Origin of the sequence: uncultured Brevundimonas sp. (genome assembly GCF_937863155.1) — a bacterium.
GTDB lineage: Bacteria > Pseudomonadota > Alphaproteobacteria > Caulobacterales > Caulobacteraceae > Brevundimonas.
The window spans coordinates 1-56,009 of record NZ_CALMFB010000011.1 but is presented as its reverse complement, the minus strand read 5'-3'; the positions used below and the strand labels follow the sequence as shown (position 1 = coordinate 56,009).

At 69.1% G+C, this 56,009-nt stretch carries 54 protein-coding genes, 1 tRNA gene and 1 riboswitch (1 of these 56 running past the window's edge); of the genes, 28 read left to right on the top strand and 27 right to left on the bottom strand.

The annotated features are described in order from the left end of the window. The 8 genes from Q0581_RS01385 to Q0581_RS01350 all read left to right on the top strand — a co-directional run. A protein-coding gene (locus Q0581_RS01385) for a tetratricopeptide repeat protein (protein WP_298696764.1) crosses the window boundary here: on the top strand, positions 1-650 show its final stretch. Its footprint begins 1,225 nt before the window's first position; only the last 650 of its 1,875 coding nucleotides appear in the window; its start codon lies beyond the left edge, outside the window; its stop codon occupies positions 648-650. Between the two features lie 8 nt (positions 651-658). Then, positions 659-1,543, top strand: coding sequence for a 4-(cytidine 5'-diphospho)-2-C-methyl-D-erythritol kinase (locus tag Q0581_RS01380; protein ID WP_298696763.1), 885 nt, complete (start codon positions 659-661; stop codon positions 1,541-1,543). A 66-nt stretch (positions 1,544-1,609) separates the two neighbouring features. After that, positions 1,610-2,503 (top strand): glycine--tRNA ligase subunit alpha, encoded by an 894-nt coding sequence (locus Q0581_RS01375; protein ID WP_298696760.1) that lies wholly within the window; start codon positions 1,610-1,612, stop codon positions 2,501-2,503. A gap of 50 nt (positions 2,504-2,553) precedes the next feature. Beyond that, positions 2,554-3,036 (top strand): endonuclease domain-containing protein, encoded by a 483-nt coding sequence (locus Q0581_RS01370; RefSeq protein ID WP_298696757.1) that lies wholly within the window; start codon positions 2,554-2,556, stop codon positions 3,034-3,036. Beyond that, positions 3,036-5,294, top strand: coding sequence for a glycine--tRNA ligase subunit beta (gene glyS / locus Q0581_RS01365; RefSeq protein ID WP_298696755.1), 2,259 nt, complete (start codon positions 3,036-3,038; stop codon positions 5,292-5,294). The genes Q0581_RS01370 and glyS overlap by 1 nt, the downstream gene beginning before the upstream one ends. Before the next feature lie 83 nt (positions 5,295-5,377). Beyond that, complete coding sequence (locus Q0581_RS01360; protein WP_298696753.1) at positions 5,378-7,435, top strand: capsular polysaccharide biosynthesis protein; 2,058 nt, start codon at positions 5,378-5,380, stop codon at positions 7,433-7,435. A gap of 67 nt (positions 7,436-7,502) precedes the next feature. Beyond that, the gene (locus tag Q0581_RS01355) at positions 7,503-8,645 is read left to right on the top strand and encodes a beta-ketoacyl-ACP synthase III (RefSeq protein ID WP_298696750.1); all 1,143 of its coding nucleotides are present in this window, start codon (positions 7,503-7,505) and stop codon (positions 8,643-8,645) included. 102 nt (positions 8,646-8,747) lie between these two features. Beyond that, on the top strand, positions 8,748-9,020 hold the full coding sequence (locus tag Q0581_RS01350) for a hypothetical protein (protein WP_298696747.1): 273 nt from the start codon (positions 8,748-8,750) through the stop codon (positions 9,018-9,020). A 64-nt stretch (positions 9,021-9,084) separates the two neighbouring features. Here the strand turns inward: Q0581_RS01350 and Q0581_RS01345 are convergent, their stop codons facing one another. The 6 genes from Q0581_RS01345 to Q0581_RS01320 form a co-directional block, all read right to left on the bottom strand. After that, the gene (locus tag Q0581_RS01345) at positions 9,085-9,603 is read right to left on the bottom strand and encodes a porin family protein (RefSeq protein WP_298696744.1); all 519 of its coding nucleotides are present in this window, start codon (positions 9,601-9,603) and stop codon (positions 9,085-9,087) included. A 190-nt stretch (positions 9,604-9,793) separates the two neighbouring features. Continuing rightward, positions 9,794-12,493 (bottom strand): pyruvate, phosphate dikinase, encoded by a 2,700-nt coding sequence (gene ppdK / locus Q0581_RS01340; RefSeq protein WP_298696741.1) that lies wholly within the window; start codon positions 12,491-12,493, stop codon positions 9,794-9,796. 112 nt (positions 12,494-12,605) lie between these two features. Continuing rightward, positions 12,606-13,418 (bottom strand): CoA ester lyase, encoded by an 813-nt coding sequence (locus Q0581_RS01335; RefSeq protein ID WP_298696738.1) that lies wholly within the window; start codon positions 13,416-13,418, stop codon positions 12,606-12,608. Then, complete coding sequence (locus Q0581_RS01330; RefSeq protein ID WP_298696736.1) at positions 13,418-14,092, bottom strand: SDR family NAD(P)-dependent oxidoreductase; 675 nt, start codon at positions 14,090-14,092, stop codon at positions 13,418-13,420. Before Q0581_RS01330 ends, Q0581_RS01335 begins: the two co-directional genes overlap by 1 nt. A 52-nt stretch (positions 14,093-14,144) precedes the next feature. Next, entirely contained in the window at positions 14,145-15,050 is a 906-nt protein-coding gene (locus Q0581_RS01325; protein WP_298696734.1) for an ROK family protein, read from the bottom strand. A gap of 24 nt (positions 15,051-15,074) precedes the next feature. Further along, positions 15,075-15,569: a GAF domain-containing protein gene (locus Q0581_RS01320; RefSeq protein ID WP_298696731.1), complete on the bottom strand. Its 495-nt coding sequence runs from the start codon at positions 15,567-15,569 to the stop codon at positions 15,075-15,077. 232 nt (positions 15,570-15,801) lie between these two features. On the opposite strand from Q0581_RS01320, the gene Q0581_RS01315 reads away from it, so the two are divergent. Then, positions 15,802-17,280, top strand: coding sequence for a tetratricopeptide repeat protein (locus tag Q0581_RS01315; protein WP_298696728.1), 1,479 nt, complete (start codon positions 15,802-15,804; stop codon positions 17,278-17,280). 15 nt (positions 17,281-17,295) lie between these two features. Continuing rightward, positions 17,296-18,777 (top strand): hypothetical protein, encoded by a 1,482-nt coding sequence (locus tag Q0581_RS01310; protein WP_298696726.1) that lies wholly within the window; start codon positions 17,296-17,298, stop codon positions 18,775-18,777. A gap of 8 nt (positions 18,778-18,785) precedes the next feature. Here Q0581_RS01310 and Q0581_RS01305 read toward each other — a convergent pair. Beyond that, positions 18,786-18,858 (bottom strand) — tRNA-Ile (locus Q0581_RS01305). Between the two features lie 175 nt (positions 18,859-19,033). Between Q0581_RS01305 and Q0581_RS01300 the strand changes: the two genes are divergently transcribed. Further along, positions 19,034-19,783 carry an SIMPL domain-containing protein gene (locus tag Q0581_RS01300; RefSeq protein ID WP_298696723.1) on the top strand — a complete coding sequence of 250 codons (750 nt, stop codon included), beginning with the start codon at positions 19,034-19,036 and terminating at the stop codon, positions 19,781-19,783. A gap of 43 nt (positions 19,784-19,826) precedes the next feature. Here the strand turns inward: Q0581_RS01300 and Q0581_RS01295 are convergent, their stop codons facing one another. The 6 genes from Q0581_RS01295 to Q0581_RS01270 form a co-directional block, all read right to left on the bottom strand. Continuing rightward, positions 19,827-20,099 (bottom strand): hypothetical protein, encoded by a 273-nt coding sequence (locus Q0581_RS01295; RefSeq protein WP_298696721.1) that lies wholly within the window; start codon positions 20,097-20,099, stop codon positions 19,827-19,829. 56 nt (positions 20,100-20,155) lie between these two features. Then, positions 20,156-20,449 (bottom strand): hypothetical protein, encoded by a 294-nt coding sequence (locus Q0581_RS01290; RefSeq protein ID WP_298696719.1) that lies wholly within the window; start codon positions 20,447-20,449, stop codon positions 20,156-20,158. After that, positions 20,446-21,486 (bottom strand): DNA adenine methylase, encoded by a 1,041-nt coding sequence (locus Q0581_RS01285; RefSeq protein ID WP_298696716.1) that lies wholly within the window; start codon positions 21,484-21,486, stop codon positions 20,446-20,448. The genes Q0581_RS01290 and Q0581_RS01285 overlap by 4 nt, the downstream gene beginning before the upstream one ends. 50 nt (positions 21,487-21,536) lie before the next feature. After that, the gene (pyk, locus tag Q0581_RS01280; protein ID WP_298696713.1) at positions 21,537-22,979 is read right to left on the bottom strand and encodes a pyruvate kinase; all 1,443 of its coding nucleotides are present in this window, start codon (positions 22,977-22,979) and stop codon (positions 21,537-21,539) included. Between the two features lie 93 nt (positions 22,980-23,072). Further along, the gene (locus Q0581_RS01275; protein WP_298696711.1) at positions 23,073-23,705 is read right to left on the bottom strand and encodes a DedA family protein; all 633 of its coding nucleotides are present in this window, start codon (positions 23,703-23,705) and stop codon (positions 23,073-23,075) included. Then, positions 23,705-26,581 carry a pitrilysin family protein gene (locus Q0581_RS01270; protein ID WP_298696710.1) on the bottom strand — a complete coding sequence of 959 codons (2,877 nt, stop codon included), beginning with the start codon at positions 26,579-26,581 and terminating at the stop codon, positions 23,705-23,707. The genes Q0581_RS01275 and Q0581_RS01270 overlap by 1 nt, the downstream gene beginning before the upstream one ends. A gap of 150 nt (positions 26,582-26,731) precedes the next feature. On the opposite strand from Q0581_RS01270, the gene Q0581_RS01265 reads away from it, so the two are divergent. Both Q0581_RS01265 and Q0581_RS01260 read left to right on the top strand, forming a co-directional pair. Further along, entirely contained in the window at positions 26,732-27,691 is a 960-nt protein-coding gene (locus tag Q0581_RS01265) for a glycosyltransferase family 9 protein (protein ID WP_298696707.1), read from the top strand. 13 nt (positions 27,692-27,704) lie between these two features. Further along, positions 27,705-29,033, top strand: coding sequence for a dihydroorotase (locus Q0581_RS01260; protein WP_298696704.1), 1,329 nt, complete (start codon positions 27,705-27,707; stop codon positions 29,031-29,033). Here the strand turns inward: Q0581_RS01260 and Q0581_RS01255 are convergent. The 4 genes from Q0581_RS01255 to erpA form a co-directional block, all read right to left on the bottom strand. Beyond that, positions 29,030-29,956, bottom strand: a complete 927-nt coding sequence (locus Q0581_RS01255) for an alpha/beta fold hydrolase (protein WP_298696701.1) — start codon at positions 29,954-29,956, stop codon at positions 29,030-29,032. The two genes, Q0581_RS01260 and Q0581_RS01255, sit on opposite strands and share 4 nt — an antisense overlap. A gap of 32 nt (positions 29,957-29,988) precedes the next feature. Further along, positions 29,989-30,654: an SdpI family protein gene (locus Q0581_RS01250; protein ID WP_298696698.1), complete on the bottom strand. Its 666-nt coding sequence runs from the start codon at positions 30,652-30,654 to the stop codon at positions 29,989-29,991. After that, complete coding sequence (locus Q0581_RS01245; RefSeq protein ID WP_298696696.1) at positions 30,651-30,941, bottom strand: metalloregulator ArsR/SmtB family transcription factor; 291 nt, start codon at positions 30,939-30,941, stop codon at positions 30,651-30,653. The genes Q0581_RS01250 and Q0581_RS01245 overlap by 4 nt, the downstream gene beginning before the upstream one ends. 71 nt (positions 30,942-31,012) lie before the next feature. Beyond that, positions 31,013-31,387, bottom strand: a complete 375-nt coding sequence (gene erpA, locus Q0581_RS01240; protein ID WP_298696693.1) for an iron-sulfur cluster insertion protein ErpA — start codon at positions 31,385-31,387, stop codon at positions 31,013-31,015. Between the two features lie 68 nt (positions 31,388-31,455). On the opposite strand from erpA, the gene Q0581_RS01235 reads away from it, so the two are divergent. The 5 genes from Q0581_RS01235 to scpB all read left to right on the top strand — a co-directional run bounded on the left by Q0581_RS01235 (position 31,456) and on the right by scpB (position 35,992). Continuing rightward, a complete protein-coding gene (locus tag Q0581_RS01235; protein ID WP_298696691.1) occupies positions 31,456-32,631 on the top strand; it encodes a deoxyguanosinetriphosphate triphosphohydrolase in 1,176 nt (391 codons plus the stop codon). Between the two features lie 82 nt (positions 32,632-32,713). Next, a complete protein-coding gene (locus Q0581_RS01230; RefSeq protein ID WP_298696688.1) occupies positions 32,714-33,466 on the top strand; it encodes an SPOR domain-containing protein in 753 nt (250 codons plus the stop codon). Next, positions 33,463-34,512, top strand: coding sequence for a beta-N-acetylhexosaminidase (gene nagZ / locus Q0581_RS01225; RefSeq protein ID WP_298696686.1), 1,050 nt, complete (start codon positions 33,463-33,465; stop codon positions 34,510-34,512). The genes Q0581_RS01230 and nagZ overlap by 4 nt, the downstream gene beginning before the upstream one ends. Continuing rightward, positions 34,509-35,330, top strand: a complete 822-nt coding sequence (locus Q0581_RS01220) for a ScpA family protein (RefSeq protein WP_298696685.1) — start codon at positions 34,509-34,511, stop codon at positions 35,328-35,330. Before nagZ ends, Q0581_RS01220 begins: the two co-directional genes overlap by 4 nt. Then, entirely contained in the window at positions 35,327-35,992 is a 666-nt protein-coding gene (gene scpB, locus Q0581_RS01215; protein ID WP_298696683.1) for an SMC-Scp complex subunit ScpB, read from the top strand. The genes Q0581_RS01220 and scpB overlap by 4 nt, the downstream gene beginning before the upstream one ends. Here the strand turns inward: scpB and ispH are convergent. Next, positions 35,989-36,960 carry a 4-hydroxy-3-methylbut-2-enyl diphosphate reductase gene (gene ispH / locus Q0581_RS01210; RefSeq protein WP_298696681.1) on the bottom strand — a complete coding sequence of 324 codons (972 nt, stop codon included), beginning with the start codon at positions 36,958-36,960 and terminating at the stop codon, positions 35,989-35,991. The two genes, scpB and ispH, sit on opposite strands and share 4 nt — an antisense overlap. Positions 36,961-37,166: 206 nt before the next feature. Between ispH and Q0581_RS01205 the strand changes: the two genes are divergently transcribed. The 5 genes from Q0581_RS01205 (at position 37,167) to Q0581_RS01185 (ending at position 39,777) form a co-directional block, all read left to right on the top strand. Continuing rightward, complete coding sequence (locus Q0581_RS01205; protein ID WP_298696678.1) at positions 37,167-37,532, top strand: AtpZ/AtpI family protein; 366 nt, start codon at positions 37,167-37,169, stop codon at positions 37,530-37,532. Between the two features lie 4 nt (positions 37,533-37,536). Next, positions 37,537-38,331, top strand: a complete 795-nt coding sequence (locus Q0581_RS01200) for a F0F1 ATP synthase subunit A (RefSeq protein ID WP_298696674.1) — start codon at positions 37,537-37,539, stop codon at positions 38,329-38,331. Positions 38,332-38,394: 63 nt separating this feature from the next. Continuing rightward, positions 38,395-38,619, top strand: coding sequence for a F0F1 ATP synthase subunit C (locus tag Q0581_RS01195; RefSeq protein ID WP_298696671.1), 225 nt, complete (start codon positions 38,395-38,397; stop codon positions 38,617-38,619). 85 nt (positions 38,620-38,704) lie between these two features. After that, a complete protein-coding gene (locus Q0581_RS01190; protein WP_298696668.1) occupies positions 38,705-39,262 on the top strand; it encodes a hypothetical protein in 558 nt (185 codons plus the stop codon). Next, entirely contained in the window at positions 39,262-39,777 is a 516-nt protein-coding gene (locus Q0581_RS01185) for a F0F1 ATP synthase subunit B (RefSeq protein WP_298696665.1), read from the top strand. The genes Q0581_RS01190 and Q0581_RS01185 overlap by 1 nt, the downstream gene beginning before the upstream one ends. 88 nt (positions 39,778-39,865) lie before the next feature. On the opposite strand, the gene Q0581_RS01180 is transcribed toward Q0581_RS01185, so the two are convergent. From Q0581_RS01180 to Q0581_RS01150, 7 genes are all read right to left on the bottom strand, one after another. Beyond that, positions 39,866-40,330 (bottom strand): DUF6789 family protein, encoded by a 465-nt coding sequence (locus Q0581_RS01180; protein WP_298696662.1) that lies wholly within the window; start codon positions 40,328-40,330, stop codon positions 39,866-39,868. 111 nt (positions 40,331-40,441) lie between these two features. After that, a complete protein-coding gene (gcvPB, locus tag Q0581_RS01175; RefSeq protein WP_298696659.1) occupies positions 40,442-42,007 on the bottom strand; it encodes an aminomethyl-transferring glycine dehydrogenase subunit GcvPB in 1,566 nt (521 codons plus the stop codon). After that, on the bottom strand, positions 42,007-43,347 hold the full coding sequence (gene gcvPA, locus Q0581_RS01170) for an aminomethyl-transferring glycine dehydrogenase subunit GcvPA (RefSeq protein WP_298696656.1): 1,341 nt from the start codon (positions 43,345-43,347) through the stop codon (positions 42,007-42,009). Before gcvPA ends, gcvPB begins: the two co-directional genes overlap by 1 nt. A 125-nt stretch (positions 43,348-43,472) precedes the next feature. Continuing rightward, positions 43,473-43,838, bottom strand: a complete 366-nt coding sequence (gene gcvH / locus Q0581_RS01165; protein ID WP_298696653.1) for a glycine cleavage system protein GcvH — start codon at positions 43,836-43,838, stop codon at positions 43,473-43,475. 12 nt (positions 43,839-43,850) lie between these two features. Beyond that, a complete protein-coding gene (gene gcvT / locus Q0581_RS01160) occupies positions 43,851-44,963 on the bottom strand; it encodes a glycine cleavage system aminomethyltransferase GcvT (RefSeq protein WP_298696650.1) in 1,113 nt (370 codons plus the stop codon). 138 nt (positions 44,964-45,101) lie between these two features. Then, a riboswitch (glycine riboswitch) is annotated at positions 45,102-45,197 on the bottom strand. Between the two features lie 110 nt (positions 45,198-45,307). Then, positions 45,308-45,760, bottom strand: a complete 453-nt coding sequence (locus Q0581_RS01155; protein WP_298696649.1) for a peptidase S1 — start codon at positions 45,758-45,760, stop codon at positions 45,308-45,310. Positions 45,761-45,863: 103 nt separating this feature from the next. Continuing rightward, the gene (locus Q0581_RS01150) at positions 45,864-47,165 is read right to left on the bottom strand and encodes a type VI secretion protein ImpB (RefSeq protein WP_298696645.1); all 1,302 of its coding nucleotides are present in this window, start codon (positions 47,163-47,165) and stop codon (positions 45,864-45,866) included. 158 nt (positions 47,166-47,323) lie between these two features. Between Q0581_RS01150 and Q0581_RS01145 the strand changes: the two genes are divergently transcribed. Continuing rightward, the gene (locus Q0581_RS01145; protein WP_298696643.1) at positions 47,324-47,986 is read left to right on the top strand and encodes a hypothetical protein; all 663 of its coding nucleotides are present in this window, start codon (positions 47,324-47,326) and stop codon (positions 47,984-47,986) included. Between the two features lie 51 nt (positions 47,987-48,037). Here the strand turns inward: Q0581_RS01145 and Q0581_RS01140 are convergent, their stop codons facing one another. Then, positions 48,038-49,045, bottom strand: a complete 1,008-nt coding sequence (locus Q0581_RS01140) for an adenosine deaminase (RefSeq protein WP_298696640.1) — start codon at positions 49,043-49,045, stop codon at positions 48,038-48,040. A gap of 110 nt (positions 49,046-49,155) precedes the next feature. On the opposite strand from Q0581_RS01140, the gene lspA reads away from it, so the two are divergent. The 4 genes from lspA to argS all read left to right on the top strand — a co-directional run bounded on the left by lspA (position 49,156) and on the right by argS (position 52,917). After that, a complete protein-coding gene (gene lspA / locus Q0581_RS01135) occupies positions 49,156-49,659 on the top strand; it encodes a signal peptidase II (RefSeq protein WP_298696638.1) in 504 nt (167 codons plus the stop codon). 61 nt (positions 49,660-49,720) lie between these two features. Then, positions 49,721-50,284, top strand: coding sequence for a DUF3035 domain-containing protein (locus tag Q0581_RS01130; RefSeq protein WP_298696636.1), 564 nt, complete (start codon positions 49,721-49,723; stop codon positions 50,282-50,284). Positions 50,285-50,413: 129 nt separating this feature from the next. After that, positions 50,414-51,118 carry a Tat pathway signal sequence domain protein gene (locus tag Q0581_RS01125; protein ID WP_298696634.1) on the top strand — a complete coding sequence of 235 codons (705 nt, stop codon included), beginning with the start codon at positions 50,414-50,416 and terminating at the stop codon, positions 51,116-51,118. Next, positions 51,115-52,917 (top strand): arginine--tRNA ligase, encoded by a 1,803-nt coding sequence (gene argS, locus Q0581_RS01120; RefSeq protein ID WP_298696632.1) that lies wholly within the window; start codon positions 51,115-51,117, stop codon positions 52,915-52,917. The genes Q0581_RS01125 and argS overlap by 4 nt, the downstream gene beginning before the upstream one ends. Positions 52,918-52,954: 37 nt before the next feature. Here the strand turns inward: argS and ileS are convergent, their stop codons facing one another. Beyond that, entirely contained in the window at positions 52,955-55,972 is a 3,018-nt protein-coding gene (gene ileS, locus Q0581_RS01115) for an isoleucine--tRNA ligase (RefSeq protein WP_298696630.1), read from the bottom strand. Positions 55,973-56,009: the final 37 nt, after the last annotated feature.

Genomic DNA, 56,009 nt, shown 5'->3' with positions numbered 1-56,009 from the left:
AGGACGACCAGCAGGACGCGGCGCTGGAGGCGTTCCGCCGCGCCCATGTCGCCCGCCCCGACGACGCCGGCGTGGCCCGCGTCCTGGCCGGCCAGATGAACCAGCAGGAGCGCTATGAAGAGGCGCTGGCCCTGCTGAACGGCCCGCTGCTGAACACCGAGGATCAGGGGTTCGACGTGCATTTCCTGCGCGGCGCGGCCTATGAATCCCTGGGCCGGATGGCCGAGGCCGAGGCTGAACTGTGGGCGGCCCTGCAAAAGGAGCCTGAGAACGCCACCGTTCTGAATTACCTCGGCTATCTGTGGGTCGATCAGGGCACGCGGGTCGAACAGGGCGCCGAGATGATCGCGCGCGCCTTCGCCGCCGAGCCGGACAACGGCAACATCCAGGACTCGCTGGGTTGGGCCCAGTATCGACAGGGCCAGTATGACGACGCGGTCCTGACGCTGGAGGCGGCGGTCCAGAAACTGCCTGCCAATCCCGAGATCAACGACCATCTGGGCGACGCCTATTGGCAGGTCGGCCGCCAGCGCGAGGCGCGCTTCCAGTGGGAGCGGGTGCTGACGCTGGACCCCGACGACGACCAGGCCGCGCGCGCCCGTCGCAAGCTGGAGCAGGGGCTGGAGGCCGCCGCCGGCGCCCAGCCCTGAGGGCCGCCATGTCGCCGCTGTTCAGCGCCCTGGCCCCGGCCAAGGTCAATCTGTTCCTGCATGTCGGGCCGGTGGACGCCGATGGCTATCATCCCCTGGCCAGCCTGGTCGCCTTCGCCGATGTCGGCGACGGCCTGACCGTTGCGCCCGCGCCGGGCCTGTCGCTGGACGTCTCCGGTCCCTTCGCTTCGGGTCTGGAGGACGGGCAGGGGGACAATCTGGTCCGGCGCGCTCTGACGGCGCTGGGCCGCGCGGCCGAGATCAGCGATCCGCCGCTGGCGGTCCGGCTGGACAAACGGCTGCCCATCGCGGCGGGCCTGGGGGGCGGTTCGTCCGATGCGGGCGCGGCCCTGAAGCTGGCGCGCGACGCCCTGGGTCTGGCGCTGGACGACGACGCCCTGGCGCGCATCGCGGCCGAGATCGGCGCCGACGGGCCCATGTGCCTGCACGCCCGCACCGTCTGGGCCGAGGGGCGGGGCGACATCCTGACGTTCGAGCCGCGCCTGCCGCCCCTGCACGCCGTGCTGGTCAATCCCGGCGTTCCGTCGCCGACCGGGGCCGTCTATCGCGCCTATGACGCCGGGCCGCCCGCCGCCGCCGACCGTCCGGCGCCGCCCGCCGACTGGTCCGTCCCCGCCGTCACCGACTGGCTGGCGCTTCAGAGGAACGATCTTCAGACCCCGGCGGTCGGTCTGTCGCCCGCGATCGACCAGGCCCTGTCGGCGGTCGCCGCCACGCCGGGCGTCGCCCTGGCGCGCATGTCGGGGTCGGGCGCGACGGTGTTCGGCCTGTGCCTGGACCAGGCGGCGGCCCGCGACGCCGCCCGCCGGATCGGGGCCGACCATCCGCAGTGGTGGGTCGTCCCTTGCGTCCTTAACCCCGCGAACGGTTGAATCTCGGGCCTTCCACCCCTAGGGTCCGCCGTCATTTTTTCGCGCCTGCGAACGCCGGAAACCGCCTTGTCCCGACCGACCGAACCCCTTTCCTTCCAGGATCTGATCCTGACCCTGCAACGCTATTGGGGCGAACAGGGCTGCGCCCTTCTGCAGCCCTATGACATCGAGGTCGGGGCCGGCACCCTGCATCCGGCCACCGTCCTGCGCGCGCTTGGCCCGCGCCCGTGGAAGGCCGCCTATGTCCAGCCCAGCCGCCGCCCCGGCGACGGCCGCTATGGCGAAAACCCCAACCGGCTCCAGCACTATTACCAGTTCCAGGTGCTGTTGAAGCCCAACCCGGACAATCTGCAAGAGCTGTATCTCGGCTCTCTGGCCGCCATCGGCATCGACCCCAAACTGCACGATATCCGCTTCGTCGAGGACGACTGGGAAAACCCCACCGTCGGCGCCTGGGGCCTGGGCTGGGAGGTCTGGTGCGACGGCATGGAGGTGACGCAGTTCACCTATTTCCAGGGCGTCGGCGGCATCGAGGTCGATGTGGTGTCGGGCGAACTGACCTATGGGCTGGAGCGTCTGGCCATGTACGTCCAGGGCGTCGACAACGTCTATGACCTGCGGTTCAACAACGACGGCCTGACCTATGGCGAGGTCTTCCTTGAGAACGAGCGCCAGCAGTCCGAGGCCAATTTCCACGGCTATGACGTCGACGGGCTGAAGCGCCGGTTCGACGACATGGTGGCCGAAGTCGAACGCCTGCTGGCCATGAAAGGGCCGCAGGGCCAGGCCCTGGTCCTGCCCGCCTATGACCAGGTGCTGAAAGCCTCGCACCTGTTCAACCTGATGGACGCGCGCGGCGCCATCGCGGTGGCCGAACGCCAGGCCTACATCGGCCGCATCCGCGACCTGTGCAAAGCCTGCGCCACCGAATGGGTCGAACAGGAAAGGGCGCGGGCGTGACCCCCAAGCCTCCCCTTCCCCTCGAGGGGGAAGGGGTCGGGGGATGGGGTGTGGGCACGCCGCCGACCAATCTGAACGCCCAAGACTCTGTCCAGGCCGACTTCATCTCGACATCGAAGATCAAGGCGGGCGGCATCGCCCGCGCCCGTCGTCTGCGCAGCGACCAAACCCTGGCCGAACGCAGACTATGGGAGCGCCTTCGCCTGCTGCCCATCCGGTTTCGTCGCCAAGTCCCTATCGGACCCTACGTCGTCGATTTCGCCTGTCACGCTTCGCGTCTGGTGATCGAGGTCGATGGCGGCGTCCATGATCGCACCGATGTCGCCGTGCGCGATCTGAAGCGCGACGACTGGTTTTCCGCCCAAGGCTACAGCGTCCTGCGCATCTCCAATCGCCGGGTGATCGAGGATATCGACGCCGCCGTCGCCCAGGTCACCAAGGCGGCCGGAGTCTCCCTGCCGACCGGCGACCAGCCTGCCCACACCCCATCCCAACCCTTCCCCCTCGAGGGGAAGGGCTTTAGCGAAGTCTAATGCCCCAACTCCTTCTCGAAATCTTCTCCGAAGAAATCCCCGCCCGCATGCAGGCCGGGGCCGCGCGTGATCTGGAGCGGATGGCGTCCGACCGGCTGAAGGCCGCCGGGCTGGAGTGGTCGTCGCTGACCACCTTCGCCGGGCCGCGTCGTCTGACCCTGGTGGTCGAGGGGCTGCCCGTCGCCACGCCCGACCGCGAAGAAGAGATCAAGGGGCCGAAAACCTCGGCGCCGGAGCAGGCGCTGGACGGCTTCCTGCGCAAGACCGGCCTGACACGCGATCAACTGGTCGAGCGCGACGGCGTGCTGTTCGCCATCATCAGCCAAAAGGGCCGCGACACGGCCGACATGATCCCGGCCATGGTCGAAGAGATCGTGCGCGGCTTCCCCTGGCCCAAGTCGATGCGCTGGGGGTCCGGAACCCTGCGCTGGGTGCGGCCGATCAAGCGCATCCTGTGCCTGTTCGACGGCGCCATCGTGCCCTTCGCCATCGACGGCATCGAGAGCGGCGACGTGACCGAGGGGCATCGCTTCCTGGGTGCGGGTCGCCCGTTCGGCGTGGCCGACTTCGCCGACTATCGCAAGAAGCTGGAGCAGCACTACGTCCTGCTGGACCCGGCCGACCGGCGGTTGCGGATTCTCGAGGCGGCGCAGAAGGTCTGTTCGGACAAGGGGTTGGCTCTGGTCGATGACGACGGCCTGCTGGACGAGGTGTCGGGCCTGGCGGAATGGCCGACGCCGATCCTGGGCGACATGGACCCTCAGTTCCTGGACCTGCCGCCCGAGGTGGTCCAGCTGTCGATGAAGACGCACCAGAAATATTTCGCGGTGCGGCGGCGCGCGGACCTCCAGGTCCGCCAGACCGTGACGGCCGAAAATGCGGACCTGGAGGTCCGCGCTCCCCTGGCCCCGCACTTCGTGGTGGTGGCCAATGTCGAGGCGACCGACGGCGGCCAGGCTCTGGCGGCGGGCAATTCGCGCGTCCTGTCGGCCCGGCTGAACGACGCCCGTTTCTTCTGGGACGAGGACCGCAAGGTCGGCTTCGACGCCTGGCTGAAGAAGCTGGAAGGCGTCACCTATCACGCCAAACTGGGAACGATGGCCGAGCGGGTGGACCGCATCGCCGCCCTGGCCCGCGAGATCGCACCGCTAGTCGGCGCCGACCCGGATCAGGCCGAACAGGCCGCGCGTCTGGCCAAGGCCGACCTGGCCTCGGGCATGGTGGGCGAATTCCCCGAACTGCAGGGGATCATGGGCGGCTATTACCTCAGAGCCGCCGGCTATCCGGACGCCGTCGCCGACGCCGTGCGCGACCACTATCGTCCGCAGGGACCGACCGACACGGTCCCCACCGCGCCCCTGACGGTGGCGGTGGCCCTGGCCGACAAGCTGGACGCCCTGGTCGGCTTCTTCGCCATCGACGAGAAGCCGACGGGATCGAAAGACCCCTTCGCCCTGCGCCGCGCGGCGCTGGGGGTGATCCGGCTGGTGCTTGAGAATGGGGTGCGGCTATCGTTGCTCAACGTAGAGCGTGTGCAGGGCAGCCGTGCAAACCTTGACCGTCTCGTCGCCGAAGCTCGCAGGGCGCAGCCCGTCGCAATTGTAGATGTCGCCCGCTTGGATCCTGAGGCTATCGAGGATTTGCCGAACCGGCTGGAACAACTCGTTCGAGAGCGGCAGGAAATGCTGGAGCAGACGTTCCCGTTGGGCAGTCGTATTGGGCTAGAGGATGAAAAGTTTGGAGTTCTTTCCTTCTTCGCCGACCGCCTGAAAGTCCTCCTCCGCGATCAGGGCAAGCGCCACGACCTGGTTGACGCCGTCTTCGCCCTGGGCGACGACGACCTGGTGCGGATCGTGCGGCGGGTCGAGGCGCTGGAGGCGTTTCTGGCCACCGACGACGGGGCCAATCTGCTGGCGGGCTACAAGCGTGCGTCCAACATCCTGCGCGCCGAAGAAAAGAAGGGCGAACTGCCCACCGGAATGGTCCAGACCGGCCTGCCGAACCAGCCGGCGGAAGAGACCGCCCTGGCCTTCGCCGCCGCCGCCGCCGCGACCGCCGTGGACGCCGCGCTGGACGCCGAGGATTTCGCCGCCGCCATGACCGCCCTGGCCCGCCTGCGCGTGCCGGTGGACGCCTTCTTCACCGCCGTCATGGTCAACTCGGACGTCCCGGCCGAACGCGACAACCGCCTGAAACTGCTGGGCCAGGTGCGGGCCGTCATGGGTCGCGTCGCCGATTTCGGCATGATCGGGGGGTGAAATGCGGCCCTTCTCCCGCAAGGGGAGAAGGGAGGGGTGCGCCTCATCGACAGGCCCCGGTCGCCCCCCTAGAACGGCAAAGCATGACCGCCGCGCCTATCCGTCCTGAGCCGACGCCTGCCTGGGTCTGCGCGCCCGGCGTGTGGAAGGTACCGTTCCTGGCCCAGTTTCTGCCCGACCATGAGCTGCGTCGGCTGCCCGGCAGTGATGTGCGCGCGGTCCTGGGCTGGGGCATGAAGCCGACGGCCGAGGCGGGGCGGCGCTGGGCGGCGGCGAACCGGCGGCCCTATGTGGCGCTGGAGGACGGGTTCCTGAGATCGGTCGGCCTGGGCGAGACGGGGGCGGCCAGCCTGAGCCTGATCGTCGATGACCTGGGGATCTATTACGACGCGACGCGGCCCAGCCGGCTGGAGCATCTGATCTGCACCGCCGACGCCTGGTGCGATGCGGGGCTGCGGGCGCGGGCGGGGGGGCTGATCGACCGCATCGTCGCGGCGGGCATATCCAAGACCAATATGGGCGGGCCGCTGGACCCCGCCATCCTGAAGCCCGGACGCCGGGTGCTGGTGGTGGATCAGACGGCGGGCGACGCCTCCATCGGCTATGGCCTGGCGGACCCTGACAGTTTCCGCGCCATGCTGGCCGCCGCCAAGGCTCAGAACCCGGACGCCCAGATCATCGTCAAACGCCATCCCGCCGTCGCCGCCGGGCGCAAACAGGGCTGCATCGACGCCGCTGATTTGGACGGCGTGACCCTGATCGACGCCGATGTGCGGCCGGCCGACCTGCTGGCGGCGGTGGACGCCGTCTATTGCGTCACCTCGGCCCTGGGGTTCGAGGCCCTGTTGCGGGGCCTGCCGGTGTCGTGTTTCGGGGCGCCCTTCTATTCCGGCTGGGGCCTGACGACCGATGCGGTCGACACCGGCCGCCGGGGCGTGGCGCGCGATATCGAACAGGTCGCGGCCGCCGCTTTGATCGCCTACAGCCGCTATGTCGATCCGGTCACGGGCCGGCGATGCGAGGCGGAACAGGCGCTGGAGCGGCTGATCGCCCTGCGCGACCGGGCGAACCGTCTGGCGGGGGGCTGGTCCCTGACCGGCTTCGCCCCGGCCAAGCGCGGCGCCATCCGCCGCCTGCTGAACAGCCCCAAGGCGACCCACCGCTTCATCGGTTCACCCCGCGCCGCCGCCCGCCATGCGGCCGAAACCGGCAGGCGTCTGGCCTGGTGGGCGGGCAAGGAGACCGAGGCCGTGCGCACCGCCGCCGCCGCCTTCGACGGCCCCACGGTGCGGATCGAGGATGGCTTCATCCGGTCGCAGGGGCTGGGGTCCGACTTCTTTGGCGCCCTGTCGGTCGCCCTGGACGACCTGGGCGTCTACTACGATCCGCGCACGCCCAGCCGCCTGGAGACGCTGATCCAGACCGCCGATCTGACGCCGGATCAGGCCGCCCGCGCCCGGCGCCTGTGCGACCGCGTGGTTGAGGCGGGGGTGTCGAAATACAATCTGGCGGGCGCGCCCATCCCGACCGACTGGCCCACGGATCGCGAGCGGGTTCTGGTCGTCGGCCAGGTCGAGAACGACAAGTCCATCCTGACCGGGTGCGAGGCCATTCGCACCAACGCCGGACTGATCGCCGCCGTGCGCGCCGACCGACCGGACGCCTTCATCGTCTATCGCAACCACCCCGACGTTCTGGCGGGCAACCGGCCGGGGCGACTGGATGCGGGGGCGCTGGGAGCCGTCGATGCGGTGGCCGACGGCCTGGATGTGATCGACTGCATCCACGCCTGCGACCGGCTGGCCACCCTGACCAGTCTGGCGGGGTTCGAGGCCCTGCTGCGGGGCAAGGCGGTGTCCACCTATGGGCGGCCCTTCTATGCCGGATGGGGCCTGACCGAGGACCGGCTGACGTTTGCACGCCGCACGCGCCGGGCCGGTCTGGACGATCTGATCCACGCCGCCCTGATCGCCTATCCGGTCTATGTCGCTCCGACCGGCTGGCCGTGCGAGGCCGAGGATCTGGTCGAGGCGTTGATCGCCGCGCGAGGCCGCCCGACACCCGCGCCGCCCAACCAGGTCGCCCGCTGGTGGAAGGGAATTCGCAGCAGTCTCGACCGCACGCCGCCGCCGTCGTACTGAGTGGGTTGCGGATCGACACGGACCTCTTTTCAGCGAGGCGTCGCGTGCCGCGCGGTAGGAATCGATAATGACGAACGCAGTGATCGCCGCCACCGGCCTGTTCACCCCGGACCAGTCCATCTCGAACGCGGAACTGGTCGACGCCTACAACGCCTGGGCCGAGCGGTGGAACGCCGACAACGCCGACGCCATCGCGGCGGGCGAGCTGGAGGCGCGCACCCCGTCGTCGCCTGAGTTCATCGAAAAGGCGTCGGGCATCAAGTCGCGGTTCGTGATGGACAAGGCCGGGGTGCTTGACCCCGCCCGGATGCGGCCGAACCTGGCTGAACGCTCGAACGACGAGCTGTCGATCCTGGCCGAAATGGCGGTCAAGGCGGCGCGTGACGCCATCGCCCGCTGGGGCAAGCCGGTCAGCGAGATCGGCGCCGTCTTGTGCGCCGCCTCGAACATGCAGCGGCCTTATCCGGCCATGGCCATCGAGGTGCAGCAGGCCCTGGGGATCGAGGGCTTCGCCTTCGACATGAATGTGGCCTGCAGCAGCGCCACCTTCGGCATCAAGACAGCGGCGGATTTCATCGCCTCCGGCTCGGTCAAGGCGGTGCTGATGGTCAACCCCGAGGTCTGCTCGGCCCATCTGAACTTCACCGACCGCGACAGCCATTTCATCTTCGGCGACGTGGCCACGGCCGTGATCATCGAGGCCGAGGATCAGGCCGGGGCGGGCGGCTGGGAGATTCTGGGTTCGCGGCTGAAGACCGTCTTCTCGAACAATATCCGCAACAATTTCGGCTTCCTGAACACCGCCGCCCTGGCCACCGGCGCCGCGCCCGATACGCCCGGCGGCCCGACCGACAAGCTGTTCGTCCAGCAGGGCCGCAAGGTGTTCAAGGATGTGGTGCCCATGGTCGCCGAGATGATCGTGGACCATGCGGCCGACCTGGGCCTGGAGCCGGCCGGTTTGAAGCGGCTGTGGCTGCATCAGGCCAACATCAACATGAACGAGATGATCGGGCGCAAGGTGCTGGGCCGCGACCCCGCGCCGGGCGAGAACGTCATCATCCTGGACGACTACGCCAACACTTCGTCGGCCGGGTCGATCATCGCCTTCCACCTGCACAACGACGGCTTTGCGCCGGGCGATACGGGGCTGATCTGCAGCTTCGGCGCGGGCTATTCGGCCGGGACGGTGTTCGTGCGCAAACGGGCCTGATGGCGCGCGCTGCGTTCACGATTCTGCGCTGACGCTTGCATCTGGGACCAGTCTTTGCGACCCGTTCTCTCCAGTGTCGAGGACAGAGGGGAGCAGGCCCGCATGACCCACACCCGCAATCCGAACAGCCCCTGGGGCGCCCCGCTGGATCCGCTGGCTGAGGATGTCGCCGCCGTGCTGAAAAGCATGGGCGGATCGGCGCATCAGTCGGTGGTGGTCGACTGCGTCGCCGCCATGAAGCGCCAGCGCGGCGAACAGGTGGCCCAGGATCTGGCCGCGCGCGTGGTCGAGGTGTTCGAGAAATATCGCGACCTGTTCTTCCGCCCCTTTGGCGAAGGGTCGATGCGCTGGGCCCTGCAGCCGGGCCTGGCCTGAACCCGCATACGAAAAAGGCGCGCCCTTTCGAGCGCGCCTTTCGCCAAAAGCCTGTGTCGTCCGATCAGAATTTGCGGACGAAATTCACCGACCAGACGTCGGCGTCACCGGCGCCGTCGCGGAAGTCGCGGCGGGTCCAGTCGGCGCGGACGCCGTTCTGGCCGTCGAAGAAGTAGTTGCCGCCGACGCCCCAGTTGATGCTTTCCTCGCTGTCCGAGGCCGACACGCCGCCCACTTCGGCCTTCACCTTGGTGGTGCCGTAGCCGACGCGGCCGAACAGTTCGAAATTCTGCGACACCGGGATGGTGCCGGTCACATAGGCGGCCAGGTCGTGCTTCAGCTCGGCCTTGGAGTTCGGGATGCCGGCGATGTTGTCGTCGCTGATGCCGAACGAGGCTTCACCTTCCACGCCGATATAGGGCGTGAAACGCGCGCCGATGCGGCCGGTGACGGCGCCCAGGTCGGTGTCATTGCCCTGAACGCTGCTATAGCCCAGCGTGCCATAGGTATTCGAGATGCTTTGCGCAGCAGCCGGAGCGGCGATGGCGGTAATGGCGGCGGTCGCGATGAGAAGTTTACGCATTGGTATGTCAATCCTCTGGATACGGTGACTTCTTCGGTCACCGGCCCCACCCAGCGGATGAAGAAATGGGGATGCACCCATGGCCGTTCCATGGCCGTTTCATTACGGAAGCTTAACCGTGTACGAAAAGACACACACGATGTTCAGTCAAGAATGACTGAAATGCGGCGCGCCTAAACTTACCGACTGGTCAGCGATCCTTTTCGCGTTCTTTGCCGGTGCGCGCCGCCAGGGCCGCTTGGGCCGCCGCCAGACGGGCGATGGGTACGCGATAGGGCGAGCAGCTGACGTAATCCAGGCCCACGCTTTCGCAGAAGGCGATGGACGACGGATCGCCGCCATGTTCGCCGCAGATGCCCAGCTTGATGCCCGGCCGCGCGGCCCGCCCGCGTTCGGCCGCGATGCGGATCAGGTCGCCGACGCCGTCTCGGTCCAGCCGCACGAAGGGGTCGGTCTCGAAGATGCCCTTGTCCAGATAGGCCTGCAGGAAGCGGCCGGAATCGTCGCGGCTGATGCCGAACGTCGTCTGGGTCAGGTCATTGGTGCCGAAGCTGAAGAACTCGGCGCTCTGGGCCAGGTCGGCGGCGCGCAGGGCCGCACGTGGCAGCTCGATCATGGTGCCGACCATATAGTCGACCTGGTCGCCCGTGTCGGCGAACACCGCCTGGGCCGTGCGGTCGGTCAGAGCGCGCAGGAAATTCATCTCCCCGCCCAGGGCCACCAGCGGGTGCATGATTTCCGGGATCGGCGCCTGGCCGCTCTTGGCCTTCACCTCCAGCGCCGCCTCGATGATGGCGCGCACCTGCATCTCGTAGATCTCGGGATAGGCGACGCCCAGGCGGCAGCCGCGATGGCCCAGCATGGGGTTGGTCTCGTGCAGGTCCGCCGCCCGCCGCTTCAGCTTGGCCGCATCCAGCCCCTGAGACGCCGCCAGGGCGTCCATCTCGGCCTCGGTATGGGGAATGAACTCGTGCAGCGGCGGGTCCAGCAGGCGGATGGTCACCGGCAGGCCGGCCATGATCTGGAACAGCTCGACGAAGTCCGCCTTCTGGAACGGCGCGATCTTGGCCAGGGCGGCGCGGCGGCCCGCCTCGTCGTCGGCCAGGATCATCTCGCGCACGGCGGCGATCCGGGTGTCGTCGAAGAACATGTGCTCGGTTCGGCACAGGCCCACGCCCTCGGCGCCGAAGCCGCGCGCGGTCTTGGCGTCGGTCGGGGTTTCGGCGTTGGCCCGCACCTTCAGCCGGCGGATGCCGTCGGCCCAGCCCATCAGGGTCTGGAAGTCGCCGGTCAGTTCCGGCTCGATCATCGGCACGGCGCCGTCGATCACCTCGCCCTTGGAGCCGTCGATGGTGATGATGTCACCGGCCTTGAACGTCCGGCCCTTGACCGTGAAGGTCCGCGCCTTGTCGTCGATCTGGATGTCCCCTGCGCCCGAGACGCAGGGGCGGCCCATGCCGCGGGCCACCACGGCGGCGTGGCTGGTCATGCCGCCGCGCGCCGTAACGATGCCGCGCGCCGCGTGCATGCCGTGGATGTCTTCCGGGCTGGTCTCGGTGCGGACCAGGATGACCGCATCGCCCAGCTGGCTCATCCGCTCTGCCTCGTCGGCGTCGAAGACGATCTTGCCGGTCGCGGCGCCGGGGCTGGCGGGCAGGCCGGTGGTCACGACATTGCGCGGGGCCTTGGGGTCCAGCGTGGGGTGCAGCAGCTGGTCCAGCGCCGCCGGTTCGACCCGGCTGACGGCCTCTTCCTGCGAGATCACCCCCTCGGCGGCCAGATCGACCGCGATCTTCAGCGCCGACTTGGCCGTGCGCTTGCCGTTGCGGGTCTGCAGCATCCACAGCCGCCCCTGCTCGACCGTGAACTCGATGTCCTGCATGTCGCGATAGTGGCTTTCCAGCCGGCCGACGACCTCGACGAACTGGCCGAACACCTCGGGCATGGCCTCTTCCATCGAGGGGGCGGTTTCGCCCATCTCCTCGCGCCCGGCCCTGGTCAGGCTTTGCGGCGTGCGGATGCCGGCGACGACATCTTCGCCCTGGGCGTTGATCAGGAACTCGCCGTACAGCCGCGCCTCGCCGGTCGAGGGGTTGCGGGTGAAGGCCACACCGGTGGCCGAGGTCTGGCCCATATTGCCGAACACCATCGACTGGACGTTCACCGCCGTGCCCCAGCTTTCGGGGATGTCGTGCATGCGGCGATAGAATTTGGCCCGGTCGTTCATCCAGCTGGCGAAGACGGCGCCGACCGCGCCCCACAGCTGGTCGTTCGGGTCTTGGGGAAAGCCCTCGCCCAGCTCGCGCTCGACAACCGCCTTGTAGTCGCCGACCACCTTCTCCCAGTCGCCCGCGCTCAGGTCCGTATCGACCGTGACGCCCAGGCGGTCCTTGTGATCGTCCAGCACTTCCTCGAACAGGTCGTGGCCCAGGCCCAGAACCACGTTCGAATACATGGTGATGAAGCGGCGGTAGCTGTCGAAGGCGAAGCGCCGGTCGCCCGACAGGGCCGCCAGCCCCTCGACCGTCTGGTCGTTCAGGCCCAGGTTCAGCACCGTGTCCATCATGCCAGGCATCGACGCCCGCGCGCCCGACCGGACCGAGACCAGCAGGGGGTTGGCCGGATCACCGAACCGCTTGCCCGTGATCCCCTCGACCTTTTGCAGGCCCGCCGCGACCTGTTCCGCCAGATCGGCGGGATAGGTCTCGCCCTGGGCGTAGTAGTGGACACAGGCCTCGGTGGTGATGGTGAAGCCCGGCGGCACCGGCAGGCCCAGGGACGACATCTCGGCCAGATTGGCGCCCTTGCCGCCCAGCAGGTTCTTCATCGAGGCGTCGCCGTCCGCCGAACCGCCGCCGAAGCCGTAAACCCACTGAGTCATGATCACCATTGCTCCCGAGTCTGTCGCAATCGCGGCCTGACTAGCGCGCCGGGGCCGGGAAGGCGAGGGCGGGGCCGTAACAAAGCGTGAAGAGATGTGGCGCCGGCTTGAAGTCTGGCGTTCAGAGTGTCGCCAGCAGGGCCTTGGCCTGTTCCAGATGCAGCCGCTCGACCATTTCGCCCTGGACCCGGATCGCGCCCTTGCCGGCCGCCTCGGGCGCATCGAAGGCGGCCACCACGGCGCGGGCGAAGGCGATCTCGGCTTCGCTGGGCGCAAAGGCGGCGTGGCAGGGGTCGATCTGCGACGGGTGGATCAGGCTCTTGCCGTCAAAGCCGAACAACCGCGCCTGAGCCGCCTCGGCGGCGAAACCTTCGGCGTCCTGAAACCGGTTGAACACCCCGTCGATGGCGATCAGCCCATGGGCGCGGGCGGCGGTCACCATTGCGGCCATCCAGGGTTTCAGCGGCTCGCGATCGGCCGACGGCCCGGTTCCCAGCGCCTTGGCCAGGTCGTTGATCCCCAGCATCAGCCCCGCCAACGCCCCGCCCGACCCGGCGATGGCGCCCAGCTGCATCAGGGCGCGCGGCGTCTCGATCATGGCCCAAAGGCGCGCGCCGTCCGGCAGATGCTGAGACAGGGCGGCGACGCCCGCCGCATCCTCGACCTTGGGCGCGACCACCACGCCGACGTCGGTCCCGGCCAGGGCCTTCAGGTCATCGGCGCCCCAGGGGGTGTCCAGGCCGTTGATGCGCACGGCGAACGGATAGGTCGTCAGAGCCTGAACCGCCGCCGTCCGCGCCTGGACCTTCCGGTCCGGGGCCACGGCGTCTTCCAGGTCCAGCACCGCCAGGTCGCAGGTCAGGCCTCGCGCCTTCTCGACCGCCCGCCCGTTGTCGGCGGGCAGGAACAGCACGCTGCGGAACCGGGTCTGCATCACACCTTGCCCGTCACGGGGACCAGCGCCCCGGTCATGGCGCGGCTGGCGGGCGAGGCCAGGAACAGCATCACCGCCGCCAGATCGTCCGGCGCGACCCAGGCGGTCGGGTCGGCGTCGGGCATGTCCGCGCGGTTCTGGGGCGTGTCGATGATCGACGGCAGCACGGCGTTGACGGTGACGGACGTGGATTTCAGCTCCTCCGCCAGGGCCTCGGTCAGGCGGTGAACGGCCGCCTTCGACGCGCCATAGGCCCCCATGCCCATGCCCGCCTTCTGGGCGGCGGCCGATCCGACATTGACGATACGCCCGGCGTCGGACGCCTTCAGGTGGGGCAGGGCCGCGCGGCTGGCGTTCAGGGCCGTGGTCAGGTTCAGGGCGAACATCCTGTCCCAGGCGGGGGTGGCGTCATCCACCGTCTGCCAGGCGAAGCCGCCGGCGATGTTTAGCAGGGCGTCCAGCCGGCCGAAGGTCTCGACCACCGCGTCGATGGCGGCCTGGGCCTGGGCTGCATCGGTCAGGTCGACCCCGCCGATATAGTGGGCGCCCTCGACCCCGCTGTGGCGCGAATGGTCGATGACCGCGACCTTGCATCCGGCGTCCAGCGCAGCCTGGACCACGGCCCGGCCCAGAACGCCGCATCCGCCGGTGACCGCTATCACCCGTTTGCCCATGGGAATCCTCCTGCAATCGCGTCGCCGGACCATAGAGGCCGCGCCGCGCCGATCAACCGGCCGCGTCCCACAGCCAGGCCGCCCCGCGCACGCCGGATGAATCGCCCCATCGCGCCGGGACGATCCGCCCCTGCCACCGGTCGGCGAAGACATGGCGAGCCACCAAGGGCGGCAGGCGCCCATAGATCTCGTCCACATTCGACAGGCCGCCGCCCAGCACGAAGACGTCGGGGTCCAGGATGTCGGCGACGACCGCCAGCGCCCGACCCAGCCGGTCGGTGAACCGGTCCAGCGTCCGCGCGGCCCCGGCGTCGTCCGCCCGCGCCTGGGCCACGATCGCCTGGGCGGTCAGGGCGTGGCCGGTGCGGGTCTGATGGTCGCGTTGCAGCCCGCTGCCCGACAGCCACAGCTCCAGACAGTTGCGCCGTCCGCACCAGCAATCCGGCCCCGGATGCTCGTCATCGTCGGACCAGGGCAGGGGGGTGTGGCCCCATTCGCCCGCGATGCCGTTGGCGCCGGACACCAGCCGACCGTCCACCACCACGCCGCCGCCGCAGCCGGTGCCCAATATGGCGGCGAAGACTGTGCGCGCGCCGGCGCCCGACCCGTCGCGCGCCTCGGACACGGCCAAACAGTCCGCATCATTGGCCAGGCGTACGGGACGGCCCAGGGCGGCCTCCAGATCGGCGCCGAAGGCCCGGCCGTTCAGCCAGGTGGAGTTGGCGTTGCGCATCAGGCCGGTCTGCGGCGACGGCGACCCAGGCACCGCCAGGCCGACCGGACCGCCGGGCGTCATGCCCGCCTGCGCCTCCACCCGCGCGATCAGGCGTCCGACCGTGGCGATGGCGGCGTCATAGTCGCCGGGATTGGGTTCGCGCAGGCGCGCCGAAAAGGCGCCGTCGGCCGTCAGGACGGCCGCCTCGATCTTGGTGCCGCCGAAGTCAACGCCGATCCGCATGGAGCACGGCTTAGCAGAGCCGGGTCAGGCCGCGAACACCTGATGTATCAAGGCTTCCAGCGCCTGGGCGTCCACGGCGTCGAAGGCGGCCGGTTCGGTGGCGTCCACGTCGAACACCGCGATCAGGGCGCCCGAGGCGTCGCGCACCGGAACCACGATCTCGCTGCGCGAACGGCTGTCGCAGGCGATGTGGCCGGGAAAGGCGTGGACGTCTTGGACCACCTGGGTCTGGCCCGTACGCGCCGCCGCGCCGCAGACCCCGCGCCCGAACGGGATTCTCAGACACCCCAGCGTGCCCTGATACGGGCCGACCACCAACTCCTCGGCCCGGTCCTCTGCCACCAGATAGAAGCCGGTCCAGAAATAGACGTCGAAGGCGTCGGCCAGCATGGAGGCGACGGTGGCCATGCGGGCGATGCGGCTGGGTTCGCCCTCCAGCACGGCCAGAATCTCCTGCTGGACCTCGGCATAGCGGGCGGCCTTGTCGGCGGGGCGGTCGGTGCGGGCGACATAGCTCATGGCCTGCATATAGGCCGATGTGGACGGCGGCGGGAGAGGGCGGAATTCGCCTCTCAAGCGATTGATCCCTGTGGAAAACCGGGAATCGAGTCACATTTCCGCCGCGCTGCGGCAACGCTTTGTCTTAATCGGGCGTTAACCTTGACAGCGGCCGCCCGGGGCCGGACCATCCCGGCGTAACATGGTTAAGGTGCGCCCTGCTTTCAAAGGGCGCGGCGAGGGGTAGGGGATCATGCGCGACCGCGAGGGCATGGACGAGCATCGCGCCCGCAACCGTGCGCGCGCGCCGCTGGCCGCCGCGGCGGCCGTGGCGGTGCTGGCCGTCGCCGCCATCAGTGTGACCAGCTGCCAGGATCAGGGCATGCAGTTCTGGCGCGGCGGCGACGCCAGCTCGAACGCCTGTCCGCGTCCGCCGTCCTTCACGGGGCCCGAGTTCAACGCCCAGGAAACGGGCCTGCGCTATCTGCGCCGGGCGGCCTTCCGGGGCGACTTCTTCGCCCAGCTGGAGCTGGGTTCGCGCTATTCGGCCCTGCGCGCCACCGACAAGAACATCGAAGACCCGATCGAAAGCGCCGTCTGGTACGGCATGGCCCTGGCCAACGATCAGGGTTACGCCCCGATCAACCGCGTGGATCGCGGCGGCTTCGGCGGCTGGCGACCGCTGTCGCGCTATGACGACTGCCGCGCCTTTGAACGGCATACGGCCTATCAGCGTCTGAACCGCCTGCTGGGCCAGATGACCCGCGAAGAGCAGGAACAGGTCCGCGACCGCATCGTCTATGTGCTGTCGACCCAGGATGCGGCCGGCTATCGCACCCTGGCCCGGCTGCACGACAGCCTGTACGGCCCGTTCGGCGAACCGGCCGACAACCGCCAGGCGCGCGAGGCCGTGGGCCGTCGCGGCGGCGGCGATCAGAACCGCAATCGTTCGCGACGCGCGGGCGGCGCGCCGGCGGCGGTCAATCTGTTCCAGCGCAACGATGTGGACGCCTATCTGTACAACTATCTGGCGGTTCAGACCGGCGACGTCGGCGCCTATGTGCTGCTGAAGGACTTCGAACAGTCCTCGCCCGGCCGCAGCCAGTACGGCCGTTTCGTCGAGGCCAAGGCCCGGCAGTGGACGCCGCCGTTCGAATTCTATCCCAACAAGGCGCCGGCCTCGGGCGTGCCCTTCTCGGACGAAAGCCGCCCGCGCGGCGACGCCTATGAATACGCCCTGTCGCGCATGGCGACCGAACTGCCCTTCGTCCACGTCGGCCGCGCCCTGCGTTACCTGGGCATTGTCGAGACGGTTCCGGCCCTGGCCGAAGACCTGTCCAAGCGTCAGGTCGAGACCCTGGAGGCCATGCTGGGCCATCCGATGGAGGGACGGTTCAGCCATCTGGAGCGGGTGCGCGCCATCCAGCTGGCGGCGGTCAACGGTTCGTCCGAAGCGCAGCTGGTTCTGGCGGTGATGTATTCCGAGGGCATCGGCGTTCCGGCCGACTACGCCCGCGCCTTCCACTGGTACAACGAGGCCGCCAAACAGGGCAGCCCCGAGGCCAAATTCGCCCTGTCCACCTTCTTCGCCCTGGGCGTCGCCGGCGTGGCCGACCAGGACAAGGCCGAGGCCGTGGTTCAACGCATCGAATCGGCGCTGTCGGGCTTCGGCCCCTCCGCGTCGCGCCTGCAGGCGGTCCTCGCCCAGGTGTCCCGCTCGCAGCGCCGCTAGGAGGGCGTGAGTATGATGAGCCTCCGTTCCAGCCTGATCGGCGCCGCCGCCCTGGCCCTGACGGTCGCCGCCGGCGTCGCGACCCAGGCGCCCCAGGCCCAGGCCCAGGTCGCGGCCAAGGTCGAAAGCCAGACTCGCCCCAATTTCGGCGTCCTTCTGGACCCGCCAACGCGCAGTTATCGCAGCCGCAACCTGCACCGGCGCTATGACTACGGCCGGCACCGGCCCGACTGGCGCCCCGGCTGGCCCGGCGGTCCCGGCCATGGCCCTGGCGGGCAAGAGGTCGTTCTGGTCGATTGCGGCGGCAATCCCGGCACCGGCGCGGTCGAGGATGCGGTGCGCCGCGTGCGGCCCGGCGGCACCCTGATCATCCGCGCGCGGGCCGGCGCCTGCGTCGGCTGGCTGAACATCGACAAGCCGCTGACCATCATCGGCGAAGGCGGCTTCGACCCCCGCGACTGGACCCGCAACCCGACCCCGACGCTTCAGGCGCCGGACGGCCTGCCGTGCATGACGGTGGCGCAAGGCGTCCGGGTCGAAATCCGCGACATGGTCTTCGCCTCGCCGCGCGCCGGCGACGCCGCGTGCCTGGTCGGCTATGGCGCCGAGATTGTCATGAACCGCGTCGGCTTCCGCCATGCGGGCGACGAGGCGGCCATCTACGCCGACGGCGGCCTCTTGGATCTGCGCAACGCCGTGGTGGACGCCCAGACCGTGGCCCCGGCCATCGTCATGGACGGCGGAACCTTCACCGGTCACGAACTGACGGTCACCGGCTCTCAGTCGGGCATCGAACTGACGCCCGGCGCCGGTGCGGCCTCCACCCTGACGGCGGCGACCCTGGTCGGATCGGAACAGCCGGTCAATTTCGGTCCGCGCGCCATCGGCCTGATGGTCCGCGCCGGGCGCGAGTATGGCCGCGTCGAAGTCTCGAACGCCAAGATCTGCGGCTATGTCGAGGGCGTGGTCGTGGAAGGCGCCTCGGTCTCGGTGGCCAACAGCCGCCTGTGCAAGGCCGACAAGGGCGCTGTGCTGTACAATGGCGAACTGACCCTGACCGACAGTCGTATCCGCGCCGAGACCGGCGTGGCCGCCGCCTCGGGCCGGGCCATTGTGCGCAACAACGTCTTCTCGCGCGTGCGCGACGTCATCTACGCCGAGAACCGCGCCGTGATCGAGGCCAGCGGCAACCGCGTCTGGTCCCGCTACGACATCTGCCGCCCGCGCTTCGACCCGCGTTGGCGCGACCGCTACACGCCGTCGTGGGATCGTGGCCAGGATCGTGGCTGGTACTGTGAAAACCGCCCCTATCCGCGCGACTGGTGGGATGCGGACGAAGGCAGCCTGGGCGTGCCCTACGCCAACGACGCCTATGAACTGGACGGCTATGACCGGTTCCAGCAGGGCTATGGCTGGTACGACCGCGATGGCCGCTACATCAGCGACGACCGCCGCCGGGGCGACGACCGCTGGCGCGGGGGCGGTTGGGGGCGGTAAGGCGTCGGTAGGCGCGGAGGGACTCGAACCCCCAACCAGACCGTTATGAGCGGTCGGCTCTAACCATTGAGCTACGCGCCCGCCGAGCGACACGGCCTAGCAGGCGCGCGGACGGGGGAAAAGGGCGCCGTTTCGCCGTCATGTTGAACGGAACCTGCACGGCCCCTCGGCCATTCGGTTCAGACGCCAAAGGCCAAGGTTCGGCCCAGGTCGCGCGCCACCTTCGGCCCGACCCTCTCTCTGACGGAGACTATCGATGACCCGCACCCTTTCCGCCTTGATGATCGGCGCCGCCCTGGCGGCTTCGGCCCCCGCCGTCGTCCAGGCCCAGAGCCAACCCAACGGAGGCGCCCCCTTGACCATCCAGGCCGTGACCGAGCGCCCGTCGCTGAATCTGTCGGCCTATGGCGAAGTCAGGGCCGCGCCGGACATGGCGACCATCAGCTTCGGCGTGGTGACCGAGGCCCCGACCGCCGCCGAGGCCATGCGCCAGAACGCCGCCCGCATGACCGAGGTCATGACCGCCCTGCGCCGCGCCGGCATCCCGGAACGCAGCGTCCAGACCTCGGGCCTGAACCTGTCGGCCCAATATGACTATGTCCAGAACGAGCCGCCCCGCCTGCGCGGCTATCAGGCCAACAATCGCGTCACCGTCATCATCGAAGACCTGACCAAGGTCGGCACGACGGCTGACGCCGTGGTCGCCGCCGGCGTCAACCAGATCGACGGCATCAGCTTCGGCCTGAAAGACCCCAGCGCAGCCGAGAACCAGGCGCGTCAGCTGGCCGTGCGTGCGCTTCAGGGCAAGGCGGCCCTGTACGCCCAGGCCCTGGGCGTCGAGCTGGGCGGTATCCGCTCGCTGTCGGAAGGCGGCGGCTACGCCCCGCGTCCGCAGATGATGTACGCCCGCGCCGAAATGGCCATGGGCGCCGACGCCTCGACCCCCGTCGCCGCGGGCGAACTGACGGTGCGGATCGACATCACCGGCGTCTACGACCTGCGCTAATCTCTACATCGGTCCCGCCGTCGAAAGGCGGCGGGATCTCCGATCAGTCCGAACGGGCCAGCATCAGGCCCAGGCCGACATTCAGGCCGTAACAGATGCCCAGGCTGGCGAACCGCGCCGCCGCCCCGTCATCCAGCACGAACAGCGGCAGGCTCCACGGCAGGCCCAGGATCATGGCGGGGGTGAAGCTGACGTTCAGCGCGCCCAGACCCAGCGCCGCCAGACCCGCCGGCGTCGCCGCCATCAAGGCCGCCGCCCCGGCCACGACATACAGGCCGAACAGCCCCCACCGCAGTCCCTTCAGCGTCCGCGTCATGGCCGTTTCCTCCCGGCCCCGAAGGGAAACCCGAACGCGATCCGGGTCAAGACGTCTCAGGCCGCCAGCATTCCGCCCAGCAGCAGCCCCAGCAGGGCCGCGACCACCGCGCCCGCGATCACGACAACCCAGGGGGACGTTCGAGTCGTTTCCGGCGTCGGGACCGGCGTCTGATCGTTCGCAGCGCGACCGTCGAACCGATGCACGGGCGGCAGGGCACAGGCGGCCGGTTCCGGCGACCGGCGCGAAACAGGGCGGGGCGTCAGGGTCAGCTCTTCCATGACGCGGTAACGACCGCGCGGCGGCGCCCGTTCCAGCCCGCGTTCGGACCGGGGCGCCGAGCCCGTCACGCCGCGTCCGCCAGCACGACCGGCGTGGGCGTGACCACGAACAGATATTCGACGTTCCGCAGCCGCCCGACCGTCCCGACCTTGCGGCCTTTCGGGTCATGGATGCCGATGCGGGCGCCGACATAGCGGGGGCGTTCGATCTCGACCACCTGCACATGGCCGCGCGCCGACAGCATGGCCGTCAGGTCGTCGCGGCTCAGATAGCCCTCGTCGTTGAACGAAACGATCAGTTGCGGCGCCTTCAGCCGCTCGATCACTGTCTGCAGGGCCGGGCCGATGCCGGGGCGGCTGTTGAAGGCGCTCTTGCGCGTCTTGCAGTCGATGCGCTTGTTGGCGACGCCATAGGTCTCGGGCCGGTCCCACAGCACCAGGCTTTCCCAGACGTGATAGTTCGACAGATAGGAATGCTGGTTATAGGGCGGGTCCAGATAGACCAGATCGGCCTCGACCTTTTCGGCGATCTGGACCGCGTCGCCGCGCGTGGCGATGCAGGGGCCGCCCGCCACGGCCGGTTGCAGGGCGGGCAGGCGAAGCTCCAGCGGCTTCAGCGCCCGTTTCGCCCATGACTTCATATAGGCCATCTGCAATCCGGCGGTGGAATCCACCCGGTCGGCGGCCTCCATCAGGGCCACCAGCACCACGGCCTTCAGCTCCGGCTCCAGCCCCATGGCCTCGATCCGCTCGCGCATGACGTCGATGCGGGCGCCGTTGTCGGGGTGGAAGAAGCGGGCGTCGATGCAGAAGGCCTGGGTGAACCAGCCGGCCTCGGGCTTCAGGGCCGCCAGTTCGTTCAGAATGGCCTGGGCCGGCGCCGCCCAGCGCTCTTGATCCGCCTGGACATAGGCGGTGGCCAGGGTGTGGGCATAGGCGTTGTGATCGTTCGACCAGACCCGATAGCCCGCGCCCTTCAATGCATGGCCGACCCGGGCCGAGCCGGAAAACAGGTCGCACACCGTCCCCCCCTGGGGCGCAAGATCGCGCACCGCCGACAGGATCGGGTCCAGAAGCGCGCGTTTCGAGCCGATGTATTTGATCATGCGGACCGTGCAGGATTCGACATGGATCGAACGGTAGCCCGGAAACGGCGTCAGGTCTTGCCGCGCGTCTTCGGCCCCGCCGGCGCATGGGCCAGGCGCAGAAGGTTGGCCGCGCCCGGCGCGCCGAACGGGGTGCCGGCCAGGATCAGGATGCGCTGGCCGGCCTCGGCCAGGCCGAACTTCACCGCGCTGGTCACCGCGTCGTCGGTGACGGCCTCCAGCGAATCCGGCTGTTTGCCCAGCCTCGGCTCCAGTCCCCAGACCAGGGCCAGGCGGCGCGCCGTGTCGGGATTGGGCGTCAGGGCCAGCACGGGCTGCAGCGGCCGTTCGCGCGACATGCGCCGCGCCGTGCCGCCCAGGGTGGTGAAAACCACCATACAGGCGGTCGATTGCGCCTCGGCCGCCTTGCGCGCGGCGGCGACCAGGGCGTCGACGTCATGTTCGTCCATGCCCGCGTGTTCGGCGTCCATCAGGCTGGGCCACAGGGGGTCGCGTTCGACCCGCTCGATGATCCGGCTCATGATGCCCACGGCCTCCAGCGGATAGTCGCCCGACGCCGTCTCGGCCGACAGCATCAGGGCATCGGCGCCTTCATAGACCGCATTGGCCACGTCCGACGCCTCGGCGCGGGTGGGGGCGGGGGCGCTGGTCATGGATTCCAGCATCTGGGTGGCGACGATGGCCGGCACGCCCCGGCGACGGGCCGCGCGCAAAATCTGCTTCTGCGCCACCGGCACTTCTTCGGGCAGCAGCTCGACCCCCAGGTCCCCACGCGCCACCATCACCCCGTCGCAATAGTCCAGGATGGATTCCAGATCCTGCAGCGCCTGGGGCTTTTCGATCTTGGCCAGGCAGGCCGCCTTGCCGTTCACCAGCCGCTTCAGCTCGGCCATGTCCTCGGCCTTCTGGACGAAGCTGAGGGCCACCCAGTCGACGCCCAGGCGCAGGGCGAAGGCCAGATCCTCGCGGTCCTTGGTCGTCAGGGCCGAGACGGGGATGACGGCGTCGGGCACGGCCACGCCCTTGCGGTCCGACAGCTTCGTGCCGCTTTCGACCGTCACCTCGGCCCAGTCATCGGCGCGCTCGCCGACCCGCAGGCGGATGCGGCCGTCGTCGATCAGCAGCGCCATGCCGGTGCGCAGGGCCTTGAAGATTTCCGGGTGCGGCATCTGCACCCGCGTGGCGTCGCCGGGCGCGGGGTCCAGGTCGAACCGCATGACGTGGCCGGGCTTCACCTCGATTGCGCCGTCCGCGAACCGGCCCAGCCGCAGCTTCGGCCCTTGCAGGTCGGCCAGAACCCCCAGAGGGCGTTGCAGGGCCATCTCGGCGCCGCGCACGGCCTTCAGGGCCGCTGCATGATCCTCATGGCTGCCGTGACTGAAGTTCAGGCGAAAGACGTCGGCGCCGGCCTGGGCCAGGGCCTTGACCATGCCCGGCGCGCGGCTGGCGGGACCGAGGGTGGCGACGATGCGCGCGCGTCTGGCTCTGATCATTGATGTGTCCGGGCGTCGAAAGAGGGGCCGGAACCCTTTGTGACGGCGAAACCCGCGGGCGTTAAGGCCGGTTTGCGCCCGCGAAACACAAAGTCATGGCTGATGCTCGTCCCGGGCGGCCTTGCGCTCGCGCAGGGCGTGAAGGATCAGCGCCAGGATCGCCACCACCGCGATGCCGCCCAGCGCCCACTCCATCGCGTGCTGGCCGCCGATCAACTGGGCGCCCTTGCCGGCGAGATAGCCGGGGGCCAGCATCACCGGCACCCAGATGATCGCCGACCCGACATTGGCCAGCTGGAATTTCAGGTTCGGCATGGCCGTGACCCCGGCGATCAGCGGCACGAAGGCCCGCACCGGCCCCATGAACCGGCACAGATAGATCGAGGCGACGCCATAGCGGCGGAAGAACATCCGCGCCCGCGCCATCAGACGGCGATATTTGCGCAGGATCGGAATCCGCCAGGCGCGCGGCCCCAGCTTGCGCCCCAGCCAGTAGGAGACGGCGTCCCCCAGTATGGCCCCGGCGATGCACCAGGCCAGGACGGTCGGCCCGTCCAGCACGCCGGTCGCCACCAGGCCGCCGGCCACCAGCATCAGGGCGGTGGCCGGAAAGAAGCCGCCGATCAGGACCAGCGATTCCCCGAAGGTGATCAGCCCTAGAACCGGCGCGCCCCAGGCGGCGTTGCGGGTGATGAAGTCCCCGAGGTCGGACGCCCAGTTCTCCATCAACGATCTGCTTCTGCGACGCGGTCGTTCATCATCACCGGCGCGCCATAGCCCAGGGCCTCCAGCCGTTCCGCCTGGGTCGCCGCATCGCCGACCACGACGTAATACATGGCGTCGGTGCGCAGATAGCGTTCGGCCAGGTCGCGGATCTGCGACACGGTCATCTGGTCGATGACGGCGGCTTCCCGGTCCAGATAGTCGGCCGGCAGGCCCAGTTCGCCCACGGCGGCCAGAACGCCCAGCTTGGCGCGCGCCGTCTCGAAGGCGCGGGCGCGGCTGCGGCTCATGGCGCTGCGGGTGACGGCCAGGTCTTCGTCGGTGAAGGTGGCGCCATAGTCGGCGATGATCGAACGGGCCAGTTGGGCCGCCTCCAGCGTCACATTGGTGCGGACATTGGAACCCAGGGCGAAGGCGCCGGTCCGGTCGCCGCCGTCGAAGCCCGAACGCACGCCATAGGTATAGCCCTGGCCCTCGCGCAGTTGCTGGGTCAGGCGCGAGGCGAAGCCGCCGCCGCCCAGGCGATAGTTCATCACCGTGGCCGGATAGAAGTCGGGGGCCGACCGGTTCAGGGCCGGATAGCCGAACAGCAGGGCCGACTGCTTGGCCCCCGGCACATCATAGAAATAGACCTGCGACCGTTCGGGCATGACCGGCTGGGGCGCCGGGGGCTGGGTCACAGGGCGCGCGGCCCAGTGGGTGGCCAGGCCGTTCGCCGCCGCCGCCACCGCCGCCTGGTCGGACGGCGAGACGATGCGGAAATGCGCCAGGCCGGGGATCAGCCGTTCACGGTGATAGGCCTTCAGATCATCCATGGTCAGGCCGCCGACCGAGGCTTCGGTGCCCAGCGGATTGCGCGACAGGATGCTGGCCGGGTCGTTGGCGACCAGGCTCATGACCCGCCCGGCCAGGGCGTCGGGCCGGGCGCGGGCGTCCTGGATTTCGGCGATGACGGCGGCGCGCGCCAGCTCCAGCTCGGCCGGATCCCAGCGCGGCTGCAGCAGCATCTCCTCCACCAGGGCCAGGGTGGCGGTCAGATTGCGGTCCAGCGTCCGGCCCGAGATCACGATCCGCTCGTCGCCCACGCCCACATTGACGCGCGCCCCCAGGGCCTTGAAGGCGTTCTCCAGCTCGGCCGGGGTGCGGTTGGCCGTGCCGCGATCCAGCATGCGGCCGACCAGATTGGCCACGCCCGGCCGCGCCGGGTCGTCGAACAACCGCCCGCCCTCGATGGACAGGTCGAAGGTCGCCAGCGGCGTCTCGGCGTTGACGATGCCCGACAGCGACAGGCCATTGGCGCTGTCGACGGTCCAGATGGTCGGGGCGGTCACCACCGGGGCGGGACCGGCCGGCGGCTCGACCGTGCGGTCGAAGCTGGAGGCGGTGCGTTCATAGGCGACATCGCCCGCGCGCGCGTCCACCGGCGCCTCGGCGCCCTGGACGATGGCCTCTTCGGCCACGGTCGCGACGGTCGAGCCTTCGATGGCCAGTTCGGTCTTGCCGCGCGGCACGAAGCTGGTGACCACATGGGGGCGATCGACGAAATACTGGCGATAGACGCGCATCACATCGTCGGCGGTGACGGCCCGCAGCCGGGCCAGCTCCTGATCGGCATCGCCGCCGAAGGCGTCATAGCGCGCCAGGGCGGCGCCCTTGCCCAGCACGCTGTCCAGGCGGGCGTAGAAGTCGGCCTCGGCCATGGTCTTGACCCGCTCCAGGGCGGCCGTGTCGACGCCCTGCGCCTCGAACCGGGCGAAGCCGTCGGCCAGGGCGGCCTGGACGCGGTCCAGGTCGATGTCGGCGAAGGCGCGCACGCTCAGATAGGCCTCGCCCGCGATCTGGCCGTTCTGCTGGAAGAAGCCGACCTGGGACGTCAGCTTGGCCTCGTCGATCAGCACGGCGTTCAGCGGCGCATCCTTGCCGTCGGTCAGCAGGGTGGTCAGGGCGTCCAGCGCCGCCTCGTCCGGGTGGTTCCGTTCGACGGTCGGCCAGGCCAGGGTCAGTTCCGGCAACTGGGCGAAGGCGTCTTCATGCATCAGGCGCACGGTCTGCTGAAGACCGGCCGGGCGCGGCGCGACTTCGGGCACGGCGGCGCCGGCGGGGATCTCGCCGAAATATTTCTCGATCCAGCCGCGCGCCTGGGCCGGGTCGAATTCGCCGGCGATCACCAGGGTGGCGTTGCCCGGCGTGTACCAGCGCCGATAGAAGCCGCGCACATCGTCCAGCGTCGCCGCGTCCAGGTCGGCCAGCGACCCGATCACCTGCCAGCTGTAGGGATGGTCGGCCGGATACAGGGCCTCGGAAATCACGCCCCCGGCGTGACCATAGGGCTGGTTGTCCACCCGCAGCCGCTTCTCGTTCTTGACGACCTGCTTCTCCTTGGCCAGCACGGCGTCGGTCACGGTGTTGATGAAGTATCCTAGCTTGTCCGCCTCGGCCCAGATCATCTTCTCCAGGGCGTCATTGGGCACGGTCTGCAGATAGTCGGTCAGGTCGCGGCTGGTGGAGCCGTTGGCGCCCGAGCCGCCGATGCGCGCGCTCATGGCGTCCAGCCCGCCCGGTCCCAGGTTCTCGGAATCCAGGAAGAACAGATGCTCGAACAGGTGGGCGAAGCCGGTGCGCCCCGGCTCCTCGCGCGCCGAGCCGACATGGGCGGCCAGGACCACCGCCACCACCGGATCGGACCGGTCGATGTGGAACACCACGTTCAGGCCGTTGGGCAGCTGGAACCGCTCGACCGGCATCAGCGGGGTCGCGGCCGGGGCGTCGGCGGTCGCGGGCGCCGGGGCGGCCGTCTCGCTGCGGGCGGCGGCCTGACCGGCCATGCCGACGACCAGGGCGCCCAGGGCGGCCGATAGGAACAGGTGACGGGGCTTCATGGCGGTCTCCGAAAGGTGTCGCGCGCGACACTAGGATCAGGGGGCGGCGCCGTCACCTTACATGTCGGTCAGGAACCGGCCGCCAGGGCGCGATTTCATCCCCAGGTACGGGGCGTCCAATCGCCAGAATCCTTGTACAGAGGAATCCGAATGAACGGACGCTTTCCGATCCTGTATCTGGCCGAGGCGGACCCCGAGGAGGCGGTGCTGTCTTCGGGCGTGCTGGCGCATCTGGCCGACACCGTGCCCCAGGCGGATTTCACCGTGGTCGGCTCGCCCCAGAGCGCGCCTCTGTTCGCCGACACGCCGCGCCTGAAACGCCTGATGGTGCTGGAAAACGAAGGCGCGCTGGACTGGATCGGCCTGTGGAACCGGCTGCGCAAGACGCGCTGGGGCCTGGTGGTCGATATGCGCGGCACGGGCCTGGCCCGTAAGCTGCGCCGCCAGAAGCGGGCGGAACGGCCCGAGACGCTCGAACCGGGCCTGCATGCCGTCGAGGCGGCGGCCAAGGTGCTGCAACTGGACGAGGTTCCGGCCCCGCGGCTGTTCTTTGGCGACGAGACCATGGCCGCCGCCGACGCCCTGATCCAGCCGGACGACCGGCCGATCCTGGCGGTGGGGCCGGGCGTGGAATGGATGGGCAAGCGCTGGCCCGCCGAACGGTTCGCCAAGGTGGCGACGCCGCTTCTGGCCGACGACGGGCCGCTGGCGGGCGGGCGGCTGATGATCGTCGGCGAAGAGATCGAGCGCGACGCCGCCCACACCATCCGTTTCGCCGTGCCGCGCGCGCGGGTGATCGAACTGCAGGGCAAGCTGACGCCGCTTCAGACCGCCGCCGCCCTGCGCCACGCCAAACTCTATGTCGGCAACGACAGCCTGTGGACCCAGCTGGCGGTCTCGGCGGGCGCGCCGTCGGTCGCCGTGTTCGGTCCTTCGGACGAAACGGTCCGGGGGCCGTGGCGGGGGGCGTCGCTGCGTGGCCCGCGCACCCTGGACGAGTTCAAGGCCCTGGACCCCCGTCTGAACCAGGCCATCCAGCACATGATGGACCTGCCCTACGAAAGGGTGTTGAAGGCGGCACGCAAGCTGTTGGCCGAGCGGTCGGCCTGAACGGAGTTCGGCCATGCCCCAGACCTATGACCTGATCGTGCGCGGGGGCGAGGTCGTCAACCACGCCGGGCGCGGACCGGCCGACGTGGGCGTGATCGACGGCAAGATCGCCTTCATCGGCGACCTGTCCCAGGCGTCGGCCGCAGAGGTGTTCGACGCCTCGGGCCTGACCGTCATTCCCGGCATCATCGACACCCAGGTGCATTTCCGCGAGCCGGGCCTGGAGTGGAAGGAAGATCTGGAGACCGGCAGTCGTGCGGCGGCCCTGGGCGGCGTCGTGGCCGTGTTCGAGATGCCGAACACCAATCCCAACACCACCGATCCGGCGACGCTGGAGGACAAGCTGGCCCGCGCCCGCGACCGGATGTGGACCGATCACGCCTTCTACATCGGCGGCACCCACGGCAATGCGGCCCACTTGGGCGAGCTGGAGCGTCTGCCGGGCTGTTGCGGGGTCAAGGTCTTCATGGGCGCCTCGACGGGCGACCTGCTGATCGCCGACGACGATGGGGTGCGTCAGGTGCTGAACGCCGTCAGTCGCCGCGCCACCTTCCATTCCGAGGACGAATATCGCCTGGCCGAGCGCCGCGGCCTGGCCCGCACCGGCGACTGGACCAGCCACACCGACGTCCGTGACGCCGAGAGCGCGATCATGAGCACCCGCCGCCTGGTCCGTCTGGCGCGCGAGGTGGGCAAGCGCATCCACGTCCTGCATGTTTCGACGGCCGAGGAGATCGAATTCCTGGCCGATCACCGCGACATCGCCTCGGTCGAGACCACGCCCCAGCACCTGACCCTGGACGGCGACGAAGCCTATGAGCGGCTGAAGGGCTATGCCCAGATGAACCCGCCGATCCGCAATCGTCCTCACATCGACGGCCTGTGGCGGGGCATTCAACAGGGCGTGGTGGACGTGCTGGGTTCCGACCACGCGCCGCACACCAAGGAAGAAAAAGCCAAGCCCTATCCGGCCTCGCCGTCAGGCATGCCTGGGGTTCAGACCCTGCCGGCCGTGATGCTGACCCATGTGGCCGAGGGGCGGCTGTCGCTGGAGCGGTTCATCGACCTGACCTCGGCCGGGGCCCAGCGCATCTTCAATATCGCCGGCAAGGGCCGGATGGCCGAGGGCTGGGACGCCGATCTGACCCTGATCGACCTGAAGGCGACCCGCACCATCCGGCACGAAGATCAGGCCAGCCGCTGCGGCTGGACTCCCTTCGACGGGTTTCAGGCCAAGGGGTGGCCTATGGCGACCATCGTGCGCGGCCGGGTGGTGATGTGCGACGGCGACCTGATCGGGACGGCGCACGGCCGCCCCGTCCGGTTCCAGGAAACGCTTTAACGCGGCGCCAGGATGAAGCCGGCCACGGCCGGAACCACCCCGGCGTCCAGCACGGCGTTGGCGTCGCCATAGGTGGCCATATTGCCCGCCCGATCCATCGGCGCGGCGCGCAGCAGGTGGTTGGCGCCGTCGAACAGGACCAGTTTCGCGCGCGGCTGGGCGGCGGCCAGACGCTCGCTGTTGTCGGCCGGCACCTGGAGATCGGTCGTGCCGTGGCCCAGCAGGACCGGGCCGTCATAGGCGGCGATCAAGGCGATCGGATCCTGCGAGATATAGCTGATCAGATACGGCTGGACCGACGGGCGGAACAGGGCCTCCAGACCCGGCACATTGGCGGTGGTGCGCCCGGCGGCCAGGTCGTCCAGGGCGGCCAGGGCGGCGGGCTTCATCGCCTCGGGCAGGGCGGCGTCCAGCTGGGCGCGGATCTGATCCGACGCCTTCTGGCCCACCGGCGACAGCAGCACCAGGCCGCAGACCTGCGGATTATCCGCCGCCGCCAGCTGGGCGACCAACGCGCCCTCGGAATGACCGATCAGCCAGACGCACGGCTGGCCCGTGCGCGTGGCCGCCTCGGCCGCCCAGGCGCGGGCGTCGTCGACCATGTGGCCGAAGGTCAGCTCGGCCTCGGACACGGCCGCGGCGGCGCTGGCGGCGATACCGCGCTTGTCATAGCGGAGGGTGGCCACGCCCTGATCGGCCAGCCCTTCGGCCAGGGCCTTCAGCATGTTGCCGCGCACGCCCAGGGGGCTGTTGCCGTCCTGATCGGTCGGGCCGGAGCCGGCGATGATCACCGCCGCGGCGTGGGTCGCGCCCTCGGGCGTCAGCAGGGCGCCGTGCAGGGGCGCGGGCTGGCTGTCCAGGGTCACGGGGGTCGAAACGGGGCCGGCCAGCATCAGGGCGGCGGCAAGGGCGGCGAAGGTCATGACGGGTCTCCGTTAAACAGGGCGTGAGCGGATCAGAAGGGCTGGCGCTCGGGGTCGTCGCGCCACACGCGCCAGCTCTCGAACACCGACAGGGCGGCGGCGACCACAACCGCGCCCACCACGACCATCATGCCCATCGGCTGGGGCGCGAAGGGGCTGGCGGCCAGGCCGATCAGGCCGATCCAGAAGAACAGGCGGCCGGCCAGGCGGTTGGACCGGTCCCAGGCCAGGCGGCTCTTGAAATTCCACGGCGTGCGCACGCCCACGACCGGGTTCGGCCCGATCCGGCCCGCCGTGGCGCCGATGGCCACGAACAGCAGCGAGATCAGCGCCATGGGCAGGGCGGGCTGCAACTCGGCCGCGCCGTTCAGGCTCAGATAGGCGCAGAACAGCGCCGATCCCACCACCGCCAACAGGCCGACCGCCTGGCCCGTCATCAGGCCGCGCCGGCGGCTGGGATCATCGGTGCGCGCTACCGCCAGGCCGATCAGGCCCGACACCACCCCGCCCAGCAGGGCCATGGCGCCGATCAGCAGCGCCACCTCGTTGCGGTCGCCCCAGCGGTCGGCCTGGCCGGCGGCGTTGAAATGCACCGGCAGGGCGCCTTCCGGTCCCGCCAGGGCGACCCAGGCCGCTAGGCTCAGAAGCCCGACGACGGCGACGCCGGTCAGGGCGTCCAGCAGGGTGAAGCGTTTCATGATCCGGTCTCCTTGTCGGGTGCGTTCCTGCCCGTTCCGGTGATGTCCATCAGGAAGGCCATGGCCTCTTCCACCGCCGAAATCTCCAGCCGGTAGCGGATCGAGGCGCCGTCGCGCTCGGGGCTGACCAGGCCGGCCTCCTTCAGGGCGTTCAGATGGCCGGTGACGGTCGGCCAACTCATGTCGAAGACGGCGGCGATGTCACCGGACGCCATCGGCCCCTGGCGCAGCATCTCGATGATGCGGCGCCGAACCGGATGCGACAGGGCTTTGAACAGGGCGTTCATAGGAAGAACGCTAATTAGGAATTATCCTAATCGCAAGTCCTATTTTGGCATTTGCCTAAATGGATCGACTTTTAGATCGAGAAACTGACGCCGCAGCCGCAGCTGGAGGCGGCGTTGGGGTTGCGAACCACGAACTGCGCGCCCGACAGATCATCGACAAAGGCGATTTCCGATCCGACCAGGAAGGGCAGGGACACCGCGTCCACCAGCGCCGTCTGGCCCTCGGTCGTCACCTGCACGTCGTCGGCCTCGGCCGCGCTGACCAGTTCGAACCGGTACTGGAAGCCCGAACAGCCGCCGCCGTCCACCGCGACGCGCAGCATCACCGCCTGCCCATCGGCCTGCGACAGGGCCGCCAGCCGACGCGCGGCCGAGGCGGCCAAGCTCAGGCCCGGACCTTCGCCGGGGCGCGAAATCTGGAAGGCGGGGGATTCGACGCTGCTCACGGCTCTCTATATGAGGTGACGGCGGGCGATCGCAAAGGCCCGCGCCGTATTCGAGCGCAGTTCTGGTGATGCCTTCCCTCGCCCCGTTCGCCGAAAACGTCGGCGCCTCGCGCGGGCGCCGCTTCGCCGAGGCCGACAGCCGCACCCGCCCGGCCTTCGCCCGCGACCGCGACCGCATCATCCACACCACCGCCTTCCGCCGCCTGAAGGAGAAGACCCAGGTCTTCGTGGCGCACGAGGGCGACCATTACCGCACCCGCCTGACCCACAGCCTGGAGGTGGCCCAGATCGCGCGGTCGCTGGCCTACGCCCTGCGGCTGGATGTGGATCTGGCCGAGACGGTCGCCCTGGCGCACGACCTGGGCCACCCCCCGTTCGGCCATGCGGGCGAGGACGAGCTTCAGGACCGGATGACCGGCTGGGGCGGCTTCGATCACAATGTCCAGACCTTCCGCGTGGTGACCAAGCTGGAGCGCCGCTATCCGGCGTTCGAGGGGCTGAATCTGACGTGGGAGACGCTGGAGGGCGTCATCAAGCACAACGGCCCGGTGGCGCACCGGTTGGACGAACCGGCGTGGCAGGCCATTGCGGAATACGGAGCCAAGGGCGGCTGGGATCTGCGGCTGGACAGCTTCGCCTCGCTGGAGGCTCAGTGCGCGGCGGTGGCCGACGACATCGCCTACAACAACCACGACGTCGACGACGGGGTGCAGGCGGGCCTGTTCACCCTGGAGGACCTGGAGCAGGTTCCGCTGATCGGGCCGATCCTGAACGATGTGCGCACCGCCTGGCCGGGGCTGGATGCGCGCATGGTTCGGATCGAGGCGGTGCGCCGCATGATCGGCGCCATGGTCCAGGACGTTCTGGCCGAAACCCGCCGTCGTCTGGCCGAAGACGGGGTCGAAACGGTCGAGGCCGTGCGCGCCGCCGGCCGGCCGATGGTCCAGTTCTCGGACGCCATGATGGCCGAACTGGCCGTCCTGCGCGCCTTCCTGTTCGAGCGGATGTATCGCCACTATCGCGTCAACCGCACCCGGTCCCAGGCGCGCCGGATCATCGCCGAGATGTTCGATCTGTTCATGGCCGATCCGGGCGTCATGCCGCCCGAATGGCAGGCGCGCGCGGTCGGCGAAGAAGCGAAGAAGGCGCGGGCCGTGTGCGACTACATCGCCGGCATGACCGACCGTTACGCCATCGAGGAGCACAGGAAGCTGTTCACCCTCGACCTGGCGCTGGATCTGTGATTCGTAAGCCGGGCTGGGCGGGTTAGGATGACGCCCCGGATGCGCGATTCGCAGTCCCGGGACACGATGCGGAGCGCCCCCCATGTCCTATGAAGACGATCCCCGGTCCAGAGAACGCGGCGCCTATACGCCGCCGACCGATGACGACCTGCCGTTCCGGCGGGGCGGGGGCTATGACGCGCGCGGGCCGCGCCGCACGGGCGGCGGCTCTGGCGGGCCGCCGGTGACCCTGATCGTTTCGGGCATCGTGCTGCTGCTGCTGATCGTGGCGGTGGTGGTCTTCTATCGCGCCGGCGCCCGGTCGCCGGATCAGGCCCCGCCCACCGTGGGCCAGGAGGTCGGCGCCCTGAAGGTCGAGGCCCCGATCGAGGCCCAGCCCGTCGATCCCGAGGCCGGCATCCGCGTCTATCGCGAAGGCGACCCCGCCGCCGACGCCCCGCCCACCTATGTCGCCCCGCCCGAGGCGCCCCTGCCGCGCCCGACCGCGCCGGTGACGGCCGCGCCCCTGCCGCCCGCCGCCAAGGCCGCGCCGGCGCCCGCTCCGGCCGCGCCCGCCGCTCCGGCCGAGAAGGCCCAGACCCCGCCGGCCGCCGGCGGTTCGTCGGGGGTTCAGATCGGCGCCTTCTCCTCCACCGCCGTGGCCGACCGCGAATATGCGGCCGTCGCCGCCCGCTTCCCCCAGTTCGCCCAGGGCGCGGGCAAGCGGGTGCAGGAGGTGGTCGATTCCAAGGGGCAGACCGTCTATCGCACCACCTTCACCGGCATGAGCCGCGAACGGGCCACGGCCTTCTGTTCGGCCCTGCGCGCCGCCGGGCGGGACTGCATCGTCCGGTGAGGTCGGCCGCCGTCTACGGCTGTTCGGGCCATCGGCTGACGGCGGACGAACGCGCCTTCTTCCGGGACGCGCGGCCGTGGGGCTTCATCCTGTTCCGCCGCAACGTCGATGGGCCGGATCAGGTGCGCGCCCTGACCGAGGCCCTGCGTGAGACCGTGGACGATGCGGATGCGCCCATCCTGGTTGATCAGGAGGGCGGGCGGGTCCAGCGTCTGGGCCCGCCGCACTGGCCCAAATATCCGCCGGCCGAAGCCTATCGGAAGGCGGCCAGTGACCCGCTGGTGGCGCGCGATCTGGCGCGGCTGGGCGGGCGGCTGATGGCCCATGACCTGCGGGCGGTGGGGATCACCGTGGACTGCGCCCCGGTGCTGGACGCGCCCGTGCCTGGCGCTCACGACATCATCGGCGACCGCGCCTTCGCCGACAGTCCGGCCGGGCTGATCCCCCTGGCCCGCGCCCAGGCCGAGGGGCTGATGGCCGGGGGCGTCCTGCCGGTCATCAAGCACATGCCGGGCCACGGCCGCGCCTTCGCCGACAGCCACAAGGCCCTGCCGGTGGTCGAGACGCCGCTGGCGGATCTGGAGGCCTGGGACTTCCCGCCCTTCCGCGCGCTCAGCGACATGCCCATGGCCATGACGGCCCACGTCGTCTTCACCGCCGTCGACCGCAAACGCCCGGCGACGGTGTCGAGGAAGGCCGTGCGGTTGATGCGCGAGCGGCTGAGGTTCGGTGGTCTTATCCTGACCGACGACCTGTCGATGCAGGCCCTGTCGGGAAGCCTGGCCGAGCGGGCGGCGGCGGCGCTGAAGGCCGGCTGCGACATCGCGCTTCACTGCAACGGCGACCTGGCCGAGATGCAGCAGGTCGCGGGCGCCGTCGGCCGTCTGAAGGGCGCGTCGAAGGCGCGGGCGGAGGCGGCGCTGGCCCGCATCGTGCGCGAAGTCGAGCCGCTGGATGTTGATCACGCGCGGGCGCGGTTCGAGGCGCTGCTGGCCGGCAAGCTGGACGCCCGGCGCGGGCCGGACGTGGGCGAGGCGCAGGCATGACCGAGACCTTCCAGCCCAATCTGGATTTCGCCGCCGCCGATCAGGTGGAGGAGGGCGAGGCCTTCGTCGTCGATCTGGATGGATATGAGGGGCCGCTGCACGTCCTGCTGGCCCTGGCGCGGACCCAGAAGGTCGATCTGCTGAAACTGTCGATCACCCGGCTGGCGGAACAGTATCTGGCCTTCATCCACGAGGCGCGGCGCAGGAATTTCGCCCTGGCGGCGGACTATCTGGTGATGGCGTCGTGGCTGGCCTATCTGAAGTCGCGCCTGCTGCTGCCGCGCACCGAAAAGGGCAAGGCCGAGGAGCCGCCGGCCGAGCTGATGGCCGCCGCCCTGGCCTTTCGTCTTCAGAAGCTGGAGGCCATGCGCAAGGCGGTCGAGGCCATTACCGGCCGGCCCCAGTTGAAGCGCGACGTCTTCACCCGCGGCGACCCCGAGGCCACGGTCATCATCCCGTCCGACCGCATCGACGCCAGCCTGTATGAGCTGATGGCCGCCTATGTGACCCAGCGGCGCAAGGAGCAGGCCCGCCACTACAATCCGACCCAGCGGGTCGAGGCCTTCCCGCTGGAGGCCGCGCGCGATTGGCTGCGCGAGATCATGCCGCGCCTGGACGACTGGACCCCGCTGGACCAGGTGGCGCCGCAGGGTGACGGGGCGGACGGCCCCTCGACGGCCAGCTACGTCGCCTCCACCCTGTCGGCCAGTCTGGAGCTGGTGAAGGAGGGCGGCATGGATGTGAAACAGGCGGCGGCGTTCGATCCGCTGTATCTGCGTCGCCGCGATGTCGGCCAGCCGATGGAGCTGACGCCGTGAGTGATCTGGAGTTCAAGCCCGACGAGGCCGAGATCGAGCGCCGGGTCGAGGCCCTGCTGTTCGCCGCCGCCGGGCCGTTGTCGGCGGCCGAGATCGCGCGGCGCCTGCCCGAAGACGCCGATGTCGGCGCGGCCATCGCCGCCCTGCGCGCGCGCTATGAGGGCCGGGGGGTCGAGCTGGAATGCGTCGCCGACCGCTGGCGTTTCCGCACGGCGCCGGACCTGAGCTTCATGATGACCGAGGAGCGGGAGGAGCCGCGCCGCCTGTCCAAGGCCGCGCTGGAGACCTTGGCCATCATCGCCTACCACCAGCCCTGCACCCGCGCCGAGATCGAGAGCGTGCGGGGGGTGTCCCTGTCACGCGGCACGCTGGACCTGCTGCTGGAGATGGGGTTCGTGCGTTTGCGTGGACGGCGCCGCACGCCGGGGCGGCCGGTGACCTATGCGACCTCCGACCGCTTCCTGGAACATTTCGGCCTGGCCAGCGTGCACGACCTGCCGGGGGTTCAGGACATGCGGGCGGCGGGCCTGTTGGACCTGTCCATGCCGCCGGGCTTCGAAGTGCCCGACCCCGGCCGCGGCGCCGAGGGGGAGGAAGACCTGCTCAGCGACCTGGATCAGGACAGCCCCGAGTTCGCCCAGGATTTCGTGGGCGAAGACTAGGCCGTCAGCGCCCGGGGCAGTTTGAACGCCACCGTCTCGCGTTCGCCGTCGTCCTCGACCACGGTGGCGTCGAAGCGGGCGCGGATGGCTTCGATCAGGGCCTCGATCAGGGGTTCGGGGGCCGAGGCTCCGGCGGTGACGCCGACCGTCTTCACCCCCTCGAACCAGGCCCAGTCGACATGGCCCGCGTCGTCCACCAGACGCGCATCGCCCGCCCCGGCGCGCAAGGCCACCTCGACCAGCCGGGCCGAGTTGGACGAGTTCTGCGACCCGACCACCAGCACCAGGTCGCAACCATCGCCCAGCCGCTTGACCGCCTCCTGCCGGTTGGTGGTGGCGTAGCAGATGTCTTCCTTGTGCGGGTCGGGTAGTTCGGGAAAACGCCGCTTCAGCACCGCCAGCACCTCGGCCGTGTCGTCGACCGACAGGGTGGTCTGGGTGGCGTAGGCCAGGGGCGCATCGCCGGGCCGCTGGAACGCTTCGGCGTCGGCCGCCGTCTCGATCAGGCTGATGGTCCCCGGCGGCAGCTGGCCCATGGTGCCGATCACCTCGGGGTGGCCCGCGTGGCCGATCAGGATGATGTGCCGCCCGGCCGCGTGATGGCGCTCGGCCTCGACATGGACCTTGGACACCAGGGGGCAGGTGGCGTCCAGGAACAGCATCTGGCGCGCCCGCGCCGTCGCCGGCACCGACTTGGGCACCCCATGGGCGGAAAAAACCACCGGCCGGTCGTCGGGGCATTCGTCCAGCTCTTTCACGAACACGGCGCCCAGGGCCTTCAACCGCTCGACCACATGGCGGTTGTGCACGATCTCGTGCCGCACATAGACCGGGGCGCCGAAGCGTTCGATGGCGCGTTCGACGATCTGGATGGCCCGATCCACCCCGGCGCAGAAGCCGCGCGGCGTCGCCAGCCGCACCGTGATCGGTCGGCGGGAATCGGCAGGGAAGGTCGGGGCGGCGTCCATGGGCGTCAAACTAGGGCCTCGGTCGCCGTCTCGCCAGCGGCCGTTGGTCGCGCCTGTTTTCTGTTCATGAAAAGCTGAGCAAAGACAGGAATTTGCGCCTTGTCACACCGTCCTTGACCAAAGCGGCCCTCGCCTATAGGTTCCGCGCCGAATTCAGACCCCCTTCGGCGTTCGCCCCGTGCGGACAAAGAGGCGTCGAGGTTTCCATGTCCCTGCCACCGGAATCGCGCAACGAGGCGATCACACGCCTCAACCAAAGCGCATCCGAGCTGGAGGCGCGCACCGCGCGCAAGGCGGCGATGGACCTGGGCGCCGCCAAGGTGACGGGCGAGGCCTATAAGATCATCGCCGAGCTGATCGGCGGCGTTCTGGTCGGCCTGGCGCTGGGGTTCGGTTTCGACCGTCTTCTGGGGACCAATCCCTGGGGGCTGATCGGCGGGGTCCTTCTGGGTTTCGCCCTTTCGATTTACATGGCGCGCCGCACGGCCAACCGGCTGATGGCGCAGGCGAAGGCGAGCGGGATCGAACCTCAGTCGATCCCCTTCGACGACGAAGAAGACGAGGACCGCTAGGCCCATGGCCGATCCGATCGAACAGTTTCAGGTCAAGCCGATCGAGGGTCTCGATTTCGGCACGGTGGTCCTGCCGATCATCGGCGAAAGCCGGATCGCCATCACCAATTCGCACGTCGCCATGACCATCGCCTTCGCGCTGGTGGTGCTGTTCCTGACGCTGGCGACCTCGAAAGCCAAGGTGGTGCCGGGTCGGCTCCAGGCGGCGGGCGAACAGATGTTCGGCATGATCGACGGGGTGACCGAATCGATCATCGGTCACGAAGGCCGCAAATATTTCCCGTTCGTCTTCACCCTGTTCTGCCTGATCCTGGGCATGAACCTGCTGGGCATGTTCCTGACCTTCACGGCGACGTCGCAGCTGGCGATCACCCTGACCTTCGCCCTGCTGACCATCGGGCTGGTCATCGGCATCGGCTTCATCAAGCACGGCTTCGGCTTCTTCAAACTGTTCTGGCCGTCGGCCGCGCCCCTGGTGCTGCGCCCGGTCGTGGGGGCCATCGAGTTCCTGTCCTTCCTGCTGCGTCCGGTGACCCTGGCGCTGCGTCTGTTCGGCAACATGCTGGGCGGTCACGTGGCGCTGAAGATCTTCGCCGGTTTCGTGGTCACCCTGGGCGCCTCGGCCTTCGCCGGCGAGGGTCTGGGTCTTTGGGCCCTGCCGATCGCCGGCCTGTCGATGGTCGGCGTGGTCGCCCTGACCGCCCTGGAGTTTCTGGTGGCCTTCCTTCAGGCCTTCGTCTTCGCCGTTCTGGCCAGCATCTATCTGAATGATGTGGTCAACCTGGGCCACGGTCACTAAAGACCCGGCTCAGTTTCGAACTTTCCACCTTCCAACCCACTGACTGAAACAAGGATACTCATCATGGAAGCTGAAGCCGCCAAATACATCGGCGCCGGCCTGGCCACCCTGGGCATGATCGGCTCGGCCATCGGCGTGGGCAACATCTTCGCCAACTTCCTGAACGGCGCCCTGCGCAACCCGTCGGCCGCTTCGTCGCAAGTCGGCAACCTGTTCGTCGGCGCGGCCCTGGCCGAAGCCCTGGGCATCCTGGCCTTCGTGCTGGGCATCCTGATCCTGAACGCCTAAGCGTTTTTTCGATCCGGGCGGCGGCGGGCTTCTCCACACGGGGGCCGCCGCCGTCTTGCTTTCTATCCTGCGAAGAACGGACATCATGGCCGCTCCCACATCCCACGACCCGCATGGCGCCGGCGTTCACGCCACGACCGAGGCCGAGGCCAAGGGCGGCCTGCCCCAGTTCGACACCACCGTCTGGGCGGGGCAGATCGGCTATCTGCTGATCCTGTTCTTCGTGCTGTACATCCTGATCGCCAAGGTCTTCGCCCCGCGTCTGCGCCGGGTGATCGACGAGCGGGCCGAGACCATCTCGAACGCCGTCGCCACCGCCCGTCAGGTCCAGGCCGAGGCCGCCGATCAGGCCGCCGCCGCCCAGGCCGAGGTCGAGAAGGCCCGCGCCGAGGCTCGTGGCATGGCCGCGACCGCCAAGGCCCGCGTCACCGCCGAAGCCCAGGCCCGCCAGGCCGAGGAAGAGGCTCGCGTCGCCCAGCGCATTGCCGAGGCCGAAACCGCCATCGGCAAGACCCGCGACGCGGCCATGGTCCATGTCGGCGCCGTCGCCGAAGACACCGCCCGCGCCATGGTCGAGCGTCTGACCGGCCAGGCCGCCAGCGCCGCCGAACTGAAGGCCGCCACCAAGGCCGGAGCCGCCTGATGCCCCATTTCCTCGATCCCCACATGTACGATCTGGCGAACCCCGAACTGTGGGTCGCCATCGGCCTGCTGATCTTTGTCGGCATCCTGATCTTCGCGGGCGTGCCCAAGGTGATCGCCGGCGCCCTGGACGCCAAGGCCGCCAAGATCCAGTCCGACCTGGACGAGGCCGCCCGTCTGCGGGCCGAGGCCGAGGCCATGCTGGCCCAGATCCGCAAGGAGAAGGCCGAAGCCGAAGCCCAGGCCGCAGAAATGCTGAAGGCCGCCGAGGCCGACGCCCGCCGCCTGGAAGCCGAAGCCAAGGCCAAGCTGGAAGACAGCCTGGCCCGCCGTCAGGCCCTGGCCGAACGCCGCATCGCCCAGGCCGAGGCCCAGGCCGCCGCCGATGTGAAGGCGGCCGCCGCCGACCTGGCCGCCCAGGCCGCCGAACAGATCCTGGCCCAGCGCGCCGCGACCCAGAAGACCGATCCCCTGATTGACGCCGCCATCGCCCAGATCGGCCAGCGCCTTAACTAGGCCTTTCTGGTCTGGCCGCCGACGCGGTCACGACATCTCAGGCCCCCGTCTCGCGACGGGGGCCTTTGTGTTTTCAGACCCGACCGCCTCAGTGCGCCGGGGCGGCGCCTGGCGGGGCGACCGCGCGGCGATCCCGCGCCACCATCCGGGCATAGACATTGCCCAGCACGATGCCGAACACCGCATGGGTGGCGACCAGCCAGCCGATGGTGCCGAAGTTGCGGCCGAACACATCGCCGCCGCCGAACAGCACCAGCCCCACCATCAGCACCACAAAGGCGCCCACGGCGAAGACGATGCCCTTGGTTTCCGGCGTGTCCGTCGGCAGGCGCGGACACAGGATTCCGAACAGCGGACCCAGGATGAAGATCCCGGCGATCGCATGCAGCACCCATCCGACCGCCAGATTGCCGGGCACTCCGACCAGCTTGGCCAGGATCAGGGGAAACGGCGCAAACCACTTCAGCGCCAGTATGTTGACGGCCTCCAGAACCGAGACCGCCACGGTGGCCGCCAGACCGGCGACAAGCCCTTTTTGTACGCGTGACATCATGACCGACAGCGCCTCCCAACGCCTGCTCGTTCCCGACTACGCAAGGGGGAGCATACGCCGGTTACGCGGCTTGCGGTTCACATTGCCGTGCTTTGCGAGATGGGGGCGGTCTCAGGCGGCGTTGGAGCCTTCCGGCGCGGACCAGCGCAGCACCGGCGAGCGGGCGGCGCGGGTCTCGTCCAGACGACGCATCGGGGCGTGGAAGGGGGCGCCCTTGAACCGGTCGGCGTCTCCCGCCTTCGCGGCCTGGGCCAGGGCCCGCATGGCCTCGATGAAGCGATCCAGTTCGGCCTTGGACTCGGTTTCCGTCGGTTCGATCAACATGGCGCCGTGCACGACCAGGGGGAAATACATGGTCATAGGGTGGAAGCCCTCGTCGATCATCGCCTTGGCGAAGTCCAGGGTGGTGATCTCCGTGCCCTTCAGCCATTCGTCGTCGAACAGGGCCTCGTGCATGCAGGGGCCGTCGGGGAAGGCCGGGCTCATCAGGTCCTGCAGCCGGGCCTTGATGTAGTTGGCGTTCAGAACGGCGTCCTCGGCCACCTGACGCAGGCCGTCCGAGCCGTGGCTCATCATGTAGCTGAGGGCGCGCACATACATGCCCATCTGGCCCTGGAAGGCGCACAGGCGGCCGAAGGCCTGGGCCGCCTCGTCTTCCGCGCGCTCGATCAGTTTGAAGCCGTCGGCATCGGACACCACCCACGGAGCGGGCGCAAAGGGCGCAAGCGCCTCGGACAGCACCACCGGACCCGCGCCCGGCCCGCCGCCGCCGTGCGGCGTCGAGAAGGTCTTGTGCAGGTTGATGTGCATGGCGTCGACGCCCAGGTCGCCGGGGCGCACCCGGCCGACGATGGCGTTGAAGTTGGCCCCGTCGCAGTAGAAATAGGCCCCCGCCTCGTGCGTCAGGCGGCTGATCTCCAGGATGTCGCGCTCGAACAGGCCGCAGGTGTTGGGGTTTGTCACCATGATGGCCGCCACGTCCGGCCCCAGCTTGGCGGCCAGATCGGCCACATCCACGCGGCCATCGTCGGTCTGGGCCACCTCGACCACCGAATAGCCGACGAAGGCGGCGGTGGCCGGGTTGGTGCCGTGGGCGCTGGTCGGCACCAGAACCTTGCGGCGCGCCTCATGCTGGCCGCTGGCCTCGTGCGCGGCGCGGATGGCCATCAGGCCGCACAGTTCGCCGTGGGCGCCCGCCTTGGGCGACAGGGCCACCGCGGGCATGCCGGTCAGGGTCGTCAGCCAGTGGGCCAGCTGGTCCATCAGCGCCAGGGCGCCCTGCACCGTCGATTGCGGTTGCAGCGGGTGGATGTCGGAAAAGCCCGGCAGGCGCGCCATCTTCTCGTTCAGGCGCGGATTGTGCTTCATCGTGCACGATCCCAGCGGATAGAGGGCCAGGTCGATAGCGTGGTTCTTCTGCGACAGCCGCACATAGTGGCGCATGGCCTCCGGCTCCGACAGGCCCGGCAGGCCGATCGGATCGCGCCGCACCAGGTCGCCCAGGTCCGAGCCGTCGGTGGCGGGGGCGGGCAGGTCGACGCCGGTCACGTCCCAGCGGCCGACCTCGAAGATCAGGGCTTCGTCCTGCAACAGGCCACGCGCCCCGGTCAGGGTGGCGGGCTTTTCGGAGACGGCGTTCGGAGTGGTCGGGCGGCCGACGCTGTTCATGGTGCTCATTACAGCGCCTCCGTCAGGGCGGTCTTCAGGGCTTGGATATGGGCATCCGTCGTCGTCTCGGTCGCGGCGACCAGCAGAACGTCGTCGAAACCGGCGCCGGGGTTCAGGCGGCCATAGGGCACGCCGGCCAGCACGCCCTGCGCGGCCAGGGCGTCCACGACCTGGGTCGCATCCTTGGGCAGGCGGACCGCGAACTCATTGAAGAAGCGCGGAGTCAGGATCTGGACGCCCGGCACGGCGGCCAGGGCGTCGCGCGTCTTCACCGCCGCCTCGTGGTTCAGCAGGGCCATCCGGCGCAGGCCGGTTTCCCCCAGCAGGCTCATGTGGATGCTGAACGCCAGGGTGCACAGGCCGGAGTTGGTGCAGATGTTCGACGTCGCCTTGTCGCGGCGGATATGCTGTTCGCGCGTCGATAGGGTCAGGACGAAGCCGCGCCGCCCCTCGGCGTCCACCGTCTCGCCGCAGTAACGGCCGGGCGTCTGGCGCACCAGCTTGTCGCGGGTGGCGAACAGGCCGACATAGGGGCCGCCGAAATTCAGGGCGTTGCCGATCGACTGGCCTTCCGCCGCCACGATGTCGGCGCCCATTTCGCCGGGCGACTTCAGCAGGCCCATCGACACCGCCTCGGTGACGACGACGATCAGCAGGGCGCCCGCCGCCTGGGCCGCCTCGGCGATCCGGGTCACGTCGGTGGCCGTGCCGAAGACGTTGGGGGTCTGCACCACCACGCAGGCGGTGTCCGGGCCGATGGCGGCGATCACGGCGTCTTCGGCGTCCACGGCGGGCGCCAGGGCCTGGGTCTCGACGCCCACGGCGTGCACCACCGTCTCGGTGGCGCGGACATAATGGGGATGCACCCCGCCCGAGATGACGGCCTTGTTCCGGCGCGTCACCCGCGTGGCCATCAAGACGCCCTCGGCCATGGCGGTCGAGCCGTCATAGAGGCTGGCGTTGGCCACCTGCATCCCGGTCAGGTTTGCCACCTGGGTCTGGAATTCGTACAGGTATTGCAGCGTCCCCTGGGCGATTTCCGGCTGATAGGGGGTGTAGCTGGTCAGGAACTCCGACCGCTGGATGATGTGGTCCACCGTCGCCGGCACATGGTGGCGATAGGCCCCGGCCCCGCAGAAGAAGGGCGCCGACCCCGCCGCCACGTTCTGGCCCGCCAGGGCGCCCAGCGCCCGCTCGACCTCCAGTTCGCCCGCCACGCGCGGCAGATCGACCAGACCGTCGCGGCGCGCGGCCTGGGGCACGTCCACGAACAGATCGTCGATCGACTTGGCCCCGATCGCCGCCAACATGGCGGCGCGGTCGTCGGGCGTCAGGGGGAGGTAGCGCATGGTCTTCTCACTCCGTCATCCTCCGACGTGATCGGAGGATCGGATGCGGTGCGGGCTGTGCGTCGAAGGTTTCGCGACAGCGGTTGATCGTCTGGCCCTCGGGTCAAGCCCGAGGGTGACGGTGGTCAGAGCGTGGTCAGATACTGGTCGTAGGCGGCGCGATCCATCAGCTCGTCCAGCTGACCGGCGTCCTTGACCTTGATCTTGCCGAACCAGCCTTCGCCTTCGGGGTCGGCGTTGACGGTTTCCGGGGCGCCGGACAGGGCGTCATTGCTTTCCACCACCTCGCCCGAGACGGGGGCGTAGACGTCAGAGGCGGCCTTGACGCTCTCGACCACGGCGAAGCCGTCGCCCTTGCCCACGGTCTTGCCGACCTGCGGCGCCTCGACGAACACCACGTCGCCCAGGGCGTCGGCGGCGTGTTTGGTGATGCCGATGGTGGCGACGTCGCCGTCCAGGCGAACCCACTCGTGATCCTTGGTGAATTTCATGGCTGACCCCTCTCAGACTTTCGGTTTGCGATAGTAACGCGACGCGACGAACGGCATGGCGACGACCTCGGCGGCGGCGGCCCGGCCGCGCACAATGACCTGAAGCGCAGTCCCCAGGTCGGCGAAGGCCGGCGGGACATAGCCCATGGCGATGTTCTTCCCCAGGGTCGGCGACGGGCCGCCCGAGGTGACCACGCCGATGACCTTGCCGTCGGCATCGGCGATCTCGGCGCCTTCGCGGGCCGGGGCGCCTTCCTTGACGATCAGGCCGACGCGGACGCGGGCCGGGCCATTGGCCAACTGGGCGTTGATGGCGGCGGCGCCGGGGAAATCGGCGCGTTCCTTGCGCGATTTGGACAGGGCGAAGGTCAGGGCCGCCTCGACCGGATTGGTCCCGGCGTCGATGTCGTGGCCATGCAGGGGCAGGCCGGCCTCAAGGCGCAGACTGTCGCGCGCGCCCAGGCCGATCGGCTTGACCCGCGCGTCCTGCAACAGGGTGTTCCACACCCGCTCGGCGGCGTCGGCCGGGACCGAAATCTCATAGCCGTCCTCGCCGGTGTAGCCCGAGCGGGAGACATAGCAATCGACGCCGAACAGCATCAGTCGGGCGCAATCCATGAAGCCCATGTCCGCCAGAACCGGCTCATGGGCGGCCATGACCTCGGCGGCTTCCGGCCCCTGAATGGCCAGCAGGGCGCGGTCGGCCAGGATCTCCAGCGTGGCGTCGCCGGTCAGTCTCGCCTGAATATGGGCGAAGTCGGCGTCCTTGTTGCCGGCGTTGACCACGACATACAGGCCCGTGTGGTCCGGCTTGCCGGCCATCAGGTCGTCCATGACGCCGCCGGCGTCGTTCAGCAGCAGGCTGTATTTCTGTTTGCCGTCCTTCAGGATCGCATAGTCGCCGGGGACCAGGGCCTCGAAGGCGGCCACGGCGTCGGCGCCGACAATGCGCGCCTGGCCCATGTGCGACACGTCGAACAGGCCGGCGTGTTCGCGCGTCCAGCGGTGTTCGGCCAGGACGCCCTCATACTGAACCGGCATGTCATAGCCGCCGAACCCGACCATGCGGGCGCCAAGGGCGCGGTGCGCGGCGTTCAGGGGGGTGGTCTTCAGTGTTTCGGACATGGGGCCTCGCGGTCGCCTGATCTGACGGTTTCCCGCCGGTGAAGCGCCCCCGCTGTCCTGAAGCCTGAGAGATTCCGGCGTCACAAGCGTGGCGCCTTGCTCCGTCGGCGAACCCGGCCGGGTTCTTTCCAGCGTCCGTGCGCCCTCGCGGTCCTTTTGCCTGAGCGTTTCCGGGGCGGTTGCGCCTTCGGCTCCGGGTCCAAAGCGCGGCCCGGTCTCTCCCGCGAGAGCGACCGAGGTAAGGCCCTGACTCAGGGCCCGGAGTCAAGCGAGAGCGGGCGCGAAAACGCCCCCCGGCCATGACCGGAGGGCGTCGGTGATGCGGGCCTTGCGGTCCGTATCGCCTATTCGATCTCGGTGATGACCAGGGTGGCCTCGGGATTGCCGCTGAAGGCGCCGATCCAGATGTCATAGACGCCCGACTGCGGGCGCGAGAAACGCACCTGGGCGTCGCCGTCGCCGTGCGAATCGTCGTCGCAGTACCAGCGCCCGTCTGGTCCGTTGATGACCAGGGTAGTGTCCGCGGCGGCCACGGTGCGGATGAACAGCGGCATGGACCCGCCGCTATAGGTCAGACGCACGTCCGGCGCCTCGCCGATCTGACCGACGCAGGCGCCCGGCAGGTTGGCGGCGTTGACCGATCCGCCCGCGATCACGGTGGTGGTGTGCGGGTCGTTGGGGAAGCCCGACGACAGGCGCACATTGCCGAAGGTCGGGCTGGCGCTGACATCCTGGGCCAGGGCGGGGGCGGCCGCCAGCGTCAGGGCGGCGGCAAGGCAGATCGAACGGATCATCATGGGCGAAAACTCCACTGTCGGTGCGCCTGACCGAGGGAGATTCGGCAAGCTTGACCTTTGTCAGCCTAGGTTATCGGCGATCACCATGACAACCGCAGCGGTCTCATTCGCAGAAGTCCTCCAGGTCGGGGATGCGGTTGAAGGCGATCTTGGCCCCGATATAGGCGGGCAGGTCGGGGCGCGGGCCGATGCTGACCGTGTCCTTGCCATAGCGGCGGTTCAGAACGTCCAGCGCGCGGGACAGGCGCAGGGAAGGGGAGGTTCCGCCCTGGTCCGGGCCGGGGTCGAACAGATCGGGCGAAAAGGCGTCGATCGGCTTCAGCCCGTGCACCCCCACCCCGACATAGCCGGGACGTCCGCCCGCCAGCTCCGGCGCCGCGCGCGCCCACAACCGGTCCAGCGCGGCCAGCAGGACAAAGGTGTCCGAGGTCGGCGGCACGGCCAGGTTGAACGATCCGGTGCGCCAGCCCGCGTGGCGCCGCGTGTCGTCCAGATCGATGTGCAGGCTCAGCGCCGCCCCCGTCAGGCCCAGGCGGCGCAGGCGCGCCCCGCATTTGACCACCAGCCGCCGGGCCACGGCGCGCGCCTTGTCCGGTGTTCGCATTGGGGCGGCCAGGACGTGGCTGTGGCTGATCGAGGCGATGGGGCGTTCGGGCGGCAGGTCGCTGTCCAGACCGCGCAGGCCGCGCCACACGCGTTCGCCCTCGACGCTGCCCCAGATGGCGCGCGCCCGGCGGGCGTCCAACGCCCACAGCCCAGCCGTGTCCGTCACCCCCGCCGCCGCCAGCCGCTTCACCATGCGCGGCCCCACCCCCGGATATTTCGACAGCGGCAGATCCAGCAGCGGGCCAGGCAGGGCGTCGGCCCGCAGCACGGTGATCCCCGCCGGCTTGCGCATGCCGCAGGCGGTCTTGGCCAGGAACCGGCTGGGCGCCAGGCCGACCGAAGACCGCAGACATTCGCCGACCGTGTCCATGATGGCCGCCTGGATGCGCCCGGCCAGGGCCACGGCCTGGTCCACCCGGCGCCGGTCGCCGGTCAGTTCACAGGAGGCTTCGTCGATCGAGCCGACCTTGAAGATGGGCAGGTGGTCGTCCAGCACCTTCATGATCCGGTGGTGGTAGGCGACGTACAGGTCCGGCCGCGCCTCGGCCACGATCAGCCCGCGACACAGCCGCCGCGCCTCGGCCACCTGCATGCCTGTGCGTACGCCGAAGGGGCGGGATTCATAGCTGGCGGCGATGGCGCCGGTGTATTCGCTGGCGGCCGGGCGCACGATCACCGGCTTGCCGCGCCAGTCGGGGTTTTCCTGCTGTTCGACGCTGGCGAAGAAGGCGTTCAGGTCCAGGAACAGCCAGCGCAGGCCCGCTCCATCCAGTCCACCCTGTGCGCGATCCTGCGTCATCAGAACAGAACATAGCAGGAACAAAAGTGCGATTGAACCCGCCGGCCAGTTTTCAAACTTGGCTGTAGGAACAAGGGCTTTGGGCGCGGGTTGACCTTGGGGCAAGACGCTGGCGGCCATGCAGGCCGGCCGGCGCCATCCATAAGGGAGTCACGCCGATGCCGAACCGATATTCTAATCAGGGCCGATGGACCGAACAGGACCGCCGCGATCGCCTGCGCGACGAGGATGACGTCAACTGGAACGACGGCGCCCGCGCCCGTGGCGAAGGGCGCAGCTGGGCCGGGGCCGAGCGCGCGTTCGGGCGCACCGAAGGCTCTGGCCAGTACGCCCGCCAGGACGACAGCCGCGCCTATCGCGATCGCGACGATTGGGGTGACGCCTATGGCGCGCGGTCCGATCCGCCGTCACGCACCTATGGCGGCCGCGAGACCTGGGGTCGGGATCAGAGCCGATCCGAACGCCAGCCGCGGTCGGGCGAATTCGGCCGCGACTATGGCGTCAGCCGCGCCTATGGCGCCTATCAATCGCGCGATCAGGAAGACGCCCGGGCCTATCGCGCGACCAGCCATGCCCCCGGCGCCCAGATCTGGGAAGGCTCGGGGCAGGACAATCGGCGCGATTACGAGCCGGATTATCTGCACTGGCGCGAGCAGCAGATGCAGAAATTCGACCGCGACTATGACGACTGGCGCAGCGAGCGGCGTCAGAAATTCTCGTCGGACTTCGACACCTGGCGCACCAACCGCGCCGACAATCCGATCGTCGGCGACGTGGCCGATGGCGGCGTCGGCAGCCAGAAGGATCTGAAGAAGGACTGATCGCCTTCAGCTTCTAAGGAACGGAAAGGCCCCGGTTCGTCGGGGCCTTTTCTATGCGGCGGCGTAGGCGTCGATTTCAGCCAGATGACGCGCTTTTTCGGCTTCGCTCAGGAAGCTGCCTTCGAAGCTGTTGCGGGCCATCTGCGTCACCTGTTCGCGGCTCAGGCCGACCGCAGCGGCCAACTGGCGATAGTTGGCGTTCACATAGCCGCCGAAATAGGCCGGGTCGTCCGAATTCAGGGTCACATGCAGGCCCCGGCGCAGCATCTCGGGGACCGGGTGGTCCTTCAGATCCTTGACCACGCACAGCTTCAGGTTCGACAGGGGGCAGACCGTCAGGGTCATCTGTTCGTCCGCCAGACGGCGGATCAGCCCCTCGTCCTCCATCGACCGGTTGCCGTGGTCCATGCGGTCGATGCGCAGCAGGTCCATCGCCTCATGCACATAGGCCGGCGGGCCTTCTTCCCCCGCATGGGCGCACAGCTTGAAGCCCAGGTCGCGGGCGCGGGCGAAGACGCGCTGGAATTTCGACGGCGGATGGCCGACCTCGGACGAATCCAGGCCCACCCCCGCGATCCGGTCGCGCCAGGGCAGGGCGGCCTCCAGCGTCGCCAGGGCCGCGTCCTCGTCCAGATGGCGCAGGAAGCACAGGATCAGTTTGGAGGTGACGCCCAGTTCGGCTTCGGCGCGCGTCATGCCGTCCCACAGGCCTTCGATCACCGTCTGCATGGCCACGCCGCGATCCGTGTGGGTCTGGGGGTCGAAGAAGATTTCGGCGTGGCGCACATTGTCGGCGGCCGCGCGCCGGAAATAGGCGAAGGCCAGATCGTGGAAGTCCTGGCGGGTCAAAAGCACGTTCGCCCCGGCGTAATAGATGTCCAGGAAGTCCTGCAGGTTGGAGAAGTCATAGGCCGCGCGCACGGCCTCGACGCTGTCGAACGGAATCGCGACGCCGTTGCGCCGGGCCAGCTCGAACATCAGTTCCGGCTCCAGACTGCCCTCGATATGCAGGTGCAGTTCGGCCTTGGGCAGGCCGTCGATATAGGCGTCCAGGGACATGGCGATCTCCTTGCCGCCGCATAATGACCTGTCGGCCCCGGCGCGAGAAGGCCATGCGGCGGCGCATTTACCCCCTTCGCCCGCGCGCCGGTTCCTGCTACCGGCGCGAGATGAAGATCACCCGCCTCGCCATCGTCGCCTATGTCTTCGCCCTGGCCGTCATCGTGCTGGATCAGATCACCAAGGCGTGGATGATCGGCATGGATCTGCGTGAAATGCGGTCCATCCCGATTTTGCCGCCGATCCTGAACTTCACCTGGGTCGAGAACACGGGCGTCAGTTTCGGCCTGTTCGGCGGCGGCGCGGCGCGGTGGGGCCTGACGGTGTTCGCCATCGCCATGTCGGGCCTGCTGGCCTTGTGGGCGATGAAGTCCGAGCGGCGCCTGCTGACCACGGCGCTGGGTCTGGTGATGGGCGGCGCCCTGGGCAATGTGATCGACCGCATCCGGTTCGGCTATGTGGTGGACTTCGTCGACCTGTCGGGCACGGGCGTGTTCCCGTGGGTGTTCAACGTCGCCGACAGCGCCATCACCATCGGCGTGGTGCTGCTGGTGCTGGACATCATCCGCGTCGAGCAGGCGGCCAAGGTTGGCGTGGCCCACGAAAAGTCGTAATGACGCGGTCTTCCTAATCCCGAGTTCGCGCGCATCCCGCGCCCCGGAGCCTGAAACGTCCATGCGAATCCGCCGCGCCGCCGTTGTGTCCCTGATCGCCGTCTCGACCCTGGCCCTGGGCGCCTGTGGCGGTCTTCGCCAGTCGATCGGCCTGACCAAGGTGGTGCCGGACGAGTTCGTGACCGTCTCGACCGCTCCGCTGACGGTGCCGCCGGAATACGGCCTGCGTCCGCCGACGCCGGGTCAGCCGCGTCCCCAGGAACTGGCCCCCGAAAGCGCCGCGCGCCAGATTCTGCTGGGCCAGCGCCAGGCCGTGACCCGCACGCCGGGTGAACAGGTCCTGGCCGCCCAGGCCGGCGCCGATCGCGCCGATCCGCTGGCCCGCTATGTCATCGACGACGAGTTCGGCGACCTGGCCCACAAGGACGCCAGCTTCGCGGATCGCGTGCTGTTCTGGCGCCGTGGCGACGCCGCCAGCCAGGCCCCGACGACCGCCCAGACGTCTTCGGGCGCCATCACCATCGATTCCGCCAGCGAGTACGAGCGCCTGCAGGCCCTGACCGGCAATCAGTCGGGCATCCTGATCGCGCCGCGCCGCAGCGGTTTCAAGCTGCCGGGCCTCTGATCCGGCGGCGTATCGCCTGAGGGGGGCGTCGGTTTGCCGCGCCTCGCTTTAGCCGCTATCAGCACCGAGCGTGGCGGGATCGACGCCGGTCCCGGCGCTGCTCACCATTCTTCGGTTGGATTGCTTTCGATGCGCCGCGCTCTTTTCGCCTTCGCCGCCACCGCCGCCGCCCTGACGGGAGGCTTTGTGCTCAATGGCCTGACGGTCACCGACGCCGAGGCGCAGGTCGCCCAGCGCGGCAGCCGCAGCACCGAGGGCCGCCGCGACACCGACGCCGAGCAACGCAGCAACCGGCCGCGCATCCAGCCGCTGCGCCGCCGCGCCGCGGCCGGCCCGTGCCCCTATGTGAAAATCCTGTACGAAGGCGCGCGCTACGTCGAAATGACCGAGGGCCGTCCGTCGCTGCAGACCGTCGGCTATACCGGCGAGATCGAGGGCGTGGTTTCGGACTGCGGCTATCAGTCGGACGAACCGATCACCGTCGAAATGCGCACCCTGTTCAACCTGGGCCGGGGTCCGCAGGCCCAGGGCGACGCCCGCACCTATCGCTACTGGGTGGCGGTGACCGAGCGGAACCGCGCCGTCCTGGCCAAGGAATATTTCGACCTGCCGGTCAATTTCGAGGGTCAGCAGACCGCCTCGATCACTCAGGACCAGACCATCGTCATCCCGCGGTCGTCCGCGACGGTGTCGGGCGATAATTTCGAGATTCTGATCGGCTTCGAGGTCACGCCCGAGATGGCCGAGTTCAACCGCACCGGCAGCCGCTTCCGCATGCAGGCCGGCGCGCCCAACACCCCGGCCCCCAACAGCCCGGCCCCCGGCGCGCAATGACCGACCTCAGAACGGCGCTGGGCGAAGCGGTCACCGCCGCCTTCGCCGCCGAAGGCGTGGCGGGATCGAACATCCGCGTCACCGCCTCTGACCGCCCCGATCTGGCGGATTTCCAGTCGAACGGCGCCCTGGCCGCCGCCAAGTCGGTCGGCGCCAATCCGCGCGATCTGGCCGCCAGCGTCGCCGCGCGCCTGACTGACGATCCGCGCCTGGCCTCGGTCGAGGTGGCCGGACCCGGCTTCATCAATCTGAAGGTGTCCGACGCCGCCCTGGCCGCCCGCGCGGGTGAAGCGGCCGCCGACGCCGACCACGGCGGGGCCTCGACCGTGGCGACGCCGCGCAAGGTGCTGATCGACTACGCCGGGCCGAACGTGGCCAAGCCGATGCACGTCGGCCACCTGCGCAGCTCGATCATCGGCGAAAGCCTGAAACGCCTGTTCCGCTTCCGGGGGGATGCCGTCTGGGGCGACGCCCATTTCGGCGACTGGGGCTTCCAGATGGGTCTGCTGATCGTCGCCTGCGCCGACGAGGGCAAGGCCGACGCCTTCATGGCCGAGGGCGACGGGCCGTTCCCGGCCGACAGCCCCGTGACCCTGGACGACCTGGAGCGCCTGTATCCCCAGGCCGCCGGCAAGGCCAAGGAAGACCCCGCCTTCCGCGACCGCGCCCGCAAGGCGACGGCCGAGCTGCAGGCCGGCCGCGCCGGCTATCGCGCCCTGTGGGCCCATTTCGTCGCCGTCAGCCGCACCGCGCTGGAGCGTGAGTTCGGCGCCCTGGGCGTCACCTTCGACCTGTGGAACGGCGAAAGCGACGCCGATCCCCGCATGGCCGAGATGATCGCCCATCTGGAGAGCACCGGCCTGCTGGTCGAGGACGACGGCGCCCGCGTGGTCCACGTCGCCGGCCCCGGCGAGACGCGCAAGAAGAAGCTGGCCGACGGCTCGGTGATCGAGGCGCCCAGCCCGCCGCCCCTGCTGGTCATCAGTTCCGAAGGCTCGGCCATGTACGGGACCACCGACCTGGCCACCATTCTGGATCGCAAGCACGCCATCGGCCCCGACCTGATCCTGTACGTCGTGGACGAACGCCAGGCCGAGCATTTCGAACAGGTGTTCCGCGCCGCGCGCCTGGCCGGCTATGCGGCCGACGGCATGCTGGAGCATCTGGGCTTCGGCACCATGAACGGGCCGGACGGCAAGCCGTTCAAGACCCGCGCCGGCGGGGTGCTGAAGCTGCACGACCTGATCTCCATGGCCGTCGACAAGGCGCGCGAGCGGCTGCACGAAGCCAGGCTGGGCGACGACCTCCCGACCGAAGAGTTCGAGGCCATCGCCCACAAGGTGGCGGTCGCGGCGCTGAAATTCGCCGACCTGTCGAACGCCCGGACCACCAGCTATGTCTTCGACCTGGACCGGTTCATGTCGTTCGAGGGCAAGACCGGGCCCTATCTGCTTTACCAGGCTGTCCGTATCAAATCCCTGCTGCGCAAGGCGGCGGACCAGGGCGCGGTCCTGGGCGCCATCGTCGTGGCCGAACCGGCCGAGCGGGATCTGGCCCTGACCCTGGACGCCTTCGACCAGGCGGTTTCCGACGCCTATGACAAGCGGATGCCGCACCTGATCGCGGAACACGCCTATCGCCTGGCCCAGTCGTTCTCGAAATTCTACGCCGCCTGCCCGGTGCTGGTCGCGCCGGACGAGGCGACCAAGGCGTCGCGCCTGACCCTGTCCAAGGCGGCGCTGGACCAGCTTGAGATCGCGCTGGACCTGTTGGGTATCGAGACGCCGGACCGGATGTGATCCGGCGCCTTCGGGGCCGCTGCGGCCGGCGGGCGGATCAGCCCGCCCGCGCGTCCAGCCATCGCACCGCATCGGCGTCGCGCGCCGACAGTTCGGGATAGTCGGGGTCCGAGCCGACATCCGGCACGCGCCGCCACGAACGGGCGCATTTGGGTTCAGCTAACAGTGGGATGAGCTTCATCTTCACCGGTGCATCGACGCCAGTGCTTATAGTTACAGGCACGGCAAAGGCTTCACCTGTTACGCTAAGCCATTCGTCTTGATATTTTGGGTTGTCGATATCCAGTAGCCGAACGCGACTCACTCTGAACAGATCTGCCAACTCCTGCTCTACGGAGTTTTCGCCTAGATTATTCAAGAAATTAGACACGGGAGATCCCGTTAGAAGGACAATCTTGGCGTCAAGACCTCCGCCGATTACCTTTTCTCTTCGGGCATTTTCCAGCGCGCCCATTGCTGTTTCAATTAAGAAGTGCAATTGCCCCCAGCGCTCGGCCTCCTCATCGTTGCGCCACGCATCCGGCGTCTCGGGGATCACGCGGGCGCAGTTCGAGCCGCCCTCGGGGAAGCGGGTGGTCCAGGCTTCTTCCATGGTGAATGGGGTCAGGGGCGCCAGCCAGGCGGTCAGGCGCAGGAAGACTTCATCCATCACCGTGCGGGCGGCGCGGCGGCGCACCGCGTCGGGCCGGTCGCAGTACAGGCTGTCCTTGCGGATGTCGAAATACAGGGCCGACAGGTCGCCGGAACAGAACTCCAGCACCGGCCGCACCACGTCCTGGAAGCGATAGTCGGCATAGGCGGCCCGCACCTGGCCATCCAGTTCCCACAAACGGTGCAGGATGAACCGCTCCAGCGGCGGCATCTGGTCCAGCGGCAGGCGCTCTGCCTCTTCAAAGCCGTTCAGGGCGCCCAGCAGATAGCGGACGGTGTTGCGCAGCTTGCGATAGGCGTCGACCGTGGTCTGCAGGATCTGCTTTCCGATCCGCTGGTCCTCGGCATAGTCCACCAGGGCGACCCACAGGCGCAGGATGTCGGCCCCGCTCTCCTTGATCACCACCGCCGGATCGACGGTGTTGCCCTTGGACTTGGACATCTTCTCGCCGTTCTCGTCCTGGGTGAAGCCGTGGGTCAGCACGGCCCGGTAGGGCGCGCGGCCGCGGGTGCCTGAGCCTTCCAGCAGGTTCGACTGGAACCAGCCGCGATGCTGGTCCGAGCCTTCCAGATACAGGTCGGCGGGCCAGTGCGACGGGCGGTCGCCGGTGTAACCCGCCTCGGCCGTGCGCGGCTCCAGCGTGAAGGCGTGGGTGCAGCCGCTGTCGAACCAGACGTCCAGGATGTCCTCGACCTTCTCGTATCGGGCCGGATCGTGGGCGCCCAGGAAGTCGGCGTCGGGCGTATCGAACCAGGCGTCGGCGCCGCCGGTGCGGACAGCCTCGACGATCCGGGCGTCGACCTCGGCGTCATGCAGGGGCTGGCCGGTCTGTTTGTCCACGAACATCGCCAGGGGCGTGCCCCAGGCGCGCTGGCGGCTGATCAGCCAGTCGGGCCGTCCCTCGACCATCGCGCGGATGCGGTTCTTGCCCGCGGCCGGGTGGAAGGCGGTGTCGTCGATGGCGCGCAGGGCGATCTCACGCAGGGTGTCGCCCCCGGCCAGCTCCTCATCCATGCGGATGAACCACTGCGGCGTGTTGCGGAAGATCACCGGCGCACGCGAGCGCCAGCTGTGCGGATAGGAATGCTCCATCCGCCCGCGCGCCAACAGGGCGCCGACCTCGATCAGCCGGTCCATGACGGCGCCGTTGGCCGGACCGAATTTGCCGGTCTTCTTGCCCTCGGTCTCCAGCACCTTCAGCCCGGCGAACAGGGGGACGTGGTCATAATAGGCGCCGTCGGGGTCGACCGTGTCCGGCACCTCGTGATGGCCGTGGGCCTTCCACACCTCGAAGTCGTCGGCGCCATGACCCGGCGCCGTGTGCACAAAGCCCGTGCCCGCGTCGTCGGTAACGTGATCGCCTGCCAGCAGGGGCACGGCGAAGCCATAGCCGGGATGCAGCGGCGCCAGCGGGTGGGCGCATTCCAGGCCCGAGGGGTTGATGGCGTCGATCCGCGTCCATTCGGCGATCTTGGCCGCCTTGCGCACATCGTCGGCCAGTTTGTCGGCCACGATGAACCGCTCGCCCGGCTTGGCCCAGGGCTCGAACTCCAGCCCCGTCTCCATGGCCGTGACCTCATACAGGCCATAGGCGATCTCCGGCCCATAGCTGATGGCCCGGTTGGCCGGCAGGGTCCACGGCGTGGTGGTCCAGATCACGATCGAGGGCGTGGCGTGGCGGAAGGCCAGCAGGTCGTCCGGCTGGTCGTCGCCGGCGGCCGCGACCGGGAATTTCACCCAGACGGTGGGCGAGACATGGTCGTGGTATTCGATCTCGGCGTCGGCCAGGGCGGTGCGCTCGACCGGCGACCACATGACGGGCTTGGACCCGCGATACAGCTGGCCCAACGTCTTGAACTTGTGGAACTCCTGCACGATGGCCGCCTCGGTGCCGAAGTCCATGGTGGCGTAGCGATTGTCCCAGTCGCCGATGACGCCCAGCCGCTTGAACTGTTCGCGCTGCACGTCGATCCAGCCCGTGGCGTATTCGCGGCAGGCGGCGCGGAAGGCGGCCTTGCTGACCTCGTCCTTGCGCTTGCCTTGGGTGCGGAACTTCTCCTCGATCTTCCATTCGATCGGCAGGCCGTGGCAGTCCCAGCCGGGGACGTAATCGACGTCATAGCCCAGCAGGAAGCGGCTGCGGACCACGAAGTCCTTCAGCGTCTTGTTCAGCGCATGGCCGATGTGGATGTCGCCGTTCGCATAGGGCGGGCCGTCATGCAGAACATACAGCGGCGCCTTCTGCGACTGGCGCAGCGTGCGCAGGTCGCCATACAGGTCGCCCCATTGCTCCAGGATCGCCGGCTCCTTCTGCGGCAGGCCGCCGCGCATCGGAAAGGGCGTCTCGGGCAGGAAGACGGTGTCGCGATAGTCGCGGGCGGCGGCGGGGGTGTCGTTGGCCATGGAAAGTCTCAGCGTCTCAAGGATGATCCGTTCGCGT

Bases quoted from the DNA above. Each gene is read 5' to 3' on its own strand.
- Q0581_RS01380 (WP_298696763.1), top strand. From the start codon at position 659: ATGTCGCCGCTGTTCAGCGCCCTGGCCCCGGCCAAGGTCAATCTGTTC.
- glyS (WP_298696755.1), top strand. From the start codon at position 3,036: ATGCCCCAACTCCTTCTCGAAATCTTCTCCGAAGAAATCCCCGCCCGC.
- Q0581_RS01360 (WP_298696753.1), top strand. From the start codon at position 5,378: ATGACCGCCGCGCCTATCCGTCCTGAGCCGACGCCTGCCTGGGTCTGC.
- Q0581_RS01355 (WP_298696750.1), top strand. From the start codon at position 7,503: ATGACGAACGCAGTGATCGCCGCCACCGGCCTGTTCACCCCGGACCAG.
- Q0581_RS01350 (WP_298696747.1), top strand. From the start codon at position 8,748: ATGACCCACACCCGCAATCCGAACAGCCCCTGGGGCGCCCCGCTGGAT.
- Q0581_RS01345 (WP_298696744.1), bottom strand. From the start codon at position 9,603: ATGCGTAAACTTCTCATCGCGACCGCCGCCATTACCGCCATCGCCGCT.
- ppdK (WP_298696741.1), bottom strand. From the start codon at position 12,493: ATGGTGATCATGACTCAGTGGGTTTACGGCTTCGGCGGCGGTTCGGCG.
- Q0581_RS01335 (WP_298696738.1), bottom strand. From the start codon at position 13,418: ATGCAGACCCGGTTCCGCAGCGTGCTGTTCCTGCCCGCCGACAACGGG.
- Q0581_RS01330 (WP_298696736.1), bottom strand. From the start codon at position 14,092: ATGGGCAAACGGGTGATAGCGGTCACCGGCGGATGCGGCGTTCTGGGC.
- Q0581_RS01325 (WP_298696734.1), bottom strand. From the start codon at position 15,050: ATGCGGATCGGCGTTGACTTCGGCGGCACCAAGATCGAGGCGGCCGTC.
- Q0581_RS01320 (WP_298696731.1), bottom strand. From the start codon at position 15,569: ATGAGCTATGTCGCCCGCACCGACCGCCCCGCCGACAAGGCCGCCCGC.
- Q0581_RS01315 (WP_298696728.1), top strand. From the start codon at position 15,802: ATGCGCGACCGCGAGGGCATGGACGAGCATCGCGCCCGCAACCGTGCG.
- Q0581_RS01310 (WP_298696726.1), top strand. From the start codon at position 17,296: ATGAGCCTCCGTTCCAGCCTGATCGGCGCCGCCGCCCTGGCCCTGACG.
- Q0581_RS01300 (WP_298696723.1), top strand. From the start codon at position 19,034: ATGACCCGCACCCTTTCCGCCTTGATGATCGGCGCCGCCCTGGCGGCT.
- Q0581_RS01295 (WP_298696721.1), bottom strand. From the start codon at position 20,099: ATGACGCGGACGCTGAAGGGACTGCGGTGGGGGCTGTTCGGCCTGTAT.
- Q0581_RS01285 (WP_298696716.1), bottom strand. From the start codon at position 21,486: ATGATCAAATACATCGGCTCGAAACGCGCGCTTCTGGACCCGATCCTG.
- pyk (WP_298696713.1), bottom strand. From the start codon at position 22,979: ATGATCAGAGCCAGACGCGCGCGCATCGTCGCCACCCTCGGTCCCGCC.
- Q0581_RS01275 (WP_298696711.1), bottom strand. From the start codon at position 23,705: ATGGAGAACTGGGCGTCCGACCTCGGGGACTTCATCACCCGCAACGCC.
- Q0581_RS01270 (WP_298696710.1), bottom strand. From the start codon at position 26,581: ATGAAGCCCCGTCACCTGTTCCTATCGGCCGCCCTGGGCGCCCTGGTC.
- Q0581_RS01265 (WP_298696707.1), top strand. From the start codon at position 26,732: ATGAACGGACGCTTTCCGATCCTGTATCTGGCCGAGGCGGACCCCGAG.
- Q0581_RS01260 (WP_298696704.1), top strand. From the start codon at position 27,705: ATGCCCCAGACCTATGACCTGATCGTGCGCGGGGGCGAGGTCGTCAAC.
- Q0581_RS01255 (WP_298696701.1), bottom strand. From the start codon at position 29,956: ATGACCTTCGCCGCCCTTGCCGCCGCCCTGATGCTGGCCGGCCCCGTT.
- Q0581_RS01250 (WP_298696698.1), bottom strand. From the start codon at position 30,654: ATGAAACGCTTCACCCTGCTGGACGCCCTGACCGGCGTCGCCGTCGTC.
- Q0581_RS01245 (WP_298696696.1), bottom strand. From the start codon at position 30,941: ATGAACGCCCTGTTCAAAGCCCTGTCGCATCCGGTTCGGCGCCGCATC.
- Q0581_RS01235 (WP_298696691.1), top strand. From the start codon at position 31,456: ATGCCTTCCCTCGCCCCGTTCGCCGAAAACGTCGGCGCCTCGCGCGGG.
- Q0581_RS01230 (WP_298696688.1), top strand. From the start codon at position 32,714: ATGTCCTATGAAGACGATCCCCGGTCCAGAGAACGCGGCGCCTATACG.
- Q0581_RS01220 (WP_298696685.1), top strand. From the start codon at position 34,509: ATGACCGAGACCTTCCAGCCCAATCTGGATTTCGCCGCCGCCGATCAG.
- ispH (WP_298696681.1), bottom strand. From the start codon at position 36,960: ATGGACGCCGCCCCGACCTTCCCTGCCGATTCCCGCCGACCGATCACG.
- Q0581_RS01205 (WP_298696678.1), top strand. From the start codon at position 37,167: ATGTCCCTGCCACCGGAATCGCGCAACGAGGCGATCACACGCCTCAAC.
- Q0581_RS01200 (WP_298696674.1), top strand. From the start codon at position 37,537: ATGGCCGATCCGATCGAACAGTTTCAGGTCAAGCCGATCGAGGGTCTC.
- Q0581_RS01195 (WP_298696671.1), top strand. From the start codon at position 38,395: ATGGAAGCTGAAGCCGCCAAATACATCGGCGCCGGCCTGGCCACCCTG.
- Q0581_RS01190 (WP_298696668.1), top strand. From the start codon at position 38,705: ATGGCCGCTCCCACATCCCACGACCCGCATGGCGCCGGCGTTCACGCC.
- Q0581_RS01185 (WP_298696665.1), top strand. From the start codon at position 39,262: ATGCCCCATTTCCTCGATCCCCACATGTACGATCTGGCGAACCCCGAA.
- Q0581_RS01180 (WP_298696662.1), bottom strand. From the start codon at position 40,330: ATGATGTCACGCGTACAAAAAGGGCTTGTCGCCGGTCTGGCGGCCACC.
- gcvPB (WP_298696659.1), bottom strand. From the start codon at position 42,007: ATGAGCACCATGAACAGCGTCGGCCGCCCGACCACTCCGAACGCCGTC.
- gcvPA (WP_298696656.1), bottom strand. From the start codon at position 43,347: ATGCGCTACCTCCCCCTGACGCCCGACGACCGCGCCGCCATGTTGGCG.
- gcvH (WP_298696653.1), bottom strand. From the start codon at position 43,838: ATGAAATTCACCAAGGATCACGAGTGGGTTCGCCTGGACGGCGACGTC.
- gcvT (WP_298696650.1), bottom strand. From the start codon at position 44,963: ATGTCCGAAACACTGAAGACCACCCCCCTGAACGCCGCGCACCGCGCC.
- Q0581_RS01155 (WP_298696649.1), bottom strand. From the start codon at position 45,760: ATGATGATCCGTTCGATCTGCCTTGCCGCCGCCCTGACGCTGGCGGCC.
- Q0581_RS01150 (WP_298696645.1), bottom strand. From the start codon at position 47,165: ATGACGCAGGATCGCGCACAGGGTGGACTGGATGGAGCGGGCCTGCGC.
- Q0581_RS01145 (WP_298696643.1), top strand. From the start codon at position 47,324: ATGCCGAACCGATATTCTAATCAGGGCCGATGGACCGAACAGGACCGC.
- Q0581_RS01140 (WP_298696640.1), bottom strand. From the start codon at position 49,045: ATGTCCCTGGACGCCTATATCGACGGCCTGCCCAAGGCCGAACTGCAC.
- lspA (WP_298696638.1), top strand. From the start codon at position 49,156: ATGAAGATCACCCGCCTCGCCATCGTCGCCTATGTCTTCGCCCTGGCC.
- Q0581_RS01130 (WP_298696636.1), top strand. From the start codon at position 49,721: ATGCGAATCCGCCGCGCCGCCGTTGTGTCCCTGATCGCCGTCTCGACC.
- Q0581_RS01125 (WP_298696634.1), top strand. From the start codon at position 50,414: ATGCGCCGCGCTCTTTTCGCCTTCGCCGCCACCGCCGCCGCCCTGACG.
- argS (WP_298696632.1), top strand. From the start codon at position 51,115: ATGACCGACCTCAGAACGGCGCTGGGCGAAGCGGTCACCGCCGCCTTC.
- ileS (WP_298696630.1), bottom strand. From the start codon at position 55,972: ATGGCCAACGACACCCCCGCCGCCGCCCGCGACTATCGCGACACCGTC.